Raw genomic sequence first — 56,671 nt, 5'->3', positions numbered from 1 at the left:
GACCCCTTCAATGATCTCGGCGATCCGCAGCAGAGCGTTCCAGGCACGTCGATCTCCATCGACCCAGGCACCAAGCCAATTGCCGGCCGCAGTGGGAGGCAGCAGCGGCAGGCCAGCACCCTGTGATTCGGCCGGACAGGCAACGGCACCCGCCGTTACCACGCGGCGCATCTCCTCCCACAGAACTCGGACCGCCTCGCTCAACTGCGTGCGATGTCCAGTCTCCTGCTGTTGGAGGGCAGCCAGTTGAGCAAGCTGCTCCAGGCCCGCGCGTGCCTTCGCGAACGGATCCTGCGCCACAGCGGCCAGTGCAGTTCCACAGGCGGGGCAAGCCGTCGCCCCGTCCGCCAGCGCCAACACGGCCTCGTAGAGCTTCGCGTATGACACCTCGCCGGCGCGGGCGGCAAGCTGCCCGGAAGACGCCCGCCACAGTCCCTGGATCCGATAAGCCTCTGCCAGCAACGCCTGCAGACGGGCCTGCGTCACTTCATAAATGGCAGGCGGGTTGGCGTCCAGTTGTGCCTGGACGTACGGCAGCCGCCCTTGTTGCTGCGGTGTGCCGAGCAGCCAGTCGACGCAGGCCTGGTAGGTCGCGCCAGGCCACATGCGCTGCGCCAAGGCCTGCTCTAGGGCCTCGACCGCAGCAATCTTCTGCGGATAGGCGGCGATCGTCTGCTCGGAGTTCGCCAACTGTACGCGGCGTTGTGCCAGCTGCGCAGCTTGGACACCGGTGAGCATCAGGTCCTGATCAAGCAAAGGGTTGAAGCCCCGCACGAATTCGCTGAACTGGTCCACGCCGAACAGGGTTGCGATCAGTTGCCGCTGGTCGCCCGGCGTCCGCGCGGCGATGCGGGCGAAGTCGTCAAGGCGGTTCTTCTCGATGAAGCAGAAGCGGTATTCGGCTTCATCTGGCTGGACGGCCTGGGGCTGGTCTTCCGCCCGGGACGATAGGACAGGCGCGACATGACGGCGCAGGCGAGCGTTGTTGCAGTACGTCCGCTGGTCGACCCGCTTGGCCTGCGCTTCGCTGATCGAACCGAGCATCGCCACTTCCAAGGCTTCGCAGAAGCTGCTCTTGCCGGTGCCGTTGGCACCGTAGACCAAGGTGATGTCATGGCTGAGGTCGAACGTCTCCTGCCGCATGAATCCTCGAAACGGCCCGACTTCGAGCTGGTGCAGTCGCCCGAGCGCCGGCCCGTTTTCGGGGCCGCGCGCGTCCCCGTTGTAGGCGACAGGCATCTGCGCCAGATGCGCGATGGCCAGCGGCGCCAAGCGCGTGGAGCGCCCCCGGCGTGCAGCACCGACCTCGGCCAGTGGCTGCAGGTGATCGAGCACCAGGTGCGCCAGCCGGCGCACGTCGTCGTGCACGTGCCGCTGCGCCAAGTGCGCTAGGAACCGGTGGTACTCCGAACGTATGCTTGCCACAGCGACCCCTCACTTGGTCAACCACTGACCGTAAGCCTCCACATCGATCATGGGGACCGTTCCACTGAACTGAAGCTGCGCGATCAGCTTGAAAAGAAACGCGGTCGCCGGCTTGTTTTCGTTGGTGTAGCTGTACGCGCCGCTGGCTTGGTCATAGAAAAAGTGCCCGTGGGCGGCAACGCATCCGATGTCCAGACGCCCCTCGGTGAGGTTTGCGTTCAGCGCCTTGTCCATGGATGGGCCCAATGCTGGACTCCATTCGCTCTCGAAGGTGAGCAAGCCACCCAGAATCGGAATCAACGGCTTCGCTGGGTAGGTCCCGCCAGCGTGCGGGATCGGCAGGCTCGTGCGGTGCAGCCTGCGCACACTGGCGACCTTCTCCTGGGCATAGGCCACAAGCCCCGCGTCAGCCGTCTGCTTGGCCTCGAACACGGCGTACACGCTTTCGGCTGGGATGATCGTCTCGTTCTCGTAGGTGAAGATAAAAGGCGAATATTGCCGATCAAACACCACCACATCGATCTGCTGGCTGAAGTTCCCCAGGCTGTCCACCACATGCGCCTTGGCCGCCTGGTACCGTTTGGGCAGATAGGTATCCAGCATGTCGATCCAGACGTTCTCGCTCGCATCCCCCTTCGTGCCCGGGTGACCGAAGGTCTTGCGTACTACGGACAGGCGCTGCTGGATGTCCTCGTGCAAGGACGACAAGAGTTGGGAAAGCGACCACTGGGACATGTTGTACCTCGATTGGACGTATGGCAGCCGACGGGGTCAGGAAAGCGGGAACTTGGGGCCAAACAGCGCACGCCAGGCTCGAAGCGCTTCGAGATTGCGACCGCGACGCGCGTGGTCGATGGCGACACTTGCGTCCTGGCTCGCTTGCGACAGCAGTTGCTGCGCGCGCTGCTTGCGCGCAGCGTCCATGTCGTTGCTGATCGCCGGCCCGAGGCCGGCCGGGTCAGGCCACTCGTCATGGACACGATCAGCGAGCGTGGCAAAGAATGACTGGATCTCGCGATCGAACGATCCACCCCAGCCGCCGTAGAGACATTCCAGTGCCATCACCTCGATAAGGAATGAGGGCTTCACCGGCTTCTGATCGCCGTGCTTGGGATTGTTGTTCCAGTACTTCACCATGCGCACGAGACCTTTCCACTCATTGCCATAGGCTTGGTGCGCTGCGGTCGCCTTGTCCTTATGGATCTCCGGGTCCGTCTTGATCCACTTTCCGGACGCCGAATCGGGGATCTCATACTGGTCGCCGGTGTCGAATGCGGGCACCGCATCCACGCTGACCACCCGGTAGTCCGTGTTGTCCTCCGCGTCGATGTGAACACCGAAATCCACGTTGATCGAGCGCGCCTGTTTGCGCACGGCTGCCGAACCGTATTTCTCCACCAATGCAGAGTGGAAATCATCCAGCACTACCGATGCGGCCTTGCCGTGGTAATGCTTCTCCGAGTCCTTCAGCACGAAGAAGATGTCGATATCCTTGAGCGGCTTCGTCTTCGTGTATCGAGCATAGGAGCCGGTCAGGAAGCTGCGCGCAATACCGAATTTCGTCTGCAGGTAGTCTCGCACTTCGTTCTGGCGCTGCGAGGCATTCTTCTGCTCGCGCTCGTTGAGTTCCAGGCGCGACTTGAACTTGCGAAAAGCTTCATCGATCGACAGCATCAGCGTTGCCTCCAATATCCAGCCTGACCCGCCAGGCCGCTGTGTTCCACAGTCGAGCCCAGGCTCTGCTTGACCATCCCATCCGTCGAGCGATAGCTTCCTTTGCTCCACCCATCCACGTCAGGCCGCCCGGGCTTTGTATCAAGCATGACTTTGTACTTAGCCTGCGATGGCAACAGCCCAGCCTTCTTGATCGCGTATTTCAACTGCTCGGTATCTGTCCAGAAGCTGCCGTCGCCATCGGACCACCCATACACGATGTCGATATCCCATCGGGTCACAAGCTTGTCGGTTGCCGGGTTGTAGATCTCCAGAATCACCTTGCGCAGATCACCGGTCCCGAGCCACGTCTTGATGGCTCGGGTATTGCTCTCCCAGCGATCCGCAAAGTGCTCAGGGTCCAGCCCACTGAGCAGGATGATGTCTTTCAAGCTCTTGAGGATGTTGTCGGTCACATAGGTAACCGAGTGCGTGTACGAGTAGGTGGCGACGGTGCTCATGACTTGAGGAAACCTCCGAGGTCGAGCGACAGCGCTTGCCCAGCATCGTCCTGCGCCTGCGTGGCAATTCCTTGGCTCAAGTCCCGTGCAATGATGCGAGAACAGTGCTTTTTGAGCGCGGTTTGCACCCAGCCGAGCTGCTCCTTCGGACACGGCAGCGAGACTCCCCAGTCTCCCTTCAACGGCTCGAACCCCAAGACTTCTTCGTTGGCATCATCACCATCGATCGCGTCTTCGTCGAAGAGGCAGTAGATCCTGGTCCGTGGTCCATCGCATGTCGCAACGATGGGCGCGCTCTTGGGTGCCTGGTCGGCGATCAAGCTGGCGGCCACGCCCGCCACGGCCCTGAGTTCAGAGCGAGCCGTGCCGTCCTTGCCCTGAGTGAGCAGTTCGACAATGGCATCCCACGTCTGCAACGCATCGCGGTGCGGCGAACTGCGAAACGTCCGGCTGACAACGGTGGTCATTTTTGCTTCCCTCCTTGAAGGCGCATTTGCTTTGCCTGTCGTATCGCACTGCGCAGGTGCTCTACGGAAAGCTTGTTCGGATCGATAGCCACTTGCGGGTCGGCCGCGAGGGCGTTGGCTACGACCTTGCGAATGGCCCGACCATCCAATCCGACGCACTCGCCAGCACACGCGTCGAACTGGTGAGCCGAGGAAAGCTTGCCAATCCCCGGAAATGTCTTTGCCAGGCCATTCAGGCAGTCCACCAGGATCTGCTTGCAGGCATCCTTGCCGGGCAGTGGCACCTCCATCACCATGTCGCAACGAGACAGGAAGGCACTGTCGACGGCCTGTGGGAAGTTGCTGGTGGCCACGAACAGCAGATGCGGGTTGCGTTCGGCCAACATGTCCAACTGCACCAACACCGCATCGGTGGCCCGGTGCACATCAACCGGGTTGGCTTCCAGGCTGAGCTTGGCTCGATCAGCCGCAAGCGTTTCGACCTCGTCCAGAAGGACGATCGTCGGGCCCGCCGCTGCGGATTCTGCGATCGATTGCGAGAACAGGTCTGCCACGGCGCGTTGAGTCTTTCCCATTGCAGAGCTCGTCAGCGTGTGAGGCTCCACTTCCAGCAATCGAAACTTCGCAGAAGAAAAAGATTCGGCCACACGATGCGCCAAGCCCCGTGCCAAGGAGGTCTTCCCAGTCCCCGGTGGGCCGACCAACAAGATCACGCCGTGCAGGGGGAGTACCGTGCGCTCCACCTTGGGGCGCACCGTGAAGTTGACGATCGCTTGTGACAGCAACTGTTTTTTGATGGCTTCGTCCATCACGATCGAATCCCACAAGTCACCCAGCGACTTGTCCGGCAGCTTCCAGCTTCGATGGATGCCTTTCGGCAAAGTGGCGTCTGATGAAGGATTCTTGGTCATCCGTGGCTCTCGGCGGGTCAGAGAATGGTGCGATAGGTCGCCAGCACCTTGGTCGTTTGCACAAGGCCTTGGCGCAGCAGGATTTCGAGATAGCGGTCCACATCGATCGGCGGATGCTTGAGTTGGGCACGCTGGCGCTGCGCAGCCGACACTACGGCGGCCGCATCCAGATCCAGCAGGTTGTCCACAAACTCATCGGGGTGCTGCGATTCGATGCCGTACGGAGCCAGCAGATCGTTCGGGAAATCCCGTTCGTTGAACGTCACAATCACGCTCGCACCGCAGCGAATCGCCGCAGCCAGGACGTGCCGATCGTCCGGATCGGGCAATGTCAGGCCTGCCACGAGCGCTTCGTAGCCCTCCACCAAGCCGTCCGGAATGGCCCTGTCCATGAGATCCGACGTCCTGTCGACCTGAACCCGGGTGAGATCGGGGCGGTTGATCAACAGGTTGCGTTTCCACTCCTCATGAATGGCTTGGCTCCACCGCGCCCGGAAGCGGCCAGACAGGCCGAGCCACATCAGGAAATCCCGCAGTGGCGCGGGATATAGAACGCACGCGTCGTAGACGGCGGTGAATGGGGAATGCCTCATTCGTATCCCATTCCCAACTCTTGCGACTGCTGAGCGAGTTCGGCCATCGCCTGCTCACTGGCGCGCTCGCGCGCTTCCTTGTACTGCATCAGATCGGCGAACCTCACCCTGCGGTGCTTGCCGGTGCGATGAAATGCCAACACCCCATCTTCTAGCAGCTTGACGAAATGGGGACGGGACACGTTGAGCAAGTCCGCCGCCTCTTGGGTCGTCAGCTCTGCATGGACGGGCACCACCTTTACTGCATTGCCATCGGCCAACTCGGCCAGGATGTCGACCAGCAGGCGCAACGCCGAGGTAGGCAGTTCCACCTGATGAGCCTGTTTGTGGTCATCAAAGATCTGGATGTGCTGCGTCTCGAACTGGGTTGCGAGGTAAGCCGCCAAGGCACGTTGACCCTGGACGGCTGCCTTAACCTCTCCCGCGGCGGGAAGGGTCATCTTGGATTGGGCAGTGGCGGTGGTCATGGGTAGCTCCTAAGCGAAAACGGTTGCAGAGCCGATCATATTCGAAACACTCGAAAAACGCAATAATCGAAACGCGACCCGGGCTTTTGTAGGTTCGCTCGCGGCATGCCCAATCCGGTCGTCCGCCAGTTCCTATTGTTTGCGGCCTAAAACAGCCCTGATCTCCACGATCACCCCATTGCTGATCACACAGGAATGGCGCGATGGTGGCTTCGATCTGGCTGCGCGCCGCGCATCGCGGCGTACCCACTCTTCTCGTGACGGCCCTCCTGCTGGGTCAGTCCCCGATGGCCTTGGCCGAGTCCCCTGCGCAGCGCCAGGAGCTGGTCGCCGCACTGCGCCAGCTCGACGCGCTGGAGCGCACCGTCGCGGACAGCGCCGCGCATGCCCCCATCCAGCCGGGCGAGCGCTACCACTTCGACTACCCGCGGCTGCTGGCTGACCTGGCGCGTGTTCGCGCCGGCATCCAGTTCCATCTGACGCCATCGCGCGCCCAGCCGCGCGACCCCTCCGAACTGGCCGGCGACTACCGCACCGAGCGGGCGACCGAGCCGCTGCCGGCGACGACTGCGGAGGGCAAGCCATGAACGGCGCCCAGGTCTCAGCATTTCAAGCCAACAGCGGCATCGCGCCTTCCGCGATGGCGACCGTCCTGGTCGGCGTCGTGTTCGCGGTCCTGCTCGTGTGGGGCGTCTGGGCCATCCGAACGGCCTACGTGGGGTGGTCCGAGAGCCGCCTCAACCAGCGCCAGTTCCTCGGCGTCTGCATCCGCTTCGTCGCGATGTACCTCGTCCTGAGTTTCTTCCTCCTGTCCTGACCTGAAAGGCCCGACCATGCACAACCGCATCTTCACTTCCCGTTTTGCCCAGCGCGCCGCCGTGGCCCTGGGCGCCGCCGCGCTGCCCGCGCTGTCGTTCGCGCAAGGCTTGCCGCAGTTGGAGAACCCGACGCGCGGCACCGGCAACGGCATCATGGAGACGATCCGCAACTACGGCTACGACATCATCATGCTCGTGGCCCTGTTGGTGGTGGCGTCGATGTTCATCGGCGTGTGCTACCACGCCTACGGCACCTACGCGGAAATCCACACCGGCCGCAAGACCTGGGGCCAGTTCGGCCTCACGGTCGCCATCGGCGCCGTGCTGCTCGTGATCGGCATCTGGCTGCTCACCGAAGCCACCGGCATCCTGTAAGCGAGGCCGGTATGTCCGAGCAGCAGCACGTCCGTGCGGACGGAACGGTCACCTTCCTTCCGCACCGGCTCAACCGCCATCCCGTTGTCGTGCGCGGCCTCACCGCCGACGAGCTGTGGATCTGCTGCGGCCTGTCCGGCGCCGCCGGCCTGCTGGTCGGCGCGCCGCTGTCCTGGGTGTTCCGCACGATCGCGCTGGCGCCGACGTTCGTCGTCCTGGGCGTGGCCTTGGGCGTGTTCATCGGCGGCGGCATCCTGCGCCGCCTCAAGCGTGGGCGCCCCGACACCTGGCTGTATCGGCAACTGCAATGGCGCATCGCCACGCGCCATCCGCTGATGGCTGGCTGGGTCGGTGGCCATGTGCTGATCTCGCGCTCGGGCTTCTGGTCCACCCGCAGGAGCATGCGATGAGCCGCTTCAAAAACGAGGTTACCCACCTGCAGGCGCACATCAAGACCTTGCGGCTGGGCGCGGGCGCGCTGGTCGTCGTCGCCCTGGTCATGGGCGGCGGCTGGTGGAGCGCGCCGCGCGACCTGACCATCCACGTCCCGCCCGACCTGCGCTCTGGCAGTACCCGCAAGTGGTGGGAAGTGCCGCCCGAATCGGTCTATGCGTTCACGTTCTACGTGTTCCAGACGCTGAACCGCTGGCCGACCAATGGCGAAGAAGACTACTCGCGCAACCTCCACACGCTCTCGCCGTACCTCACCCCGTCCTGCCAGGCCTTCCTGCGGGCGGACTATGACTACCGCCGCTCCACGGGCGAGCTGCGTCAGCGCGTGCGCGGCATCTACGAGATTCCCGGCCGCGGCTATGGCGACGACCCCACGGCGCGCGTGCGCACCGTATCCGATCGCGACTGGGTGGTGACGCTGGACATCACGGCGGACGAGTACTACGGCGCCGAGCAGGTTAAACGCGCCCTGGTGCGCTATCCGATCAAGGTCACGCGGGTGGACGTCGATCCCGCCCGCAACCCGTTCGGCCTGGCGCTGGACTGCTATGAGGGCGCGCCCCAGCGCATCAGTGCACCGGAGCCGGCGCGCCCGGCGCCGAGTGGCCTTTCTCCGCAAGCGCCTCAAGGAGGAAACACCCCATGAAGCATCCTGTACTCGCGCTGCTGGGGCTACTGGCCGTGGCCGCGGCACCCGTCGCCCAGGCGGTGGAGATCCTGCGTTGGGAACGCATGCCACTGGCAGTGCCGCTGAAGGTCGGTCAGGAACGCATCGTGTTCATCAACCGGAACGTGCGCGTGGGCGTGCCCGCGGGCGTGGGCGAACGCCTGCGCGTGCAGAGTGCGGGCGGCGCGGTGTACCTGCGCGCCAGCGAGCCGATCGAGCCCACGCGGTTGCAACTGCAGGACGCCGACACGGGCGCGCTGATCCTGCTGGACATCGCAGCTGAACTGCCCAAGGACGGGGAAGCCGAGCTGGAGCCGGTGCGCATCGTCGAGGGTGACAGCGCACCGGGACGCTATGGCGAGCAAGCCGACAGTGCCGAGGCCCCGGCACGCGCCCAGGGCCAGGCAGGTGCGCGGACCGCGCGGCGCGAAACTCCGGTCCCTGTCGTGCTGACGCGCTTCGCCGCGCAGAACCTCTACGCACCGCTGCGCACCGTCGAGCCGCTTCCGGGCGTCATGCGGGCCAACCTGCCCCGCGACCTCGACCTGGACACACTGATGCCAACGCTGCCGGTGCGCGCGGTCGCGCTCGCGTCGTGGCGCCTGGAAGACCAATGGGTGACTGCCGTGCGCCTCACCAACACCGGCGCCGACTGGGTCGCGCTCGACCCGCGCGTGCTGCAAGGCGATTTCCTCACCGCCACCTTCCAGCACGAGGCGCTGGGTCCGCGCGGCACGCCCGAGGACACGACCGTCCTCTACCTGGTCACGCGCGGCCGCGGCCTCGCGCAGTCGCTGCTGCCGGCGATTCACCGCTTCGACCCTGCCGTGCATCTGCCGCAGCCGGACGGCGACGAGAACGTCGAGGAGGCCCGCCATGCGCAGTAACGGCCTGCTCAAGTGGCTGATGATCCCTGTCGCCATCCTGGTGCTGTTCGTCGGTATCCGGCTGTTCTCGGGTGGCGGCAGCACGGCGCCACCCGCGGCGGACAACGGCGCCCAGCTCACGCCCGAGGAAATGAAGGCGCTGGGCATCGAAGGCGACACCCCGCGCGACACCGTGGCGACGCTCGTTGCCCAAGTGAAGCAGTTGCGCACCGAGCTTCAGACCGCGCTCTCGGACAACAAGTCGCAGCGTGAAGAGAACCAGCGGCTGCGCCAGCGCGAGAACTCCATCGACCAGCGCATCAACTCGGCGCTCGAATCCGAGCGGTCCAACCTGCGCCGCGACCAGGAGCAGGCGGCCAGCGCGCGCCAGCAGACCGAAGGGCTGCTCGCAGACCTGCAGCGGCGCCTGGACAGCATCGGCGGGCGCGGCGGCGGCCATGCGGACCTGCCCGTGGGCCTGGGGCTGCAGGGCGGCGACGAGGCCGGCATGGAGGGCGGCGTGCGGTGGGTCGAGCCGGACGACGCAAAGCCCGCCGAGGGGCGCAACGGCGGTCGTGGCGCGAGCGGCGGAATGAGCTTCCCCACGAGCTTCGGCCCGGCGCAGAGCACGCTCGAAACCACCGCGGAAACCGTGGCGAACGCGGGCGCGCAAGTCGCGGGCGTCAAGACCGCGAAGCCCGTCTATACCGTGCCGACCAACTCCACGCTCATGGGCTCGGTCGCGATGACGGCGCTGATCGGCCGTGTGCCGATCGACGGCACGGTGAACGATCCCTATCCGTTCAAAGTCCTGGTCGGGCCGGACAACCTGACGGCGAATGGCATCGACATTCCCGATGTGGCCGGCGCCGTGTTCAGCGGCACCGCCTCGGGCGACTGGACGCTTTCGTGCGTGCGCGGCCAGGTGCGCAGCATCACGTTCGTGTTCAACGACGGCACGATCCGCACGATCCCCGAAGACCGCGAGGGCAACCAGCAGAATAACCAGCAACGCGACGGCTTGGGATGGATCAGCGACCCGCACGGCATCCCCTGCGTCAGCGGCGAGCGGCGCAGCAACGCCCAGCAGTACTTGGGCTCGCAGGCCCTGATCACGGCGGCCGGTGCCGGCGTGGCCTCGCTCATCGAGAGCGACAGCGGCCGCATGTCGTATGTCGGCTCGGACGGCTCCATCGGCACCGTGGGCATCAGCGGCCAGGAGGCGGTCGGCCAGATTCTGGCGGGCGGCGTGCGGGACATGTCGGCCTGGGTCAACAAGCTCTACGGCCAAGCGTTCGCCGCCGTCTATGTCCAGCCCGGCGCGAAGGTCGCCGTCCACCTCGAAAAGCCGCTCGCCATCGACTTCGATCCCGAAGGCCGCAAGGTCGATCACCGCACAGGAGAAAGCCATGCTCTCGAACTTGAATAGCTTGGCCCGTGGCCTGGCGCTGGTCCTCGCCGTCGCGGCGCTCGCCGGCTGCGCCACCAGCAAGGAAAAGCTGCTGACCCACGGTGACCGCACGATGATGGACATCTGGCAGCAGGAGGCCGGGGACGGCGGTGGCGCAGCCGGACGGAACGCCGGCGGCCAACTGCTCGATGCGCGCCAGAGCCTGCGTCGGCCGCTGACCGACGCCGATATGCAGGCCGCACCTGCCGAGCAGATGCGCTACACGCGCACCGCGCGCAACGAGGTCCATCGCCAGTTCCAGCGCCTGCCCAATCCCGATCTCGTGATGTACGTGTACCCGCACCTGGCCGGCACCGATCCCGTGCCGGTGCCCGGCTACACGACCGTCTTCCCGCTGTACCAGCGCATTCAGTACGCGATGCCGGGTGAGCGCGTGGAGGACTACTGATGCGCTGGAAACTTCCCTGGCCTAAGCCGGCCGCGCTGAAGCTGGCCGCATCCGGCGCTGGTGATGACGAGCAGCCGGACGGCTGGCAGCGCCACATTGAGGCCTTGCGCCAAGCCGGCATCCCCGAACCCGGCTCGGCAGTCCGGGGCCGCAAACCGGCGACGGAGGCCGACGAGCAGGCGCTGTACGAGGTCGCACCGTCCTTCGTGGAACTGCTGCCCTGGGTCGAGTTCTTGCCCGAGTCAAGGTCCATGTTGCTGGAGGACGGCCAATCGGTGGCGGCCTTCTTCGAGCTGGTGCCGCTGGGGACCGAGGGCCGGGAACCGGGCTGGCTTGCCCACGCCCGCGACGCCTTGGAGAACGCGCTGCAGGACAGCTTCGATGAGCTGGACGAGAACCCCTGGGTGCTCCAGCTCTATGCCCAGGACGAGCCGAGTTTCGACCAGTACATGCAGACCCTGCGTGACTACGTGCAGCCACGTGCCCGCGGGACAGCGTTCACCGAGTTCTACCTGCGCTTCTTCGGCCACCATCTGCGTGCGGTGGCCAAGCCCGGCGGCCTGTTCGAGGACACGGTGGTCACGCGGCTGCGCTGGCGCGGGCAGACGCGGCGCGTGCGCATGGTGGTCTATCGACGTGCCACCGGGCAGGCAAGCCGCCGCGGCCAGACGCCCGAGCAGATGCTGAACATCGTCTGCGACCGCCTGTGTGGCGGGCTGGCGAACGCCGGCATCCAGGCACGGCGCATGGTCGCAGCCGACGTCCACGACTGGCTGCTGCGGTGGCTCAATCCGCGCCCCGCGATGCTCGGGCCCAGTACAGAGGACCGGGAGCGCTTCTACGCACTGGCGCGCTACCCGGACGAGACTGAGGCCGGCGAGATCGAACTGGCGAGCGGGCGGGATTTCAGCCAGCGGCTGTTCTTCGGCCAGCCACGCTCCGACGTGGAGCACGGCACCTGGTACTTCGACGGCATGCCGCACCGTGTGCTGATCACCGACCGGCTGCGCATGCCGCCCGGCACGGGACATCTAACCGGCGAGACCCGCAAGGGCGATGCGATCAACACGCTGTTCGACCAGATGCCGGAAGACACCTTGCTTTGTCTCACGATGGTTGCCACGCCCCAGGATGTCCTGGAATCGGATCTGAACCACCTGGCGAAGAAGGCCGTGGGCGAGACGCTGGCGTCGGAGCAGACGCTCAAGGACGTGCATGAAGCCCGCTCGCTGATCGGCAGCGCGCACAAGCTCTACCGGGGCACGCTGGCGTTCTACCTGCGCGGGCGCGACGAGGCGGAACTGGATCGGCGCGGCCTGGACCTGGCGAACGTGATGCTCAACGCTGGTTTGCAGCCGGTGCGAGAGGATGATGAGGTGGCGCCGCTCAACAGCTACCTGCGCTGGCTGCCGTGCTGCTACAACCCCGGCAAGGATCGGCGCCGGTGGTACACGCAACTGATGTTCGCCCAGCACGCGGCAAACCTGTCGCCGGTGTGGGGCCGTGCCCAGGGTACGGGGCATCCAGGCATCACGATGTTCAACCGCGGCGGCGGGCCGATCACCTTCGATCCGCTCAATCGCCTGGACCGGCAGATGAACGCCCACCTGTTCCTGTTCGGCCCGACGGGTTCCGGCAAATCGGCCACGCTCAACAATCTGCTGAACCAGGTCACGGCCATTTATCGGCCGCGCCTCTTCATCGTGGAAGCCGGCAATAGCTTCGGCTTGTTCAGCGACTTCGCCAGGCGCCTGGGCCTGACCGTGAATCGGGTCAAGCTGGCCCCCGGATCGGGCATCAGCCTAGCGCCGTTCGCCGACGCGCGCCGGCTGATCGAAACGCCCAGCGATGTGCAAACGCTCGATGCCGATGCGCTGGACGAAGACCTGCCACCCGATGCCTCAGCCATGGAGGCGGACGAACAGCGCGACGTGCTGGGCGAACTGGAGATCACGGCGCGGCTGATGATCACTGGCGGCGAGGACAAGGAGGAAGCCAGGATGACGCGCGCCGACCGCTCGCTGATCCGCCAGTGCATCCTCGACGCCGCCGAGCACTGCGTGGCCGAGAAGCGCACGGTGCTCACGCGCGACGTGCGCAATGCGCTGCGCACCCGCGGCCAGGACCCGACGTTGCCCGAGATGCGGCGCGTGCGGCTGCTGGAGATGGCGGACGCGATGGACATGTTCTGCCAAGGCACGGACGGCGAGATGTTCGACCGCGACGGCACGCCGTGGCCCGAGGCCGACATCACGCTGGTGGATCTCGCGACCTATGCCCGTGAGGGCTACAACGCGCAGCTCTCGATCGCGTACATCAGCCTCATCAGCACGGTGAACAACATCGCGGAGCGTGACCAGTATCTCGGCCGCCCGATCATCAACGTGACCGACGAAGGCCACATCATCACGAAGAACCCGCTGCTCGCGCCGTATGTCGTGAAAATTACAAAAATGTGGCGCAAGTTGGGCGCCTGGTTCTGGCTGGCGACGCAAAACATCGACGATCTGCCGCGCGCCGCAGAGCCCATGCTCAACATGATCGAGTGGTGGATCTGCCTGTCGATGCCGCCGGACGAGGTGGAGAAGATCGCACGATTCCGCGAACTCTCGCCGGCGCAGAAGGCGCTGATGCTTTCGGCACGCAAGGAAGCGGGCAAGTTCACCGAGGGCGTCATCCTCTCCAAAAGCATGGAGGTGCTCTTCCGCGCCGTGCCGCCGAGCCTGTATCTCGCGCTCGCGCAGACCGAACCCGAAGAGAAGGCCGAGCGCTACCAGCTCATGCAGCAGCACGGCGTCAGCGAGTTGGATGCCGCCTTCAAGGTGGCCGAGAAGATCGACCGGGCACGCGGCATCGAGTCGCCGGCCCTGGCCCTGCCCTGAATCTGCCGTGCACCGGAGAACGCCATGGAACAGAAACGCTCATCCATTCCGATGCAGGTCCAGGCGTTCCGCCGTCGGCGCTGGCGGGCCCGCTGGCCATGGGCGTTAGGCGCAGTGCTGGTTGCGCTGCTGCTGATCTGGCTCGTGTCCCGTTCGCCAGGCGAGTCCACGCCCCAAACCTCGGCGCCTGTCAGCGAGACGCAGGTGGCCGGGCCTCCTTGGCAGATGGGCAACCCGGCAGGTCGTTTCACGCTGACGCTCTACGCGGACCTCGAATGCCCGTTCTGCCGGTCCTATTTCCCTGTCCTCAAGCGTTGGGTGGCCGGCAATGCGGACGTGGCCTTGCAATGGCACCACCTGCCGTTGGCCGCGCATGAGCCGGCCGCGTCCGCCGAAGCGCGCTTGGTGGAATGCGCGGGCGAAGCCGGCGGCCATCCCGCCTTCTGGCAGGCTGTCGAGTGGGTCTATGTCCACACACACAGCGACGGCCAGGGCTTGCCCGAAGACCTGCGCCACCCCGCCCTGACGCCAGCCATCGAACAGTGCATTGCGAGCGAGCGGCCCGACGCGGCGATTCGTACCCAAACTGCGGAAGCCACGAACAGCGGCGTGACCGCCACGCCGTCGCTGCGGCTGCACGATCGCGAAACCGGCAAGGCGATCCTGCTGCAGGGCCCGATCGAGGGCGATGCCTTGCTGTCGGCCATGGACATGCTCGCGGCCGGCGATCCCGCCGCCACACCCACATCGGAAATGCCTGCCGACGTCGTCGGCGACATGCCCAGGTAGCCCCGGTCTTCAAGGCTACGGCGCAGTCCGCTGCGCTGACCACAACCCCGTTCGCCTCGCATCCTGGCCGCGAACGATCACCGCTGCCGCGGTGATGGATGCACCTTGTTCGTTCCCCAGGAGGGCTTGCCCTCCCAGGGCGAGTGCCCTCCGATCTCACCGTCTGGAGGTTCGCCATGTCTTTCGCCGTCAATGACTCCTGCCTGGAGTCGCTTTCCGCCATCGCTGCCCAACACGAGGACTGGATCATCCAGCAAGCCATCGTGCTGCTGGAGAGACGGGTCTTCAAAGCTGGACCGTGCCTCAGCCAACCGGCCGCTGTACGGGACTACCTGCGTCTGAAACTGGTCGCTGAGCCCAATGAGATATTCGCCGCTGTGTTCCTGGACAGCCTGCACCAGGTGCTGGCCTACGAGCCGCTGTTCAGGGGCACGATCAACGCGACTTCGGTCTATCCGCGTGTCGTCGTGCAGCGTGTGCTGGAGTTGAATGCCGCCGCGGTGGTCTTCGCCCACCAGCATCCTTCGGGCGTCTCCGAGCCGTCCAGCGCGGATCGCATGCTGACCCAGCAACTGCAAGCCGCGCTGGCGCTCATCGATGTGCGGGTACTGGACCACATCATCGTCGGCCAGGGTGCCCCGTTCTCCTTTGCGGAATCCGGCCTGCTGTAGCAATGGCACCGGCTCCTTGATCCACGCGGAGGCTTCGGCCTCCGCTTTTCATTGGCGCAAGACAAGCAGGTATGCGGGCAGTCCGCGATGCGCATTGTTTGTTGGGGCCGCATGGCGTTCGGCGTTTGACTATGGCCCTTGACAACTCTTGGGGGCGCTCGACATGCCAGCATCTTCATCCAGGTTCGCATCGGGCTGGCGAACCCTTGGCCTGGCCGTTGCGCTGCCGGCTTCCCTGGCCGTGTTCAGCCCGGCCAGCTTCGCCGCCGATGTGGTGATCATCACCGACAGCCGTCACCCGGTCAGGACCATGGGTGGCGAGCAGCTGATCGAGCTGGATGAAGCGCCCCGGATCGAAGCGGAGCTTTCTGCGGCGCTGCCCGCCGATCCCGGACAGGCAACAGCCATCGTGAAGCGCCGGCTGAGCCAGGGGGGCGCTGACCTCCAGCGTCGCATCGCCACCGAATACCAGGGCGTTGCCGACGCATGGAGCCTGGGCATCACCACCATTCCGGCTGTCGTGGTGGATCAGCGCTACGTGGTCTATGGCGAGCCTGACGTGGCCCGCGCCATCGCGCGCATCGAACAGCACCGGAGGGCCGAACCGTGATCCGCTCATTCGACCTTCTGCGCCGCATGCGGGCTGCCGTCACCTCCGTGCTGCTGCTCAGCGCCACGGGCAGCTACGCCCTGAACACGGCGACCATCGTGGGTTCAGTGGCTTCGCCCGATTGCCTGGAGTACCGGGTGGTGGGTATCTGCTACTGGCTCTACTGCACCTGGACCGGCTGCACGGTGCGCACGTCCGTCAAGGTCAGGCACTACATCCCCGATGCGGTGGTTTCGTCCTACTCGAACACCGGCGAGAACCCCTGGGTCGAAGTGCGCGCCATGAGCACGCCCAACCCTTCGGCCCAGGCCGGCGGGGACGGCACCACCAATGAAGATCACGAAAACAATCTCGCGAAGTTCAAGAACGCGGACGTCATCGGCCACCCCGGCGTCGAGGTGTTCAACCAGTTCGTCTCGTCCTCGGGCTATTTCTGCGAGGGCGCAGGCACGGCCTTCATGCCGTACCTGCTCAGTACGCTGGACACGCCGGCCTGGCGCTACAACGTACCGGAGATGGTGTACCCGGAGGCATTGATCCCGGGCATGCGCGAGGTCGGCGCGCGCTCGACCCTGAACCTCTGGGGCAACGTCTATCCGCGCGGCGGCTTCCTGCACCAGACGGACGACCACAAGGCCGGTGCCGTGGTGGCCCAACGGGCCGGCGATGTGGTCACGCGCCGCGGGCAGATCCACGTCTATCAGCCGCTGCTCGCCAACTCCCGCGATGGCTACTGGCCGGCCGGCGCGCTGATGGAGGGCGATGCCTCGACCGGCAAGTGGCAGGAACTCACGCCCGTCCTGTCCTCGTCCTGCACGGTCTTCCCGCGCAACGGCTTCCTGACACAGGCCCAACAAGGCGACTACGCCTGGGCGTTGTGGCGGCCCTATGCGTGCTGCGAACGCCGGGGCCAGGTGTTCCTCGGCAGCGTCGATTTCTATTGAGGGTACGGCGATGAAGCGTCCTGAACTGATGAACCCATCCGCCAAGGTTCGCCGCCCGCTGCGCCCCACGGCGCTAGCCGGCGCGCTCGCCCTGGTCTGTGGCCTCGCGTGGGCGCAGGCCGGCTTCCAGACCAGCGGCCCCGTCATCGGCGATGAGGTCATGTACTCGATCGGCGGTGGCAGTGCGGTGTCCATGGGCCGCGCCGCTGGCATGCGTTCGATCGGGGTCGGCCTGGGTTGGAACAGCAACCTCATCTGCGGCGACATGAGCATCCAGACCACGCTGCGCAATCAGCTCAATGGGATCACGAATGGGTTCCAGCAGATCATGAGCAACGTGATCCAGAGCGCGACCAGTGCCGTGGCATCGCTGCCGGCGCTGATCATCCAGCGTGCCGATCCGGGGCTGTACAACCTGCTGACCAATGGTGTGCTGCAGGCGAGGCTGGATTTCGACCGCTCCAAGCTGACGTGTCGCGCGATGGCCGAGAAGATGGCCGAGACGGCGGGCGGCCAGCTCGGATGGAGCCAGATGGCGGAAGGCATGGCGCTGCGCGATGCGGTGTCGAGCACGGATGCCGTATCGGCGATCGAGCAGGCCGAGACGCGCCGCGGCAACGACGGCGTGCCCTGGGTGGGCGGCAGCAATGCCGGCGGCGCGGGCCAGTCGGCCATCCGGGTGGTCGGTGACGTGACGCGGGCGGGCTACAACCTGGTCAACGGGCGCAGCGTGACTGACACGTCCTCCATCGCGCCCGCCAGTTGCGCGAGCCTGTCCTGCCAGACCTGGACGTCGCCGCAGCAGGCGACCGAATGGGCGACGCGGGTTCTCGGGGAACAGGTACAGCGCACGTGTGATTCCTGCACCAAGACCGAGACCGTGCCTGGCGTCGGGCTGACGCCGCTGATCCAGGAGGAGTACGAGACCAAGCTGGAGGCCTTGCAGGAACTGGTCTCTGGGACGCGCAACACGACGTTCGAGAACCTGCATGCAGCCGGCAGCACCTCGCTGCCCATTACACGCGGCGTCATCGAGGCGCTGCGCGACGAGCCAGACCAAGACCTGCTGGCGCGACGTCTCGCGTCCGAGGTCGCGTTGTCGTCCGTGCTGGAGAAGGCATTGCTGCTCCAGCGGACCCTGCTGACCGGCAAGAAGGAACCCAACGTGGCGGCCAACCAGTTGGCGGTCGAGGCCGTGAACCACGAGAGCGACACGCTCGATCAGGAGATCCGCAACCTCAAGACCGAACTTGAACTGCGGCGCGAACTGGCGAACAACTCGCCCATGGCCATCATCCAGCGCCACGGGACGCGCGCGGCCGGCTCGCGCGGCATCTACGAAGGCGACCCGGTGCCCGACCGCCTCGATCGGTTGCAGCGGGGCAACCCGGGAGGCACGCCATGAACGCGGCCTGGCTGCGCCCGCGCTGGCTTTTCAGCCGGCGCGCGGCAAAGGCGCTGCTCCTGGCGGTGGTCATCATCGCCGCGGCCGTGGGCGCCAATCTCGTCGGCATCTACCTCGTCGGCAGCGTTGCCGGCTGGGAGCGGTGGCTGGCTGCCAGCGCGGGCTACTTCCTGGTGTGGCGGCTGTGCCTGTACGGCGCGACGGTCTATGGCTGGGTCTGGATGCGCCGCCGGCTGCTGGCCCGCGAGGAAGACGCGCAAGCGCGGCGACGCCTGGTGCGCAGCGAGATCGCCGGCGTCGTCGCCATCGTGGCGCTGGAAGCCAGCCTGCTGATGCAGAGCTGAAGAGGGAGCCGCGCCATGACGCTTTTTACGACCGACTACCTGGAGTACTACCTGACGCTGGTGTCCTGGATCGTCAACAACGGCATCTGGGCGGTGCTGGTGTCGAGCGGAGTATTCGCGCTGCCGTTCGTCGCCATCATCGTGCAGGAGTGGTTGAAGGCCCGTGCGGAAGGTGCCGACGAAGGCAACAAGGGCGTGCTCTCGGCTGCGCGCATCGAGAACCGGGTCTTCGTCGCCATCGTGGTGGTGATGTTCGCTGGCATCCCGTTCATCGACGTGGACCTCAACACCATCCAGTACGACAGCTCGCGCTCGGCCCAGTGCCAGGTCAGCGTGCCGCAGCCCACGGATACCGGCTGGTCGCAGTCCTTCAGCACCATCAACAACCAGTCGGCGAAGGTGCCGGTCTGGTGGGCTTTCATGCACGCGCTCTCGCGCGCCGTCACGAGCGCCTCGGTGGCGGCGATCCCATGCGGCACGGACCTGCGGCAGATGCGCATGGAGATCGACGCGACCCGCATTGACGACCCGGTACTGGCTCAGGAAGTAGCGGATTTCTCGCGGGATTGCTATGGGCCTGCGCGGGCCAAATTGTTCATGCAGCGCCCTCAGCTTGATGAGCAGCAGATGCACGACGTGACCTGGATAGGGTCGAGGTTTTTCACGGACACGGGCGGCTACTACGACACCTACCGCTCAAGCACGCCGCGCGACGACTGGCCCTACGACAGCACCCGCGATGCGGGGCTTGCACAGGTGGGCAGCGGTGGCGGCTACCCGACCTGCAGGCAGTGGTGGGCCGATGGCGGCAATGGCCTGCGGGCACGCCTGCTGGGACAGGTGGACCCGAACCTGTTGAATCGCCTGGCAGGCTGGGCCGGGTTCCTGAGCAGGGCCGAGGTGGACGACTCGGTGATCCGCGCCATCGCGTCACCGCGGCAACAGAAATTGAACCAGGGTAGCGTCTATACGGACTATGGCGGCCAGATCGACAAGACCTTGCCGAACATCGTGACGCGGGCCACGGGAGACGTTGGGATGGCCGTCGGCGCGATTGCCGCGTTTCCCGCCATGGACGTCGTGAGACAGTCTCTGCCCATGGTCCTCGCCTTGCTCAAGATGGCGCTGGTCATCTGCATCCCGCTTGTGCTGGTCGTAGGCACCTACGATCTGAAGACGGTCGTTACCGTCAGCGTCGTGCAGTTCGCGCTCTTCTTCACGGACTTCTGGTTTCAGCTTGCGCGCTGGATCGATTCGACGATCCTGGATGCGCTCTATGGCTGGGGGTTCGGCTGGAATCGGCCGCACACCAACTTCGACCCGCTGGTGGGGCTGAACAACGCCTTCGGAGACATGCTCCTGATGTTTGTCACGGGCACGATGTTCATCGTACTGCCTACGTTCTGGATCATGGCCTTGGCTTGGGCGGGCGTTCGTGCCGGCAACGTGTTGCAAGGCCTCGCAGGAGCCACCGGAGATGCCAAGGCTGCTGGCGGAAGGGGAGGAAGCATTGCGATCAATGCAGTGTCGAAGAAGTGATCGCTGCTAGTCGTCCTCGACATGAGGATCAATGCGGAAACCGTCGTAGGTGTATAGGCCGAATCCTGCTGGTCCGTTTCGCCACTCTGGCTCGGGCAACTCCTCGCCCAAGTCGGTGTTGCGGGCCATCCAGGCAACCACCATGACGCACACCATCACCAGGGCCAGCCAGAAGGTGGTGTACAGCAGCACCCCGAGCGCAGCCAGCTTAACCATCCACACGAGCGCGGTGGCTCCAGCCGTCGGCATGCCCTTGGAAACCAACCAGTTCGACGCCCGCCGTTCACAGCGCGCGTAGGCACGCCATCCGCGGCCAAAGGCGCGGCCGAGGCGTTCTGCGGTGCTGGTGCGAGTCGTGGTGTTCATGGTCGTCTCCTACTGCTGAGGGATGCCTATTTCAGTTTGGTCCATTTCATTCTGTTTAGGGCTTCAATGTGTTCTCTTGCTGCTTCAGGACGCTTCGTCATCCGGTTCCAACGGGCCAGGGTCGGGCTCCACGCCGATGCGGTATGTAGCAACGAAACGCGGCCAGTCCACATGGTCAACGAGATCGATGTCCTCGATGACACTGACCTTCGCGCTGGCACGCTCGAACAGCGCGATGCTCTTGGCGGGATAGTTGTTGCGCGACGGATAGAGCACCCCGTCGAACAGCACCTGGCCGTCATCTCCAAGCATCGCATGCACCTGGGCCGACACCTGCTGCGTGTGCGTGTAGTCGCGGCTGGCCAACTGCTCCAGGTTCAGGCCGAAGTAGCCCGCCATGACGCCCGGCGCCGTGAGGTCGGCCAGAAGCACGTCGTCCATCACGCCCACTGCGCGCACCATCCGGCTCTGGACTTCTTTCAGCGCGATCGAGCGCTTCGTGTCCGCAAGCCACTGGTGCTTATGAAACACCGACTCCATCAGCGCCGTGGGCAGGTCGCGCCCCAGGTAGAGCACCCCGTAGGCCTGGGCCGGGTCATCGTAGCGATTGGTGCTGCTGCGGCCATAGTACAGCGGGCTGCCCCGATAGACGACGCGGCTCACATGCTGGAGCAGCTCACCGGCATCGATCAGGAACGAAGGCAGCTCGTGGCTCATGGCGATCTCGCTTCAATGCACCTGAACGCCCAGCACGTTGAACACGGCCTCGGCCACGTCGTCGATCGTGCCATGCGTCACCGCATCCACTGGCGAGCGGCCGCCCAAGCCTTCGAGCGGTTCGGACAGTGCGCGGTAGATCGTCCAAGGGTCGATGCCCTCGACCTCCTGAAGCACGGTTTGGGTCAACTGCTGCTTCACCGGGTCGAGCTGCCAGTCGGGCAGTTTCTGGCCTCGCGGCCCCACGTTCAGCGCCAGCAGCCGACGGGCGAGGATGTCCTTGTAGATCTGCTGGCGCGACTTGTCCGCCAGCTTGGCGTACTCCGCGGGCGGCAGGTTGTGCGGCTGGTTGAAGGTTTCCAGCAGCACGGCGCGGCCTCGCTGGACGTCGGTTTCAGTCGGCGCCCAGCGCGTCTCAGCGCGCAGCGCAGCCGTCTTACGCTTCAAGGCGTGCTCCACCGTTTCACCTTCGAGGTTGGCTGGCAGCTTTACCGCCTCCACGCGCTCGTGAATGAACGCCTGCAACTCGGCCGCGAAAGCCGGCGCATCCCGGATTTCGACGGTATCCGCGAAGCGGCGCACATCCTCCACGGTGACACGCGGCAGACGGTCGGCAATGAATTCAATGGCGGTGGGCATGGTCATCTCCCAGGTAGGTTTGAGACAGGACTTACTCTAGTCGCCTTTGTCGCATTTGTCAACTTTGACGCCTAGAGAGCAACCTACCTGGCGAAAACAGCGTCTCCGCAGCATAGGCCGAGGCCAGCGGCTGGTCGCCGCGCAATCCATTCGTGCGGGTTCCACATTGACGCTGGAACCGCAACCCAGGCCCCGCTATACCGAAACGGTTAAAGGCCAAAGGGCCGAAACGGCAAGGGAATGGGGTGCAAGGGGAAAGGCCCTACCTCGAAAAGGCAAAAAGGCCTCCCGGTCGGCCCGCCACAGGACACCCGCATGCTCTCCCTGTTCCAGCGAAAACGGCCCCCGGTCGCCGGCGCGCCACCGCCAGCACCCGCCACCGTCCTCCCGAAAGGGTTGATGCGGCCCGAGTCGGCCGCATCGCTGCTGGCCACCCCGCGCCGGCAGAAGCTGCTGGAGCACATTTGGCAGCGCACCTCGCTGTCGCGCAGGCAATTCGCCACGCTGTACCGAGCGCCCCTGGAACGCTACGCCGAGCTGGTCCAGGCCTTCCCGGCCTCCGAGGCGCATCACCATGCCTATCTGGGCGGCATGCTCGACCACGGCCTCGAAATCGTCGCCTACAGTCTGAAACTGCGGCAGTCCCATCTGCTGCCCATCGGCGCCAGCCCCGAAGACCAAGCGGCACAGTCCGAAGCCTGGACCGCCGCCGTCGCCTACGCCGCGCTGCTGCACGACATCGGCAAGATCGCCGTCGATCTGCACGTCGAGCTGGCCGACGGCAGCATCTGGCACCCTTGGCACGGCCCGCTGCGCCAGCCATACCGATTCCGCTACCGCGACGATCGCGAGTACCGCCTGCACAGCGCCGCGACAGGTTTGCTCTACCACCAACTGCTCGACCGTGAGGCCCTGGACTGGCTCAGCGGCTATCCGTCCCTGTGGGCACCACTGCTCTACGTCCTGGCCGGGCAGTACGAGCACGCCGGCGTACTGGGCGAACTTGTCGTGCAGGCAGACCGGGCCTCGGTGGCCCAGGAGCTGGGCGGCGATCCGGCCCGCGCCATGGCTGCGCCCAAGCACGCGCTGCAGCGCAAGCTGCTCGACGGGTTGCGCTACCTGCTCAAGGAACAGTTGAAACTGAACCAGCCGGAAGCCTCCGATGGCTGGCTCACCGACGATGCCCTGTGGCTGGTGAGCAAAACGGTCTCGGACAAACTGCGTGCGCACCTGCTGTCCCAAGGCGTCGATGGCATCCCTGCGAACAACACCGCGGTGTTCAACGTCCTCCAGGATCACGGCATGTTGCAGCCGGCGCCCGACGGCAAGGCTATTTGGCGCGCGACCATAACCAGTTCCACCGGCTGGTCCCACTCGTTCACCCTGTTGCGCCTCGCTCCTGCGCTGATCTGGGAATCTGGCGAGCGACCGACGCCTTTTGCAGGCACGGTAGCGATCGACGCGGCAGTCGCCGAAAACGACGCCGAGGCGCCGAAAATGCCGCCTGCGGCCATGGCGAAGGCAGCCCCGAACGGTCAGAAACTTCCATCTTGGGAAGGCAGTAGTACCGTCACCGCCTCACCGCCTAAGGCCCAGCCCGTGTCCGATGTCATGGAGGACATGCTGGCAATGGTGAGCACGAGCGGCTCGCCTGGTGCCGAGCAGGATGTGGAGCCGGTTGCACAGAGAAGCTACCCCGCAGACCCCAGCACTCCTATGCCAGCGACTGCCGCAGTGCTTCCTTCGCCACCACCATCTACTGCTAAACCACCCCTAACAGCAGCGCCCCCGTCAGGCGAACATTTCATGATGTGGCTGAAACAGGGAATTGCTTCGCGCCGGCTCATCATCAACGACGCAAAAGCGCTCGTGCATTCCGTGAATGACACGGCCTACTTGGTCAGCCCAGGTGTGTTCCAGCGCTACGTCCAGGAGCACCCTCATGTCGGCACGCTGGCACGGCAGGACAAGATGCCGGATTGGCAGTGGGTGCAGAAGCGCTTTGAGAAACTGGGGTTGCATCGAAAGCACGACAGCGGCTTGAACATCTGGATCTGTGAAGTCACCGGGCCGCGCAAGTCCCGGAAGCTGCATGGGTATTTGCTGATCGATGCGAATTGGTTGTTCGATGCAGTACCACCCAACAATCCTTATCTCAGAGTTACGCAAGAGATTTGAGCATGGAGTCCTACGTGGCGGTGAGATACGGTAGAGTTCGCCTTGGTAGGTTAGCGGCTAGCCAAGGTGTCCAGCACAAAGTCAGCGCGTTGCGCCACTCTGATCTTGGGCAACCGCGATACCGCATAGCCCAGCGCTGGATAGGTGCGCTGAAGCCGCTCGAATTCAGCCCGCGCTTCATCCATGCTGTGACGGCGTTCTTCGTCCTGCACATAGATTTCAGGCCACGGCGGGGCCAGAAAGATGCGCGAGTGGTAGCGATGCGACTGGGCAATCGTGTCCAGAATAGTAGTGCCGTCCAGTGCCTGGGGTGCTGCCGCCGCGTCGATCAGGCCACGGTCGAAGAACACCCATTGCGTATTGCTGCGTGGCGCATTGGCATGGTTGTCTAGCGCAAGGTCGATGGCCCCGCGCAGGAAGGCCGTCATGTCGAGCCACGGCAGGGCCTGGCCGCCCGTGCGTGTTTGTTCCTGAACGATACGCCGTCCAGGCTCCTCAATTACGGCATCCCTGGATTTCCATTCAACCCCCACAAACGAGAACGACGATCAACTATCTCCTGAAAGGCCATCAGCATCCATCAAGGCCAGCATGCCAACAATGAGTGCGTGCATGCCCTGTTGAGTTCGGCCTCCATCTCGGCTTCCTCCGTCGCACGGTCTGCATCCACGACGGGTTCCCGTTCGGCGACCGAGTACACCGTGTCGGCCACGGCAAGGCAGTGGAACGCCACGGTGGTCAACAGCCAGCGCGCATGCTCCATCGATATGCCGTAGGCCTGAGCGATGTGGCGTTGGTGGCCGACGATCTTGTCGAGCATGGGCTGGGTCGCCGCCAGACGGCGGATCACGTTGGGTACGCCTTGCCGTCGCCAAGATGCTTGGGCTTGAGCATCGGCGTCTCGTGGGCGTGCAGCACCACGTGGCGACGCAGTTCGTCATCCAGCGCCTTTACCATCGGCTGCGGTTGCGCGCCGCACGCACCGACCCACTGTGCCAGCGTCGAGCGGGCAACAGTAAGTCTGATGCTCTTTGCGCATTCAGATGAATGCATTACGCCCATACGAAATCCGAAATCAGCTCGGCCGCGCACAGCAGATGGCAGTTGTCTATGGCTGTAAATGCGCTTCCCGCAGAGCCATGTCCTCTCTCAGAATACGCTGGATCTCCAGTATCGCGGCCGCGCTCTGTTGCACGCTGTGCCCCGAAATAATGACTTTCTCGGACTGTGCGCCGGGAAGATGTGCGCTGCGATAAGGCACAAGACCGTCATCGGAATCATCGAGGGCCACTTCGGAATTGGCTTGGGCCACGATCGAGTGATAGCGCACCTGGGATGAGATGGGAAAGCCCGCCGCCGTACGCACGAACGGATCGTTTTCGTCGAGATTGTTCACGCTATTGGGAATGGTTGCCAGGCTTTCACGGCTGCTGGCGGCCGCATTGGGTGCCAGTGTATGGGCGAGTTCTTCGAGCACCGTAATGGGAAAGCGGATAAATCCCGCCATCCAGCGCCCCAGGCGTCCACCCGCGACCGATGTGCCCCGATGAGGCGCCGCGATGAAGATGGCACTGCTGACATTCGGGAAGGGCTCGAAGCGCAACATGGGATCAATGCGCCTGATCTGCTGCGGCGTCAACCGACTGTGATCCGCAGCCAATTGCACCAGCGATTGATCGGTTGACGACACCATCAACCGCGCGATGACCCCGCCCATGCTATGCCCCACCAGCACGAGGTCGGACGACGCCGGCGCTTGGCCGGATGGGTCGAAATGCGTCAGCGTCTCCCCGAGCGCCCTGCGAATCATGGCGTGGTTCAACGCGACAGGCATGTTGGTCGGGTAGTAGACCTGCCAGATCTGGTAATGCTGGCGCAGGGCCTCATCGCCCAGGATTTCGTTGGCGAGTTCCACCCAGGCTTCAGGGCTGCTGGCCAGTCCGTGCAGCATGACGATGATCCGCCTGTTCGGATCGTAGGGCTGCATCAAGTAGACGTGCGGGCGGTCGATGCCACCCTCGCGCCCGAGCAGGCTGCGCAGCGACTGGCGGTTGAAATTGGCACGGGCCAGCCATACGCCATAGCCGGCCGTGAAATTGGCCGCCAGCGGCACACGTTGGCCGCGCAGCATAATGGCCGATTCCACATAGGGGTCATGCACCGTCAGACGGGCTGTACGAGCATGCAGCACACTGTCCAAGTTGTCTCCGTCGGGATGCAGCAGAACCGTCATGGACGGCGCGGGCATCTCGCTCCAGGGCAGCGGTTGCTGATCATGTTTTGCCGCTGGGCGACCACCCCGAGATGGGACGGCGCTCAGGGACTCGTCCGGAATGACCGCCACAAGCTCGGCGCCAAAGCCGTCGCGCCGGTAGAGGCTACGCAATCCACGGAAAGACAGGGACGAGGCTGGCAGGAGTTCGGCTGGCACCGCCGTAGTGCCCGGTAAGCGCGCGCCGCGCATATCCAGCTTCAGTTCCCAGCCTGCAATGTTCCAACTGGTCTGGTCGGGCAACTGCGTCGGCATTTGTTGCCGAACTTCGAACATGCCGGTGGCCGCATGCTCGACGGCATAGTTATACCAATCCCGCACTTGGGTCTGGCGATCCTCGAAGGCCCGCTCTCCCGGAGTATGGTCACCAAGGAACAGATAAGCATAGGCATAGCGAATCGTCTCAAGCCAGGCGGCTTGCTGCGCTGAACCGGGCTTCATGGCCTGAGCCTGCGCCAGCCATAGTTCGGACAGTGCAGCCAGGCGTCTATCCGTGGCAACCCCCGTCACGGTAGCCAAGGCCTCCGCGCACTCCGAGGAGATCGGCTTTGCGCATGCCTGCTCATCCAATGCCGCCACCCTGATGGTCTGGACAGTCGCATCGCTGAGCTTGCCGCGTGTCAGGATATCGCCGCGCTTGAGTTCGATGGCCTCGCCCGCATCCAGTGTATGAACCTCAACCACTGGGCCGAACTCACGCAGGATCGAGCAGCCCCCCAGCAACAGCGGGGCAATGACGAGCCACACTGCCATGCGGCAAGACTGCTGGAACCTCATGGAGATACCTCGTCGGCCGGCACGCCTGGCACACCTTGTCGAATCGACATCGAGAAGTCGCCCCCTGATGCGTCAGAGGCCAGTGCGCGTTCGTTGATGTGTCCCAGTGCCTGCAGTTCTGCGTAGCGATGGCCGGGCGTCAATCCGTGCAGGTCATAGATATATTCCGCAAAGTGTCCGGACAGCAGCAGGCGATAGTCCATCGGTAATGCGGGCGCAATGAGCCGAGCCAGCTCGAATACGATGGTCGTGCAGTTACTGGTCAGTGTGTTGTAAAAGCGTGGTGCGCGCCGCAGTTCATTGGCCGCGTGCAGATACTCCAGAAACAACGCGCGGACATTCGCCTGACTCATCTGCAACCGATAGAGATAAACGTCCTCGCCTCGCGCATTGCTGCGCGTACGCACAATGTCTCGCTCATCGGCGGCTACCAGGATCTGCTCGAACTGACGGAAGAATCCTCCTACCGCCGAGAAGGACTCATGGCGTTCCTTGCGAATTTCCAGCGAGAACACCACGCGTTCACCGCCATCGAAGCCGAACGACACCAGGGTGTGGGCGATGTGCGGCCCCATCCAGTAGGAAAGCACCAAGTCGGCGCTGCGCAGACGATCCAGGTCGTATGTGCGGCTCTCCCACTGCGGGGTGTAGTCGGTTTCGCTGCGCCACTGGAAGTTGCGCACATTATTCAGGTGAACATGGTTGCCGTCGATCCTGGCCTCCAGCAACTGGGCGACATCGTCAGCCCATACACGCTGGTGTGACGGCTGCAGCGTCCCCCACCACATGAGCAGGGAGGCGGCTGCGATCACAAATGCGAATCCGGCGATGTTGCGATTGCGCCGCCCAAGCAAGCCCGCCCGCGACAAGACAACGGTCACACCCAACGTAGACCACATGGCAATGACGAACCATCGCACCACCGAAGGTCCCGGCATCTGATGCCACAGAGCCAGCGCACCCCACACAGTCAGCAGCAGTACCACAAAGCCGATCGCCAAGCCTGCAAGGGCGCGCAGGACTCTGTGCATCACTCCGCTCATTGAGGCTGCAAAAGCTCAAGCAACAGTTGCCGGTGCGCATCCCGTAACTGCACCAGCGAGATGGAAGGATTCCCCTTGGACAGCATCGAGGAACTCAGCCACAGCACTGCGGGCGCGAGCGCCAACGGGAAGAAGTGTTCGGTCAAGACGCCTGGGCGAATGACGCCTCGGCGTATGTTGCGGTGGATGATGGTCTGCGCCCGCTCTTTCAGCCCGAGCGCAACTTCGTTGTGCCAACGCTGCACCAGCTCTGGAGTTCGGGCGCTTTCGGCCAGAAGCAGCCGGTAGATCGACATCGTGGCAGGGGAGCTGAAGGTCGCGTACAGGCGATCCAGGTAGACATCTACCAGCTCTGGCAACGTCAGATCCTCATCCGGGAGCCAGCCCTGGAAATCGCAAATCTGCTTCGTCGTACGTTCGAGCAAGGCGTGAAAAATTTCTTCCTTGCTTTTGAAGTGGGCATAGATGCCAGCCTTGGACAAGCCCGCGCATTCCGCCAGGCGCTCCATCGACACTGCGTTGTATGTCCGATCCGCGAATTCGACCAGGGCCGCGTCGAGTATTTCCTCTTTCCTGGCGGCAGAGGACAGGTAGCGGCGCTTGTTGTCTGGCGCGTCATCTTTCTTGGGTGGCATTCAAAGGCTCTGTTCAAAGATCTGAGGGGTGTTCCCATGGGCCTGTCACCGGCTCTACCAAGAATCAGGGCCTTCCTTGAACCCAAGCCGGCAGCTCGAATTGACCTGCGTCAATGACCGACGAGCCCGCTGATTGCGGTTCTTGGATTGTAACGTATAATTGAAAATAACCATCCAGTTGTTTGTTTTCAGATTTCACAATGCAGATCAACACAGGGCGCGAGTGAACCCGGCACATCGGGTTACGACACAGGAAGAGCGCCCTATCAACCAGCCGGGGAACACGGGGATGCACATATCAACAAGGAGATGAAGTGGGCTTGACAGCACTTGCAAGCAAGAAAGTAGGGCCTGCGGACACCAGCCACGAACCCCGCATTGCGGGGGTGGCAGCCATTCCCTCCTCTGCGACCAGACCCTCTTCAGCCCGATACCTGTACGGAACGTGACCATGCTCCCAACTTCCCCGTTGTTTCCCGCGTTCAGATTGCGCGCTGCCTCGTTGGCCCTGAGCGCCGTCGTCTTGACCGGCTGCATGTCGCTCGCTCCGGCGCCAGACACCCCGCCATTGCCCGTGCCCGAAGCCTGGCCCGCGCATCTTGGATCAGGCACCGACGGCGCCCACGCGGGAGAGCTTGCCTGGCAGGCGTACTTCACCGACCCCCTGCTGCAACGCCTCATCGAGACTGCGCTGGAAAACAACCGCGACCTGCGCGTGGCCGCGCTGCGCGTCGAGGAAGCCAGCGCCACATTCCGCATTCAGCGCTCGGATCGTTTTCCTGCCATGGGCGTGGGCGCCCAAGGTGGACGCGCGCGGGTCCCTGGCGACCTGAACATGTCGGGCCGATCGCAGGTGGGCGGCGAGTACCGGGCCGAGGTGGGTTTGACCACCTGGGAACTGGATCTGTGGGGTCGGATCCGCAACCTGGAAGACGCCGCCCTGCAAGCTTGGCTGGCTTCCGACGCGGCTCGCCAGGCCGTCCATTTGGCGCTGATCGCCCAGGTGGCAGACGGCTATCTTGGCCTGCGCGAGATCGACGAACGCGTGGCGATCGCGCGGCAAACCGTGACCACCCGCGAGGAGTCCTATCGCATTTTCCGGCGCCGCGTCGAAGTCGGCTCGACCTCGAAGCTGGATCTCACACAGGTCCAGACCCTGCTGAACCAAGCTCAGGCGCTGCTGACGCAGCTTGAGCAGGCTCGCACCACGCAACTGCACGCCCTGGCACTGCTGGTAGGCGCTGATCCCGGCCCGCTGCCCGCCAAGGCACCCTTCGATGAAACGACGGTTCTGGCTGAGCTGCGGGCCGGTCTGCCTTCGGAGCTGCTGGTCAGTCGCCCGGACATCATTTCCGCCGAACACCAATTGCGTGCCAGCAATGCCCACATCGGCGCGGCCCGCGCGGCGTTTTTGCCGCGCATTGCGCTGACCGGCAGCTTCGGCACGGCCAGTTCCGATCTTGACGGCCTGTTCGATTCCGGCAGCCGCGCCTGGACCTTCATGCCTACCTTGTCGCTGCCCATCTTCGATGGCGGGCGGCGGCGCGCAAACTTGGAACTGAGCGAGGTGCGCCGCGACATCGCCGTCGCCGGATACGAAAAAACCATTCAAACGGCCTTCCGCGAGGTGGCCGATGCGCTGAGCGCAAAGCACTGGCTGGCTGAGCAGTTGACGATCCAGAGAGCCAACCTGGAAGCGCAAAGCGAACGCGCACGCCTGGCCAAGTTGCGCTACGACAACGGCTCGGCCGCCTTCTTGGAAGTGCTGGATGCCCAACGCGATCTGCTGGGAGCCCAGCAACAACTGGTACAGGCGCGCCGCGCGCTGCTGTCCAGCCAGGTGGCGCTGTATGCCGCGCTCGGCGGCGGCACCCTCGCCGCAGCCGGCGAGGCACAGGGTGCGGCCTCGACTCCCGCTTCCACCCCATCAACCCGTTAAGGCACGCCGAACCCATGACTGTCTCCCCCTCTCTCAAGAAAAAACTCCTGGTCGCTTTCGCTGCAGCGGTTGTTGCCGCGCTGGCCTGGTGGAGCTGGACGAGGTTTACCGACAGCGGCCCGGGCGAAGGATTCGTCAACGGCAATGGCCGCATCGAAGCCACCGAGATCGACGTGGCCACCAAACTTCCCGGCCGCATCGAAGACATCCTGGTGCGTGAAGGCGATTTCGTCACAGCCGGCCAGCCACTGGCCAAGATGCGGCTGGAAACGCTGGAAGCGCAGCGCGACGAGGCCCTGGCCATGCGTCAGCAGGCTGAGCATTCGGTGACCGCGGCGCAGGCACAGGTGGCGCTGCGTGAAGCCGACGTGACTGCCGCCTTGGCTCTGGTTGGTCAGCGCGAGTCCGAACTGGACGCCGCGCAACGGCGCCTGACACGCTCCAGCACGCTGTCGAGTGAGGGAGCCGCCTCGATCCAGGAACTGGACGATGACCGGGCGCGCGTACGGGGCGCCCAAGCGACCCTCGCGGCCAGCAAGGCACAGGCCGCCGCTGCCCGCGCCGCGGTCGAGGCCGCCAAGGCGCAGCTCGTCGGCGCGAGGTCCAGCGTGTCCGCTGCCACGGCCAGCATCAACCGCATCGAAGCCGACATACGCGACAGCGAACTGCGCTCGCCGCGTGACGGTCGGGTGCAGGTGCGGGTGGCGCAACCCGGCGAGGTGCTGGGATCGGGCGGACGCGTCCTGAATCTTATCGACCTGTCGGACGTCTACATCACCTTCTTCCTGCCCGAGACCGTGGCCGGCCGCGTCGCGCTGGGCTCGGAGGTTCGCATCATTCTGGATGCCGCGCCCGAGTATGTGATTCCAGCCACCGTTTCCTTCGTCGCCAGCGCAGCGCAGTTCACCCCCAAGACGGTGGAAACCGCCAGCGAGCGACAAAAGCTGATGTTTCGCGTGCGCGCGCAGATTTCGCAGGAGCTGCTGCGTGAGCACCTGAACCAGGTCAAGACCGGTCTGCCCGGCGTAGCCTGGGTCAAGCTCGACGCCAAGGCCGAGTGGCCTCAGAACCTCTCCGTTCGTGTGCCGGAGTAAGATATGAGCCACAGCGCGCAGCTCGCGACCGTTGCAAGTGTCCGCCAGGTAAGACTGCGCTACCGCGACGTCATTGCCTTGGATGGCATTGACCTGGACATCCCCGCTGGACGGATGGTCGGTCTGATCGGCCCCGACGGCGTGGGCAAATCCAGTCTGCTCTCATTGCTGGCGGGTGTGCGCATCATCCAGGAGGGCACGGTCGAGGTGCTGGGTGGCGACATGGCCAGCAAGGCCCATCGCAAGCAGGTATGCCCGCGCATCGCCTACATGCCGCAGGGACTGGGCAAAAACCTGTATCCGACGCTCTCGGTCGAGGAGAATCTGCAATTCTTCGCGCGCCTGTTCGGTCATGGCGCCGCAGAGCGCCGCCAGCGGATCGACGAACTGACTCAGGCCACTGGCCTGTTCAAATTCCTGGAGCGCCCGGCAGGCAAGCTGTCCGGGGGCATGAAGCAAAAACTCGGCCTGTGCTGCGCGCTGATTCATGACCCGGATTTTCTGATTCTCGATGAGCCGACGACTGGCGTGGACCCGCTGGCGCGCGCGCAGTTCTGGGATCTGATTGACCGTATCCGCGCCGATCGCCCCGGCATGAGCGTGATTGTGGCCACGGCCTACATGGATGAGGCCCAGCGCTTCGACTGGCTGGCCGCCATCGACGACGGCAAGGTCCTCGCCACCGGTACGCCGAAGGAATTGCTGGAGACAACAAACAGCCCGAACCTGGAAGAGGCATTCATCCGCCTGCTCCCGGAAGAGAAAAAGCGCGGACACCAAGCGGTTGTCATTCCGCCTCTGCCTGAGGACGGCGCGGACGATATCGCCATCGAAGCCGAGGGGCTGACCATGCGCTTTGGCGACTTCGTTGCTGTCGACAGTGTCTCCTTCCGTATCCGGCGCGGTGAGATCTTCGGCTTCCTCGGTTCCAACGGGTGCGGCAAGTCCACGACGATGAAGATGCTCACCGGCCTGCTGCCGGCGAGCGAGGGCCGGGCCTGGCTGTTCGGCCACGAAGTGAACCCGCATGATCTGGGCACCCGCCGCCGCGTCGGCTACATGTCCCAAGCGTTCTCGCTCTACAGCGAAATCACGGTACGCCAGAACCTGGAGTTGCACGCCAAGCTGTTCAGCGTGCCCCCGAAGGACATTCCGGGCCGCGTCGAAGAGATGGTGGAGCGCTTCGGCCTGGTGGAAGTCATCGACAGCTTGCCGGCCAGCCTGCCTCTGGGCATACGCCAGCGCCTGTCGCTGGCAGTCGCCATGGTGCACAAGCCCGAACTGTTGATTCTGGACGAGCCGACCTCCGGGGTCGATCCAGTAGCGCGCGATGCATTCTGGCGGCTGCTCATCGAGCTGTCACGTCGCGACCGGGTGACGGTCTTCATTTCCACCCACTTCATGAACGAGGCCGAACGCTGCGACCGCATGTCAATGATGCATGCGGGCAAGGTGCTCGACAGCGACGTGCCCGCCAAGCTGGTCGAGAAGCGCGGCGCTAAAACCCTCGAAGAGGCCTTCATCGGCTACCTCATCGAGGCGGAGGGCGGCACGGTCGCTCCCGCCGGCCCCACCGAGGCCGCCAATACGGCGATTCAGACGCCAGCGACACACACTGAGCACATCGGGCACAACGCTGAAGGCTTCAGCCTGCGCCGCATGCTCAGCTATCTGTGGCGCGAAGCACTGGAACTGCAGCGCGATCCGGTGCGCGCCACCCTGGCGCTGGGCGGTTCGCTGCTCCTGATGTTCGCGATCGGCTTCGGCATCACCTTGGACGTCGAGGACCTGAGCTATGCGGTGCTCGATCGCGACCAAACCACGCTCAGCCAAAGCTACACGCTGAACCTGGCCGGCTCGCGCTACTTCACAGAGCACCCGCCTATCGTCGATTACGAGGATCTCGACCGGCGCATGCGCAGCGGCGAACTGTCATTGGCCATCGAAATCCCCGCTGGCTTTGCCCGCGATGTGTTGCGGGGCCAGAACGTGCAGATCGGTGCGTGGCTCGACGGCGCCATGCCGCAGCGCGCCGAAACCGTGCAGGGCTACGTTCAGGGCATGCACCAGCACTGGCTGCTGGTACAGGCCAGCGAGCGCGGCGGCGCCAGCGCAGCAGGCAATGCGAGCGTCGAGACGCGCTTTCGCTACAACCCCGATGTCAAGAGCCTGCCGGCGATGGTGCCCGCCGTGATTCCCCTGTTGCTGCTCATGCTGCCGGCGATGCTGACCGCGCTGGCGGTGGTGCGCGAGAAAGAGACAGGCTCGATCACCAATCTGTACGTGACGCCGGTGACGCGCATCGAGTTCCTGCTTGGCAAGCAACTGCCCTATGTCGGCCTGGCCATGATGAACTTCCTGCTGATGAGCCTGCTCGCGGTCACCATCTTCGGTGTGCCGGTCAAGGGCAGCTTCTTGACCCTGGCGCTGGCCGCGCTGATCTTCTCCTTCGCCGCGACAGGCATGGGGCTGCTCGCCTCGGCCGTCACGCGCAGCCAGATCGCGGCCATGTTCTTCGCCATGATCGGCACCCTGATTCCGGCCACCCAGTTCGCCGGCCTGATCGATCCAGTGTCCTCGCTCGAAGGCTCCAGCAAGTTCATCGGCGAGATCTACCCCGCCACGCACATGATCTCCATCAGCCGTGGCGTTTTCAGCAAAGCGCTCGGCTTGCCCGACCTGACATGGCCGCTGTGGTCGATGCTCCTGTCGGTTCCGGTGATTCTCGGCGCGGCCGTTTTGCTACTCAAAAAGCAGGAACGCTGAGATGCGCAGACGAAACCTGGCCAACATCTACCAGCTCGGTGTCAAGGAGCTATGGAGTCTTTGGCGCGATCCGATGATGATCGTGCTCATCGTCTACGTGTTCACCGCGTCGGTCTATACCTCGGCCACGTCCATGCCGGAGACGCTGCACAACGCGCCCATCGCCATCGTCGATGAAGACAATTCGGCGCTTTCCCAACGGATTGCCTCGGCGTTCTACCCGCCGCAGTTCACGCCACCGGCCATGATCGACTATGGAAGCGTAGATCCGGGCATGGATGCCGGGCAGTACACCTTTGCCCTGGTCATTCCGCCCAACTTCCAGCGCGACGTGCTGGCCCGGCGCTCGCCTGCGTTGCAGCTCAACGTTGACGCTACCCGCATGAGCCAGGCATTCACGGGCAGCGGCTACATTCAGCAGATCGCCATCGGCGAGGTCAATGAGTTCGTCAAGCGCTATCGCGGGGCTGAGCCACTGCCTGTGGATCTCGCATTGCGTGCGCGTTTCAATCCATCGCTAGACAAGGCCTGGTTCGGCTCGGTGGTGGAGATCATCAACAACATCACACTGCTGTCCATCATTCTGACAGGCGCGGCGCTGATCCGCGAGCGCGAGCACGGCACCATCGAACACCTGCTGGTGATGCCCGTGACTCCCGCCCAGATCATGCTCTCCAAGGTCTGGTCGATGGGCCTGATCGTGCTGGTCGCCGCCTTCCTATCCCTCAATCTCATGGTGCGCGGCGTCCTGGGCGTGCCCATCGATGGCTCCATTGCGCTGTTCTTCGCCGGCGCGGCGCTCAGCCTGTTCGCCACCACGTCGATGGGCATCTTCATCGCCACCCTGGCGCGCAACATGCCGCAGTTCGGCATGTTGATGATGCTCACCATCATGCCGCTGCAGATGCTCTCGGGGGGCATCACGCCGCGCGAAAGCATGCCCGAGATCGTGCAGAACATCATGCTGATCGCGCCCACCACCCATTTCGTGGAACTGAGTCAGGCCATCCTTTACCGGGGCGCGGGCCTGGAGACGGTATGGCAGCCCTTCCTGGCGCTGGCCTTGATCGGCGCGGTGCTGTTTTTCCTGTCGCTGGCACGCTTTCGCAAAACGATCGGCCAGATGGCCTGATCGTTTGACCGCACGAGTGGGCACTCAACCCAGTAAGGAGTTTGACCATGAGCAATGAAACCATCCCTCCCAACCTGTTCAAGGCGAACCTGGAACTGCAGCTGCGCCTCCAACGCCTGATGCAGGAAAACGGCCAGCAATGGCTGGAGAACGCCGCGCGCGCGGGCAAAGACGGCATTGCCGAGTCCGGCGCGGAAATCGAAAGCCTGCTTAAGGCGGAGAACTGGCAGGAACTGGCCACGCTGCCCGCACAAACCTTCTGGCGTCAGTTTCAGCACCACGTGGGCGGCGCGCAGGCGCTGACACAAGTCGCGATCAAGAACCAGACCACCTTCACCCAAGGCCTGCAAAAAGCCATTCAAGACTGGCAGAAATCGGTTACGCAGGCCGTAGGCCAGGGCGATGCGGTACTCCCGTTCCAGGATATTTTCAAACAGTGGGGAGCCGTGTGGGCCTCGGCACAGGACAAGGAGGCACCGGGCAAGACCGGTGGCCGCAATGCCGGCTGAACAACGCACCGCCCTGGTCACGGGCGGCAACGGTGGCCTGGGCGAGGCCATCGCCCGGGCCTTACACGATGCTGGCCATACCGTGATCGTCGTCCACTCGCCAGGCAATGCCAGCATCGGCGCGTGGTTGGAAGCCCAGGCGGGTGAAGGTTACAACTTCATCGCCTACGGCGCGGATGTGGCCGACCATGCCTCCTGCCAGGAGCTGGCCGGCCTCATTCAAGCAGACGGTCACCACATCGACATTCTGGTCAACAACGCGGGCATCACGCGTGATGCTACGTTCCGCAAGCTGAGCTACGCCGATTGGGATGCGGTCCTGCGGGTCAATCTCGACTCCGTTTTCAACGTCACCCGGCCATTCATCGACGGCATGCTCGAACGCGGCTGGGGCAGGATCGTCAACATCTCCTCGATCAACGGCTCCAAGGGGCAGTTCGGCCAGACCAACTACTCCGCCGCAAAAGCCGGGATGCATGGATTCACCAAAGCCCTCGCGCAGGAGGTGGCGCGCAAGGGCGTGACGGTCAACACCGTCTCGCCGGGGTATCTGGATACGAAGATGGTGACGAGCATGTCGGAGGAAGTGGTCAAGCAGGTGATTGCCGGTATTCCCGTGGGTCGTCTGGGACGGCCTGAGGAAATCGCTGCACTGGTTGCATTCATCGTCAGTGAATCTGCGGGGTTCATGACCGGCAGCAACGTGTCGATGAATGGTGGCCAGCACATGTACTGAGTGAGGAAGGGCCGGCAAGACGATGTGCCTGCGGCCCCTTTTCATTCAATTTTTCAGTTTCATCATAGACGGAGTGCCCATCGCCATGAATCGAGACACCACGACATCACCAACGGCCGCTTGGGGGCAGTTGCTGTGGGACCCGTTGCGACTATCGGCGATGGCAAACGAGTATGCAGTGGATGCCTGGCAGCGGTCCATTCTGTATGCCGACGTTCGCCGCCAACGCGGCAACCAGTACCAGGAGCATTTGCAGGAGCAGACGCCGAACGTACTCGACTTCGCCTCTGAGGTCATCATGTCCGGGCTGGACCTTCCGCAGCCGGTCAACTATGGCCTCGTACGCATCCTGCCGCCAGCCGACACGCCGAGCGATCCCCACAAGCGACCGTTCGTGGTGGTCGATCCACGCGCGGGCCACGGCCCAGGCATCGGCGGCTTCAAACCCGATAGCGAGGTCGGCGCGGCCCTCAAGGCTGGCCATCCCTGCTACTTCGTAGGCTTTCTGCCCGATCCCGTTCCCGGCCAGACCGTCGAAGACGTCATGCGCGCCGAAGCGGCCTTCGTGCGCAAGGTCGGCGAGCTGCACCCCGACAGCCGCGGCAAGCCTGCGGTCATCGGCAATTGCCAGGCAGGCTGGCAGATCCTGATGGCAGCCGCCGTCTGGCCCGAACTGTTCGGACCGATCATCGTGGCCGGTGCGCCGCTGTCGTACTGGGCGGGCGACATGCCGATGCGCTACGCGGGCGGTCTGACCGGCGGTAGCTGGTTGACGGCATTGACCAGCGACCTAGGAGCTGGTCGGTTCGATGGTGCCTGGCTGGTTCAGAACTTCGAAAACCTGGACCCGGCCAATACGCTTTGGACCAAACAGTACAACCTGTACGCCAATGTCGACACGGAAGGCCCGCGCTACTTGCAGTTCGAAAAGTACTGGGGCGGCCACGTCTTCCTGAACGATGTGGAAATACAGTACATCGTCGATAACCTGTTCATCGGCAACAAACTGAGTACGGCGCAGCTGGTGACGTCTGATGGCGTGCGCATCGACCTGCGCAATATTCGCTCGCCGATCCTGGTGTTCTGCTCCTATGGGGACAACATCACGCCACCGCCCCAGGCCCTGGGCTGGATCACCGACCTGTACCGCAACGACCTGGACGTGCTGGGACATGACCAGACCATCGTCTACGCTACCCATGACAGCATCGGACATCTGGGAATCTTCGTCTCCGGCAGCGTCGGGCGTAAAGAGCACCAGGAGTTCGCTGAGAACATCGACATCATCGACGTGCTGCCGGCAGGCATTCACCACATGCAAATCGATGAGCATCCCGACCCAGTGCAGGAAGGAGACCCAACCAGTGACGTCTTCCTGACGCGGATTCGCCGCAGCAGCATCGATGAAGTCCGTGAGATCGTCCGTCCCGACCCTGAGAACGATCGCCGGTTCGCCGCCGTTGCGCGGATCTCCGAGGTCAACCTGGCTTGCTACCGCAGCTTCGTGCAGCCATGGATGCGTGCCCTGGTCACGGATCAGGGGGCGAAGTGGCTGGAGCCGCTGCATCCGCTGCGCATGGGCTATGAATTGTGGTCTGACAGGCATCCGCTCGCCGCCGCAGTACATGAGGCTGCGCAACACGTGCGCGACCATCGTCAGCCCGTCTCCGAGGCCAACCCTTTCCTGCAACTGCAGGCGCAGTTTTCCACCGCCGTCGAACAGATGCTGGATCAATTCCGTGATTGCCGCGACCAGATCTACGCACAGGCGTTTGACACGCTGTACAGCCTGCCGCTGGTGCAGGCCATGACTGGACAGAGCCTGCACGACGATGCACCGCCGCGACCCCGTCCCAGCGAGACGCCCGAGCATCGCCAGTATCTGGCGCAAGAGTTGACACGGCTCGAAGCGGATATTCACAGCGGCGGGCTCGCCGAAGCCGTCATACGGGCACTGTTCTTCGTGCTCGCGGCGCGTGGCGAGGCCGACGAGCGGCACTTCCGGCACGCAGAGCAACTGGTGCGTCCCCGCCTGGGCAGCGACTTCGACATGCAGGCCTTTCGCCACCTCGTGCGTCGGCAGGCTTTGCTGATGCGGCTCGACCAGGACGCCGTGGTGTCCGCCATCCCCGGATTGCTGAACGACATAGCGCCTGATGAGATCCGCCAGGTAGCGGAGATGATCGTACAGGTGGTCGGCAGCAGCGATGTGCTGTCCGCACAGGAGCAAGCCAGGCTGGAGCAGGTTGCCGCCCTGTTCGAGCAGGCGGACCACCAGGCGCAGGCGCCTCAGAAGAAAACGGCGTCGAAGACGCCAGCCGCGCCGCGCACAAGTCAAACACGGCGAGGGAAAGACAAATGACGACGTCCTCCGCACCGGTCGATGGCGCCGCCGACGCATTGCAGGTTTTGCGCAACCGCACCTTCGACGAGATCGCCATTGGCGACAGCGCCAGCCTCGAACGCGCGTTTTCGCCGCAAGACATCCAGATGTTCGCGCTGCAATCGGGCGATGATGTGGATCCGGAATCTTCGGTGTCTTCGCCCTCGCGGGACACCACCGAGGCCATTTGTGCAAACGTCCTGATCTCGGCTGTGCTGGGAACACGCCTGCCGGGACCCGGAACCCTGCATGTCAGCCAGAACCTGCGCTTCCTCGGGGCGATTCGGCCCGGCGACAGGCTGACCGTGCGAGTGCAGGTGACCAGCAAGGACACCGCCACTCGGCGTATCACGCTGGCCTGCGCCTGCACCAACCAGGAGGATGCGGCGGTTTTCCAAGGCCAGGTAGAGGTCGCGGCGCCCACTGAGCGCATTGAACGAACGCGCACCGCGTTGCCGGAAATCCACCCGGATGCGCAGGGCCACACAGGCCTGCAACGCCTGCTGGCGCACGTCGCGCACTTGCAACCGATTCGGGTGGCCGTCGCCCATCCCTGCGATGCCCCCAGTCTGTCCGCTGCGCTCGAAGCACGCCACGCGGGGTTGATCGAACCGGTGCTGGTCGGATCACGGGCGCGGCTGGAAGCAGTCGCCACAGAGGCCGGGCTGGATCTGGCCGACGTCACCATTGTGGACACACCCCACAGCCACGCCGCCGCGCAGCAAGCCGTAGCCTTGGCGGCCAATGGCGAAGTCGAAGCCCTGATGAAAGGGAGTCTGCACACCGACGAACTGATGTCCGCGCTGGTTTCGGCAGCAGCGGGGTTGCGCACCAAGCGCCGGGTCAGCCATTGCTTCCTGTTGCAGACACCGGCCTATCCGCGCCCGTTCATCGTCACCGATGCAGCGATCAATATCGCCCCGACTCTGGAACAGAAGGCAGACATCATCCGCAACGCCATCGAGCTGGCGCAGGTGATCGGCGTGCGCGAACCCAAGGTCGCAATCCTGGCCGCAGTCGAGACGGTCAGCCCGACGATGACGGCCACGCTGGACGCTGCGGCGCTGTGCAAGATGGCCGATCGCGGCCAGATCACTGGCGGCCTGCTCGACGGGCCGCTGGCCTTCGACAACGCCGTCTCCATCGCCGCTGCGCGCACCAAGGGGATCGTCTCCGAGGTCGCCGGGCAGGCTGACATCCTCGTCGTGCCTGACCTGGAGAGCGGCAACATGCTTGCCAAGCAGTTGATCTTCCTGGGCGGCGCAGCCAGCGCTGGGATCGTCCTTGGAGCCAAGGTGCCGGTCATTCTGACCAGCCGTGCCGACTCGCGTGATACGCGCATCGCCTCATGCGCGATTGCACTGATGCTCGCCCACCACTATCGGCTGTCACCCCCTTGAGCGGACTTGTTAGCAACTTAACCACCCCTTTGGAGAAAACACCATGCAGTACTCATTTTCTGGCCGCGCAGCCCTGGTCACCGGTGCAGGATCCGGCATTGGCGAGGCCATCGCGCGACTTCTTGCGAGCAACGGCTTGAGTGTCGTCGTCTCGGATGTCAGCGCCGACAATGCGAAGCGCGTCGCCAAGCTCATCAGCGCCGATGGCGGCCAAGCCGTGGCCAATGTGGCCGACGTGGCACGCATCGATGACGTTGAGGCTGCTGTGGCCTGCGCAGTCGATACGTTCGGCGGCCTTCATTTTGCGGTCAACAACGCCGGTATCAGTGGCGACCAGAGCCCAGTGGGGGAATTGGACCCTGCCGCCTGGAGCCGGGTAATCGATATCAACCTGAACGGCGTGTTCTATGGCCTGCGCCATCAGATTCCCGCGATCCTTCGTTCAGGAGGTGGTGCCATCGTCAACGTCTCTTCGATCCTGGGAGTGGTCGGCGATGCAGCGAACCCCGCGTACGTCGCAGCCAAGCACGCTGTGACCGGGCTGACCCGGTCGGCAGCGCTGGCCTATGCGTCCCAGGGAATCCGGATCAACTCGATCCATCCCGGTTACGTGCGTACGCCCATCTTGGATTTCCTGGACGAATCGGCCCTTCAGGAGGCCGTTGGCCTGCATCCGATCGGCCGTCTGGGGACCCCGGACGAAATCGCCCATGCCGTGGCGTTTTTGCTATCGGAAGGAAGCAGCTTCTTTGCGGGCACCCAGCTCATCGCGGACGGCGGCTACACGGCACGCTGAATCTGACGACGATGAGAGTGCAGGCATACCCGCACACCGTGGCGACGTCACCGGGGCCGGGCAAAAAGAGGACGACATGATGGATGCGACCACGGCCCGCTCCGGACGCCCCGGGCACGGACTGATCCTTGTACTGAACTGCGGTTCATCCAGCATCAAGTTTGCGGTGTTCGATCCCTCGGCCACGCCACTGCCTCGCCAGGCATTGTGGAATGGCAAGGTGCAGGGGATCGGCGGTGCCGATCCGGATTTCGGAGAGACCGGGGTTGCGCCGTTCCCGATCAAACTGGACACGGCACATCCCTATCCTGCCGCGCTGCGCCTCATCCGTGATCGTGTCAGTCAGCGGCTCGACGGTCGCCGGATCGGTGCGGTCGCCCATCGGATCGTCCACGGCGGCAGCAAATATTTCATGCCAGTGTGCGTGGACGAGAATGTCCTGGCCGACCTCAAGGGCTACATTCCTCTGGCCCCGCTACACCAGCCATTCGCACTCGAAGCCGTGGAGATCCTGCTGCGGGAGCAGCCCGATCTGCCACAGATGGCCTGCTTCGACACGGCCTTCCACCACACTTTGCCCCAGGTCGAGCAGATCCTGCCGTTGCCCTATGCCGCATGGGAGCGCGGTCTGCGCCGGTACGGGTTTCACGGCCTGTCGTATGAGTACATGGCGGTGGCCTTGCCCGAGCGCCATGGCGACGCTGCACGGGGACGCACCGTCGTCGCCCACCTGGGCAGCGGCGCCAGCCTGTGCGCCATGCAAGGGCTCAAAAGCATGGCCACCACCATGGGTTTCTCCGCGCTTGACGGCCTGATGATGGGCACCCGCACCGGCGCGCTCGATCCGGGCGCGGTGCTCTACCTGATGGAAATCGAGAAGCTCTCACTGGAGCAAGTGGGGCGCGTCCTCTATCACGAGTCCGGTCTGCTCGGCGTTTCGGGCATCTCGGCCGAGCCGCGCGTCATTGTCCGGCACGAGAACGATGCAGGCGAAACGGGTGAGCGAGCGCGCTTGGCGCTGGCCCTCTACGTGCGCCGCATCGTGCGCGAGATCGGGGCCTTGATTGCTGTTCTGGGCGGCCTGGACATGCTGGTGTTCACGGCGGGTGTCGGTGAACACAACGCCTTCATTCGCGAGCGCATCTGTGCGGCACTGGGTTTTCTTGGCATTGCCCTGGATACCGACGCCAACGCCAGCCACGCAGCGACGATTTCCACCGACCACAGCCAGGTCCTCGTGGCGATCGAACCCACCAATGAAGAGTGGATCGCCGCCAACCATGCGCTGTCCGGCCTGGACAGGGAGAAGGTGCGATGAAGATCGATGCCTTCCATGGATTCACGCTCGCCATTCTGCTGTTGTTCGTTGGCAAGGGCTTGGTAGCGCGTTCGGGCATCTTGCGTCGATACAGCATCCCGGAATCCCTGGTGGGCGGCCTGGCCTGCGCCTTGGTTGTCTTCCTCCTGTACTACGGGATGGGGATCGTTGTCAGTTTCGATCTGGAAGCGCGCGACGCGCTTCTGCTGTACTTCTTTGCCGCTATTGGCCTGAGTACCGACGCCCGCACACTGCGCCATGGTGGACGGCCCTTGCTGATCCTGTCGGGGCTGGCCATCGGGTTCATGGTGCTGCAGAACCTGGCCGGGATGGAGATGGCACGCGCCTTCGGCCTGGATCCGCGCACCGGGCTGATGGTGGGATCGATTTCCCTGACAGGAGGCGTGGGCACCACCTTGGCCTGGTCCGATCACTTCGTTCACAACCTCGGCATTGCGCAAGCGCAGGAACTGGGATTGGCAGCGAACATGATCGGCCTGATCGCGGCCTGCACCATCGGGGGCCCAGTCGCAAGCTTGCTCATGCGTAGGCATCGGCTTCAAGCCTCTGGGGACAGCGCCCTGGAAATTGGCACGCTGCACAGGGATGAGCAGCATGCCCGCCTGGACTACTACGGCCTGCTGCTGGCATTGCTCTGGCTCAACTTCGCCTTGATGTTGGGATACGGAATCAATGCCTTGGTCGCGCGTACCGCCGTCACGCTGCCCGCCTTTGTGGGCTGCCTGCTGGCCGGAATTCTCCTGCGCATGGCGGCCGACTGGATGAGGCCAAGTGGGCGCGGACGTTTATGGAACTGGCCGAGCATGCAGCCAGGCATCGCCCTGGTTTCCGACATGTCATTGGGCCTGTTTCTGACCATGGCGCTGATGGGACTCAGGCTCTGGGAACTGCAGCCCGTGCTCGCCTTCATCACGGCGGCGATGCTGGTGCAGATTGCCTTGGTCATCGCATTCGTTTTGCTGATTGTTTTTCGGGCAATGGGCAAGGATTACCAAGCCGCCGTGGTGTGCGCGGGTTTCGGCGGTATTGCGCTGGGATCTACCGCCACTGCCATCGCCAACATGACGGCGGTGACTCGGGAGCATGGTGCGGCACGCGAGGCGTTCATTGTGGTGCCCTTGGTATGTGGGTTCGTCATCGATATTGCGAACGCACTGGTAATCAGCCTGATGGCCGGTTAGGCGAAGCGAAACAGCGGAGCGAGCTGGCAGATGGATACATCGCTGACGCGCTGGCGAGGCGTCGTCGCCCAGGAAATCGCAATCGACTCCCGTTTTCAAGCAAGGGGCTCTTTCTACTTGTGCAGAAATAGAGGTAATACGCTTTGACGAATAAAAAGAACGGCAATATCGACTCAGCCATCAATCCGAAGTTGGATGGGGATGCCCATGTCGCTTGGGCACAGGCTTGGTCGTCTATTTCGCCGGAGACATCGTTGCTCGCGTGGGTGGACTGGGCGAGCCATTTAGCAAACAGTCCTGGCAAGCAAGCCGAGCTTTTGGCGTTTGCAGCCTCCCTGTCCGAGCAATGGATGGCCGTATTGAAGAAGAATCCGGCCAACCCGGACCGGGGAGCCACCGCTCCTGACCGGTCACCTGTCAATGACCGCCGCTTCAACGATCCTGCATGGGATCAATGGCCCTACGACCTTTTCCGCAGTTCATTCGTCAATCAGACCAAATGGTGGGAGCAGGCCACGCAGGGGGTGTGGGGAGTGGATCCGAAACACCAACGCCTGCTGGCGTTTGGCGCCAAACAGTGGCTGGAAATGCTTTCGCCCGCCAACGCTGCGGTTTTCAACCCCGTTGTCCTGAAAAGAACCATCGCAGAGCAAGGCGCCAATCTAGCGCGGGGGACGTCCAACTTTCTCGACGACTTGCGTCGGCAACTATCCGGCCAGCCTCCCGCGGGAACGGAGAACTTCGTCGTTGGGCGCGACGTAGCGGTCACGGAAGGAAAAGTCGTTCTGAGAAATCGACTGATCGAACTGATTCAGTACACGCCCACTACCGAGAAAGTCCATCCCGAACCGATCCTGATCATTCCTGCCTGGATCATGAAGTACTACGTACTGGATCTGTCACCGCATAACTCGCTGATACGGTATCTGGTTGCGCAAGGGCATACGGTTTTTTGCATCTCCTGGAGAAATCCGGATGCTGAGGATCGAGATTTGGGCATGGATGAGTACCTGGAGTTCGGCCTGCATGCAGCGCTGGACGCTGTGACTTCCGTCGTCCCCGGGCATGGAGTCCACGCGGCTGGTTATTGCCTGGGCGGAACGCTACTGGCCATTGGTGCTTCAGCCATGGCGCGTGATGGCGATACGCGGCTGGTGTCGGTAAGCCTGCTTGCCGCACAGACGGACTTCAGCGAACCGGGCGAGCTGAGTCTTTTCATCAACGAGAGTCAAGTGGCGCTGTTGGAAGCCAGCATGGCTCAAACCGGTTATTTGACCTCCGACCAGATGAGCGGAGCTTTTCAGCTACTGCGTTCCTACGATCTCATATGGTCTCGCATGATTGACGAATACCTATTGGGCGATCGCCGGGCAATGACCGACCTGATGGCTTGGAATGCCGATGGGACTCGCCTCCCCGCGAAGATGCATTCGCAGTATCTCCGACGCCTTTACCTGAATAACGATCTCAGCGCGGGGCGTTATCCCGTCACGGGTCGCCCCGTTTCAGTGGGAGACATCGCTGTACCGGTGTTTTGCGTCGGCACTGCCTCGGATCATATTGCGCCTTGGCGCTCGGTTTACAAGCTGCATCTCCTGTCTTCGGCCGAGCTGACTTTCGTGCTGACCACTGGAGGACACAACGGCGGCATCGTGAGCGAGCCCGGCCGAGGTAACCGCCAATATCAAATCCATACCCGCGCGGCCGGTGATGGATACATGGCGCCGGATGAGTGGCAAGCGACGATGCAGACGCATCCGGATTCCTGGTGGCCCGCATGGTCGGCGTGGCTGCGAGAGCGTTCCGGTGATGTTGTTGCGCCTCCGCTCATAGGTGCTGAATCCAGTGGATACCCCACTGTTTGCGACGCCCCAGGGGAATATGTACGCAACTGAATAAGCGTATCCCGCGTCCGCTATTGCGACACGGTATACGCAATATCTGTTCGTCATCCCGTTCTACTCTGATAACTGGAGACATTCATGTACTCAAGAATCCTGGTTCCGCTCGACGGAAGTCCTACTGCCGATTTGGCGCTCCACCACGCTGCGGTGCTGGCACGCCTGAATGGCGCAACCATCGTCTTGCTGCACGTCATCGAGGAGATGAAGCACAGCAACGGCTTCGAGAGGCCGAGGATCTATATTGAAGAAGTGAGGCCGGGCTTCCTGGCGGCCGGGCAGAAGCTGCTGGACGAGGCGGCGCTGCGGCTGAGGCAGGAAGGCCTGGCGGTTGAGACCGTCCTTCTGGAAAGCAAGGGCGAGCGCGTCTCGGTGCTCATCGCTCAGCAGGCACTGACCACTCAATGCGAGTTGGTGGTGTTGGGTACTCACGGACGCCGGGGCGTGGACAGGCTGCTCATGGGAAGCGATGCAGAGCAGCTCGCTCGCATCGCACCAGTTCCGGTGATGCTGGTGCGCCAGCCCCAATCGGTCATTGCGACTGCAACCCCTGGGCAGGGTGGCACGCCAGCGTGACGAAGGTTCAGTCCACCGACCAAACTGAATGGAGGCTGAAAGTCGCAGCCCCCTTGCTGCTGCTATTGCTGAGCGCCTCCGCACAGGCCCAGTCCTGCCACCAGGACAACCCGCTGCGCTCAACGGGAACGCTCAATCTGCGGATCGACAACGACATGTTCGGCGGCATTGGACAAGACCAAGGGTACTCCAACGGGTTTCTCGCCAGTTGGGTTTCCCCCAACCTCGTGGACTATAGCGATGACCCTTGTCTACCGCGTCTCGTCCGTGGGCTGAATCGCTTTCTCACGATGCTCCAACCCCAAGGCTTCGACGAACAGAACATGACCATCGGCTTCGGGCAGATGATGTACACCCCGAACGACAAAACGCGCAGCGATCTCATCAAGGATGATCGTCCTTTCGCGGGCGCCTTGATGTTGAGCCTTGGCTATAACGCGAGGCGGGGCGATACGCTGCGCACTTCGCAACTCCGCGTGGGGGTGGTGGGGCCCTCCTCCCAGGCCAGGCAAGTCCAGAACTGGTGGCATGACACCGTCGGAGTGGACAGATTCAATGGCTGGAGACATCAACTGCGCGACGAACCCGTGCTGCAGTTGCTCCACGAACGCCGAACACGAGTCATCAGGCAAGAAAACGTCAGCGGTTGGGGTTGGGATCTGACCCGCCACTGGGGCGGCAGCTTGGGCAATTTCGCCACCTACGCGAATGTCGGCGGAGAACTGCGCTATGGCCTACGCCTGCCGGACGACTTAGGCACCGCACCGCTGCGCCCGGCTGGAGAAAACACCTCGCCCGTGCGTAAGACCGCTGGCAGCAACTGGAACGGGCACCTGTTCGTGGCACTCGACGGTCGCTGGGTTTTGCACGACATCACGTTGGACGGCAATACGTTCAAGTCCAGTCATAGTGTTGATAAACGGCCATTCGTGGCCGATGTGGGCTATGGCATCGCGATGACTCAGGGCAACTGGCGCATCGCGATAGCCCGCTACCACCGCACCCGCGAATTTCGTGGACAAAAGGAAATCCCGGTCTACGGAACGATCACCGTAGGACGGCGATTCTGATGCAGATCGATTCCTTGAACGCCATGCAAGCCACTCTGTTGCTGTTCATGACAAGAGCCTGGTTGCTTGTGGAGCTACCACGTCGACGCAGTACTGCCAATGCCGTCGTCATTAGCCAGTTGGCAAGGTGAACACAGCGAGCTGAACGATAAGGCACCCGCGCTCGATAAGAGACCAAGGACAACAAATAAGGAGATAAATGGATGCAACGACTCACCCTGGCCCTACCCGGCAATGAAGATCTGGCCCGCGGCATCGCGCAGGCATGCGGCAGCGAAGCCGGCCGCATCGAAACGCGCCGATTCCCCGATGGCGAGAGCTATGTCCGGTTGCATGGCGAACCTGCCGATCGGATCGTGGATGTGATTTGCACGCTGGCCCATCCTGATCCGCAGTTCCTGCTTCTGGCTTTTGCCGCTGACGCGGCGCGCGAACTTGGCGCGCAAGAGGTGAACCTGATCGCACCGTATCTGGCCTACATGCGCCAGGACAAGCGATTCCATGACGGAGAAAGCGTGACGTCGCGGTCCTTCGCACGTCTGGTCTCATCGACCTTCGACAAGCTGCTCACGGTGGATCCGCATCTGCACCGCTATCCGACACTATCAGCGGTCTACACGATCCCCACCATCACCTTGCATGCCGCACCACTGCTGGCCGACTGGATCGCGAATCATGTCGAAGAACCTTTGATCGTGGGCCCCGACGAGGAAAGCGAGCAGTGGGCCGGCGCCATCGCGTCCCGCATCGGCGTACCGCACGCTGTGCTTCGCAAGACACGCCATGGCGATCGCAGCGTGGACATCGATGTTCCCGACCTGTCGATCTGGCGCGGCAGAACGCCGGTGCTTGTGGACGACATCGCATCATCAGGCCGCACGCTCGCCGTCGCGGCGCGCAAGCTCGCCGAGCAAGGAATGCGCAAGCCGGAGTGCGTAGTGGTGCATGCCCTGTTCGCCGAGGATGCCTGGGCCCAATTGACACCGTTGTTTGCCCGAATTACGTCCACCGACGCAGTACCGCATCCGAGCAACCGGATTGGTCTCGCTTCGCTGATTGCCGACGCTCTCTCTAGCGGGAAAACCGATCCGCGAGGCTGATCTTTTTATCGATCCAACTATTTTCAAGGAGACCTGAAATGTCCTCTCAAGCTAACCTCGCAACCGATTGGCGTGCTGGTTACGGGCCCATCGCGCACAGGTCTGAAACCATCGAACGTATGCAGGCCCTAGTGCAACGTCTGGTCGCGCAAAGGCGTATAGCAGACGAAGCCTCGGCCCATGCGCTGCTGGCTGCAGCCGACCGGGTGGCCTGCACGGCCATGAGCGTAGTGGCGCATATGACCTATGCCCGGCGCATCGACCGAAGCGGCTGCCCACTGGGCTCCGATGATTTCAAACAAACGCCCGAAGGCCACACCGGCGGCTCGCTCAACATGGTGCCAGCCTTCGTGGGTTATCTGTTGGCCAACGCGCTGACCGGGACGACACGCGGCTGGCTCATGGGGCAGGGGCACTGCGTGGCCGCGATCGAGGCGGTGAACGCACTGACCGGCGATGTATCCGCCGCCCAGCGTGGACGCTACGACCGCAGCGAGGCGGGCCTGTCGCTCCTGATCGCGGACTTCTACTCCTATGCCATCGATAAGCAGGGTCGGCCCGCGGTACCGCTGGGTAGCCATGCCGGGCCGAACACGGCCGGCGCGATCTCCGAAGGCGGCTATCTGGGGTTCGCCGGGCTGCAGTATGTGCACACGCCGTTGCCGGGAGAAAGCCTGGTGGCATTCCTCAGTGATGGCGCTTTCGAGGAACAACGTGGCTCGGACTGGGCGCCGCGCTGGTGGCGCGCCGAGGACTGCGGCTTCGCCATCCCGGTCATGATTCTCAACGGACGGCGCATCGAGCAGCGCACCCAGATCGTGCAGGAAGGTGGCGCTACCTGGCTGGCCGAAGATCTGCGCCACAACGGCTTCGATCCCGTCATCGTTGATGGACGTGATCCGATGGCGATCGCATGGGCCATTGTTGAAGCCGAAGACACGCTGAGCGCCTTCGCCGCACGCTCGGATCGGCGCTATCCGGTCAAGCTGCCCTACGTGATCGCCGAGACGGAGAAAGGTTTTGGCTTCCCGGGCGCGGCGACCAATGCCGCCCACAACCTGCCGCTGAACGGCAATCCGCGCGAGGATGCGCAGGCACGCGAGGCCTTCAACGCAGGGGCTGCGGCGCTGTTCGTGCCCGAGAGCGAACTGGAAAACGCGCTCACCGTCCTTGCGAATCACGGCCAGAGCCAGCGCTCGCGCGAAAGCGAGCACCCCATGGCCCTACGCCATCCAGCGAGCCCTCATCTGCCGATGCCGGCCTGGGCGCCAACTGAGGTATCGGGCAGCGCCATGTCCGCACTGGACCGTTGGTTCGTGGAGCTAGTGCAGGCAAATCCACAGTTGCGCATCCGGATCGGCAATCCCGATGAACTGGCCAGCAACAAGATGGGGACCACGCTAGCGCTGCTCAAGCACCGCGTCAACGTGCCCGAACCCGGCGTCCCGGAATCGACGGATGGCTCGGTGGTCACCGCACTCAATGAAGAAGCCGTTGCGGCCGCCGCCCTCGCCAACAAAGGGGGGCTGAACCTGATCGTCAGCTACGAGGCATTCGCGGTCAAGATGCTTGGATTGATGCGCCAGGAGATCATCTTCGCGCGTCGGCAGAAGGAGCTGGGCCAGCCGCCAGGCTGGATCTCCGTCCCGCTGATCGTCACATCCCACACCTGGGAGAACAGCAAGAACGAGCAGTCACACCAGGACCCGACCATTGGCGAAGCATTGCTGGGGGAGATGTCGGACACCGCACGCGTGTTGTTCCCGGTGGATGAAAACACGGCGTGCGCCGCGTTGCGAGCGGTCTACGCCAGCCGCGGCCAAGTGGCTTGTGTGGTGGTCTCCAAGCGCGACACGCCGAATCACTTCAGTGCCGCCGCGGCTCAATCGCTGATCGAGCATGGAGCAGCCCATGTAGCCGGCGATCCGTCCACCGCACAACTGCAATTCGTAGCGATTGGCGCCTACCAGTTGGAGGAAGCGCTCAAAGCCCATGCCCGCCTGGAGCACCATGGGCTTGCGTCGTGCATCACCGTGGTGGTCGAGCCCGGCCGTCTACGCATTCCGCGAGACGAACTTGAGGCCGCCTTCGTGCTCGGTGACGAATCCCTGCAAGCGCTCTTCCCGCCTCACCTGCCGCGCGTGTTGATAAGCCATACCCGCCCTGAGCCGATGCTGGGCGTGCTTCGCCGCATTGACAGCGGCCCTTCGAAGACGCGGGCTTTGGGCTACATCAACCACGGCGGCACCCTCGATGTGGCTGGAATGCTGATCGCCAATCGATGCACCTGGGTGGATGCCATCTATGCCGCTGCGCAAGTGACCGGCTGGAACAGTTCGCAGGCTGCTGCTGCCGCGACCGACGCGTGAATTTCAAGTGGTTCTGACACGGTCCGCAGTGACCGCGCCAGCTCCTGATTTCACAACCCACCAACAAGCGAGGAGACAACTTCATGCTCTCACTGACCAGCCTGGGCGGTGCCGGTACCGTCACCGGCTCCAAACACCTGATCACATATGGCAGTACCCGCATCCTGATCGACTGCGGACTTTTCCAAGGACTGAAGAACCTGCGCGAGCTGAACTGGCAGCATCTTGTCGTTGAGTCCAAGGACATCGATGCGGTTGTACTGACGCACGCGCACCTGGATCATTGTGGATATCTCCCCCGATTGGTGCTGAACGGGTTCCGCGGGAAGATTTTCTCGACGCCAGCCACACGGGACGTCGCCGAACTCATCCTGCTCGACAGTGCTTGGTTGCAGGAGAAGGATGCCGAGTTCGCCAACCGGAAGGGATTTTCCAAGCACAAGCCAGCCCTTGCCCTGTATCGGGTCCGAGATGCCGAACGCACGCTCTTGCAGTTCAAGCCCGTGCCACTGCATCAGGAGACGGTATTGCCGGGCGGTGCACGCCTGGTTCTACGCAGGGCCGGCCACATTCTTGGAGCGGCGACGGCGCAGATCGACATCGGCGGCAAGCGTTTGGTGTTCTCCGGCGACCTGGGCCGCTATGACGATGCGGTCATGCCTGATCCTGAACCCGTCACGGAAGCGGACTACATCATCATCGAGTCCACCTATGGCAATCGTCATCATGACCGTTCCGATGCCGTCGAAGCGCTAGGCGACATCATCGAGCGTACGACTCGCCGCGGAGGCACCGTAGTGATTCCCGCTTTTGCCGTAGGACGCGCGCAGTCGTTGATCTATGACCTATGGCTGTTGCGACAGCGCGGTCGGCTCCGCAACGTGCCCGTCTATCTGGACAGTCCCATGGCCACCAGCGCAACTGCGCTGCTGCACCGCCATGCCGACGACCACAAGCTCGCTCAACACGATTTCGAGACGGCATTCTCAGAAGTCACATACGTGCGCGACGTTGAAGAGTCCAAGGCGCTATCGGCGAATCGATACCCCAAGGTGATTATTTCCGCCAGCGGCATGGCCACCGGCGGCCGCGTGCTGCATCACATAGAAGCGTTTGGCGGTAGCCATCAGAACACGCTGCTGTTCTCTGGATTCCAAGCAGCAGGTACGCGCGGGCGCAAGCTGCTTGAGGGCGCTCGCGAAGTCAAGATCCATGGACGCTGGATGCCGATCAAGGCAGAGGTCGCCGAGCTTGCGATGTTGTCGGCTCATGCCGACAGCGATGAGCTGATGCGATGGCTGCGCGGCTTTACCAAGGCGCCGGAAAGAGTGTTCATTGTTCACGGTGAATCTGATGCCTCTGAGGCGCTGCGCGAACGTATCCAGCGCGAACTCAATTGGCACGCATCGGTGCCCATGCAAAACCAGGAGTTCGCCCTGTGAGTGCCCGCATCACGCCCCAGACACCCGCCTTGCAAGCATTGCGCATGCGACTGCATGCCCAGCATCAACCCGTCGTCTTGATGCGTACCGATTGCCATGTCTGCCGTGCCGAAGGGCTGGCACCGCGGTCACAGGTACTGATCATTGCCGGCGACCGCACTGTGCAAGCGCTACTGTACCAAATCGACAGCGATCTGCTCAAAACCGGACAGATCGCTCTGTCCGAGGCCGCCTGGGATGCCCTGGACATTCATGAGGGCGATCTTGTGCAGGTTCGGCATCCTCCGCTGCTCGAATCGTTGTCGGCCGTGCGTGCGCGAATTCACGGCCACCGACTGCAAACGACGGAGTTGCAGGCGATCGTCCGTGATGTGGTCGATGGTCGCTATACCGATGTCGCACTTTCGGCCTTCCTGACCGCAACGGCGGTACTGCCTCTGGATATGCAAGAGACCATCCATCTCACCCGTGCGATGGTCGATGTCGGGGATCACCTGCAATGGCAGGCTCCGATTGTTGTGGACAAGCATTGCGTGGGCGGATTACCGGGAAATCGCACCACGCCGTTGGTGGTTGCCATCGCCGCAGCCAATGGATTGGTGATGCCCAAGACCTCATCACGCGCCATCACCTCTCCCGCTGGCACCGCGGACACCATGGAAACGCTGGCTCCTGTAGACCTGGACCTGGATACGCTCAGAAAGGTCGTGGAGAAAGAGGGTGGATGCGTGGCGTGGGGCGGCGCGATGCACCTCAGCCCCGCGGACGACATCTTCGTGCGTATTGAGCGTGAACTGGATATCGACACGCAAGGACAACTGATTGCCTCGGTGTTATCCAAGAAGATTGCAGCAGGGGCGACCCACATCGTGATCGATATTCCGGTTGGGCCAACCGCAAAAGTCCGCAGCCGGGAAACTGCCGAGCATCTTGCGCATCACCTTTCGGAAGTCGCCGCGTCATTTGGCCTTGTATTGCGTTGCCTGTTTACAGACGGGAATCAGCCTGTCGGCAGAGGTATCGGCCCGGCGTTGGAGGCGCGCGACGTGTTGGCCGTATTGCGCAACGAGGCGGATGCGCCGCAAGACCTATGTGACCGCGTGGCGTTGGTGGCGGGCGCGGTGCTTGAGCTTGGCGGCGTCGCCAAAGAAGGGGAGGGACTTCGGTTGGCTCATGAGACGATCAGCAGTGGCCGCGCGTGGGAAAAATTTCAGAGAATCTGCGCGGCTCAGGGGGGATTTCGTGAGCCGCCCCAAGCTCTCTATGTCGAACCGCTTTTGGCAACCACTTCAGGCCGAGCAGTACACATCGACAACCGTAAGCTTTCTCGTTTAGCCAAATTGGCCGGTGCGCCTGAGAGTCCAGCCGCAGGGATTCAATTGCAGGTGCGCTTAGGTGACGAGATAACACGCGGACAACCATTGATGTTTTTGCATGCGCAAACCTCTGGAGAGATGGCCTATGCACTCGCATACGTACAAGGCATTGGGGACATTGTAAAGATTGAACCTTAGCGCCGTGGATAAACAGGGCTCTTGAATGCTCGGTCAAACACAGCCCGGCCTCTCGTTTGGAAAAGTTGAACGCCTACATCTCATGCTCAAGAACATATGAAAAAACATCGCTTAAAAGAAGTTTTCAACCTGCATCGCGTGGAGCAAACAGAAGGAGGTCGTCAGCGCCTGAATAGGAACATTGCTCATGGAACTGCGGCACCTGCGTTGCTTTATCGTTTTGGCCGAAGAACTTCATTTCACACGGGCGGCTGAGCGTCTTCACATTGAGCAACCTCCTCTGTCCCGCGCCATCAAGGAGCTTGAGGACGAGTTAGGCGCTGTGCTCTTCGACCGGGACCGCCGGGGCACCCGACTGACCGCTGCGGGTGCCGTGTTCCTGCAGGACACTCGCCGGCTATTCACCGTCCTGGAGCAGGCCCGCGAGAACGTCAAGGCTGTCGCGGCGGGCTTGCGAGGCAGCCTGCGCATCGCCGTATCCGACGGCGCGCTCGATCCCCGGCTGTCGGCGTTTCTAGCCCGTTGCCGTGCCGAAGAACCCGAGATCGAGATACGGATGTCCGAAGTGCCTTTGGCCGAGCAGTTGCGCGGCCTGCGCTCGGGCGACTTCTGCATCGGATTCGCTCATACCGCCGACGTCGGTGATGGCATCGTCGCCGAACCTATCTGGCAGGACCCGCTGGTGGTCGCCTTGCCAGCCCGGCACGCACTGCTCGTCCACAAGGAGGTTCCACTCCATGAACTCCGGGGGCATCCTCTTGTCCTGTGCGATCCCCAGGTGTGCGAAGGCTACTGCCGCGAGTTGGCGCGCCTCCTGCAGACCCAGGAACACAAACTGAATGTCGTTGAGGAGGTTTCCTCGCTGGACATGATGCTCACCTTGGTCGGTGCCGGCTACGGCGTGGGCTTCATGACGGCGACCAAGATTCCGGTCAGCCAGCGACCGGACGTGGTGATCCGTCCATTGGCGCTGGATACAGCCGTGATCACCACCTACCTGCTTCGACTCGAAAGCAGCAACTCATCGGCTTCGCTGGTGCGATTTATCGACCGCCTCCGGGACCCTTCGAGCGACTGACGCAACGGACCGCACCACTTAAGATTGGGCATCGGCACGAAGATTGCGTTCCGTTGCACTCATCAGCTCTGCCGCACTTATGCTGAGGGCAGCGGAGATTTTCAGTATCAATGCGAGCGTGGGCATGTGCTCCCCACGCTCGATCTTGCCCATATGCGAGCGAGCTATACCAGCCATGGACGCGAATTCATCCTGAGCGACTCCCTGCGCCAAGCGGGCAGCACGCACCGCTTGGCCGAAGGCCAGTGCCGGCTCGGCTTCATAGGTGGTTGTGCCAGGGGGGCGGCCCGGTTGAACGCTGCGCTTCTGCATCACCAGAAGCGTCGATCAATCGACCGAATTTAACCACGTTAAAGATATCTCTTTTGGCTATCATGGTGGCTCGCCTTTTTGATCCGATCGCTTTGTGGGGGCTCTCATGCACGACGCCACCAGCCAGTTTTCCTTTTCCAATTTCAGGCTTGCCATAGCGCCTGGCGTACCGTCATCGCATCTTTCGGCATTGCTTGCGTTGCAGCGTGCGGAAGAGCCGGAAGTCACCATTTCGTTTCATGAGGTCACAGCCGATGATTTGATTGCGGGACTTCGGGAAGGCCGCTACGACGCGGGCATGACGCTTGAAGGATCGAGCGATCCGTCGCTGAAAAGCCAACCTCTATGGACCGAGAACATGGCCGTCGCCATGCCGTTGCGCTTTCCCTTACTTGACCAGGCGAAGCTCACGATCGCCGAACTGTTGGACTACTCCGTCTTTCGCTGGCCTGCAGAGAATTGCCCTTTGCTGGATCAGCGGCTGCCTTCTCTTCCCGCGGTGAGTCAACAGAACATTCAGCGTGTCTCTTCCTTCGAGATGATCGCGCTATGGGTCGCTGCCGGCTACGGCGTCGGGGTATCCGCGCAATCGCGCATTGAGCATGCGCAGGGATGGGGCATTCACACACGGCCGCTGTCTGACGGACCCTACGAGATCGTGACCCACCTGCAGCGGCCCTGCGGACAAGCCGACGTTGTTTCAGAGCGGTTCGAGCGCAGAGCACTGCAGGTCGCCAAGAATGCTCCAACCTAGTCGAGTGCCAATGTCCTCGTTCTGCGTCTTCAGTTCGGGGTCTCCTCGTTTTCAGTGCAATAAGTGACGGTACGCAAAGCTAGCACTGGCGCGGGGGTGGTCTGGGTAGACCGTTGATTTCATTGACTTTCCTGTTCGCTTTGTAAACGGGTATGGTGGCCTCCCACTTTTGAGGTTCACGATGCAGGGTTGGCACACAACGTTTTTGGGGATGCGTGGGCTCCCCCGCGATATCAGCGACTTCGAGATGAAGGCATTTTTCACCTTCGATGGTGCCGAGCGCGACGCAATCAATGCACGCCGAGGTGATTCCCACAAGCTTGGTCTGGCGCTCCATATTGGTTTCCTGCGCATGAGTGGGCGTTTGCTCGGTGCCTTTCGGGTAATTCCAGTA

The 56,671-nt window shown here is 63.2% G+C and carries 55 protein-coding genes and 1 pseudogene (1 of these 56 cut by a window edge); 38 read left to right on the top strand and 18 right to left on the bottom strand.

Features of this window, described 5'->3' with window-relative positions:
• The 8 genes in view from BV908_RS15830 to BV908_RS15795 are tightly spaced (at most 36 nt apart) and all read right to left on the bottom strand, a layout consistent with a single transcriptional unit that may run on beyond the window.
• Nucleotides 1-1,425, bottom strand: partial view of an ATP-binding protein gene (locus BV908_RS15830; protein WP_003050276.1) — the 5' portion only. The gene continues 1,200 nt to the left of window position 1, outside the view; 1,425 of the gene's 2,625 nt are visible here — the first part of the coding sequence; it begins with the start codon at nucleotides 1,423-1,425; the stop codon falls past the left edge of the window.
• Nucleotides 1,426-1,434: 9 nt separating this feature from the next.
• Complete coding sequence (nucC, locus tag BV908_RS15825; protein WP_003050273.1) at nucleotides 1,435-2,160, bottom strand: CBASS effector endonuclease NucC; 726 nt, start codon at nucleotides 2,158-2,160, stop codon at nucleotides 1,435-1,437.
• A 36-nt stretch (nucleotides 2,161-2,196) separates the two neighbouring features.
• A complete protein-coding gene (locus tag BV908_RS15820; RefSeq protein ID WP_003050264.1) occupies nucleotides 2,197-3,099 on the bottom strand; it encodes a CBASS oligonucleotide cyclase in 903 nt (300 codons plus the stop codon).
• Nucleotides 3,099-3,599: a type III CBASS phage resistance system CD-NTase-associated protein Cap7 gene (cap7, locus tag BV908_RS15815; RefSeq protein WP_003050262.1), complete on the bottom strand. Its 501-nt coding sequence runs from the start codon at nucleotides 3,597-3,599 to the stop codon at nucleotides 3,099-3,101. The genes BV908_RS15820 and cap7 overlap by 1 nt, the downstream gene beginning before the upstream one ends.
• The gene (cap8, locus tag BV908_RS15810) at nucleotides 3,596-4,066 is read right to left on the bottom strand and encodes a type III CBASS phage resistance system CD-NTase-associated protein Cap8 (protein ID WP_003050260.1); all 471 of its coding nucleotides are present in this window, start codon (nucleotides 4,064-4,066) and stop codon (nucleotides 3,596-3,598) included. Before cap8 ends, cap7 begins: the two co-directional genes overlap by 4 nt.
• On the bottom strand, nucleotides 4,063-4,977 hold the full coding sequence (locus tag BV908_RS15805) for an AAA family ATPase (protein WP_003050256.1): 915 nt from the start codon (nucleotides 4,975-4,977) through the stop codon (nucleotides 4,063-4,065). The genes cap8 and BV908_RS15805 overlap by 4 nt, the downstream gene beginning before the upstream one ends.
• Nucleotides 4,978-4,994: 17 nt before the next feature.
• Nucleotides 4,995-5,570: a PIN domain-containing protein gene (locus BV908_RS15800; protein ID WP_003050248.1), complete on the bottom strand. Its 576-nt coding sequence runs from the start codon at nucleotides 5,568-5,570 to the stop codon at nucleotides 4,995-4,997.
• On the bottom strand, nucleotides 5,567-6,037 hold the full coding sequence (locus BV908_RS15795; protein WP_003050245.1) for a helix-turn-helix domain-containing protein: 471 nt from the start codon (nucleotides 6,035-6,037) through the stop codon (nucleotides 5,567-5,569). The genes BV908_RS15800 and BV908_RS15795 overlap by 4 nt, the downstream gene beginning before the upstream one ends.
• A 203-nt stretch (nucleotides 6,038-6,240) precedes the next feature.
• Here BV908_RS15795 and BV908_RS15790 point away from each other — a divergent pair, with 203 nt between their 5' ends.
• From BV908_RS15790 to BV908_RS15715, 16 genes are all read left to right on the top strand, one after another.
• On the top strand, nucleotides 6,241-6,624 hold the full coding sequence (locus BV908_RS15790) for an RAQPRD family integrative conjugative element protein (protein ID WP_003050229.1): 384 nt from the start codon (nucleotides 6,241-6,243) through the stop codon (nucleotides 6,622-6,624).
• Nucleotides 6,621-6,854: a TIGR03758 family integrating conjugative element protein gene (locus BV908_RS15785; protein ID WP_003050225.1), complete on the top strand. Its 234-nt coding sequence runs from the start codon at nucleotides 6,621-6,623 to the stop codon at nucleotides 6,852-6,854. Before BV908_RS15790 ends, BV908_RS15785 begins: the two co-directional genes overlap by 4 nt.
• Nucleotides 6,855-6,870: 16 nt before the next feature.
• A complete protein-coding gene (locus tag BV908_RS15780; RefSeq protein ID WP_020307818.1) occupies nucleotides 6,871-7,230 on the top strand; it encodes a TIGR03745 family integrating conjugative element membrane protein in 360 nt (119 codons plus the stop codon).
• Between the two features lie 11 nt (nucleotides 7,231-7,241).
• Entirely contained in the window at nucleotides 7,242-7,640 is a 399-nt protein-coding gene (locus BV908_RS15775) for a TIGR03750 family conjugal transfer protein (protein WP_003050133.1), read from the top strand.
• On the top strand, nucleotides 7,637-8,329 hold the full coding sequence (locus BV908_RS15770) for a PFL_4703 family integrating conjugative element protein (RefSeq protein WP_003050116.1): 693 nt from the start codon (nucleotides 7,637-7,639) through the stop codon (nucleotides 8,327-8,329). The genes BV908_RS15775 and BV908_RS15770 overlap by 4 nt, the downstream gene beginning before the upstream one ends.
• Entirely contained in the window at nucleotides 8,326-9,237 is a 912-nt protein-coding gene (locus tag BV908_RS15765; protein ID WP_003050114.1) for a TIGR03749 family integrating conjugative element protein, read from the top strand. The genes BV908_RS15770 and BV908_RS15765 overlap by 4 nt, the downstream gene beginning before the upstream one ends.
• Complete coding sequence (locus BV908_RS15760; protein WP_044396503.1) at nucleotides 9,227-10,645, top strand: TIGR03752 family integrating conjugative element protein; 1,419 nt, start codon at nucleotides 9,227-9,229, stop codon at nucleotides 10,643-10,645. Before BV908_RS15765 ends, BV908_RS15760 begins: the two co-directional genes overlap by 11 nt.
• Nucleotides 10,626-11,075, top strand: coding sequence for a TIGR03751 family conjugal transfer lipoprotein (locus tag BV908_RS15755; RefSeq protein ID WP_003050109.1), 450 nt, complete (start codon nucleotides 10,626-10,628; stop codon nucleotides 11,073-11,075). Before BV908_RS15760 ends, BV908_RS15755 begins: the two co-directional genes overlap by 20 nt.
• A complete protein-coding gene (locus BV908_RS15750) occupies nucleotides 11,075-13,957 on the top strand; it encodes a conjugative transfer ATPase (protein WP_003050106.1) in 2,883 nt (960 codons plus the stop codon). Before BV908_RS15755 ends, BV908_RS15750 begins: the two co-directional genes overlap by 1 nt.
• Nucleotides 13,958-13,981: 24 nt before the next feature.
• On the top strand, nucleotides 13,982-14,746 hold the full coding sequence (locus BV908_RS15745) for a thioredoxin domain-containing protein (protein ID WP_003050104.1): 765 nt from the start codon (nucleotides 13,982-13,984) through the stop codon (nucleotides 14,744-14,746).
• Between the two features lie 176 nt (nucleotides 14,747-14,922).
• A complete protein-coding gene (locus BV908_RS15740) occupies nucleotides 14,923-15,417 on the top strand; it encodes a JAB domain-containing protein (protein ID WP_003050103.1) in 495 nt (164 codons plus the stop codon).
• 163 nt (nucleotides 15,418-15,580) lie between these two features.
• Nucleotides 15,581-16,027, top strand: coding sequence for a TIGR03757 family integrating conjugative element protein (locus tag BV908_RS15735; RefSeq protein ID WP_003050101.1), 447 nt, complete (start codon nucleotides 15,581-15,583; stop codon nucleotides 16,025-16,027).
• Nucleotides 16,024-16,971, top strand: coding sequence for a TIGR03756 family integrating conjugative element protein (locus BV908_RS15730; protein ID WP_003050097.1), 948 nt, complete (start codon nucleotides 16,024-16,026; stop codon nucleotides 16,969-16,971). The genes BV908_RS15735 and BV908_RS15730 overlap by 4 nt, the downstream gene beginning before the upstream one ends.
• A gap of 10 nt (nucleotides 16,972-16,981) precedes the next feature.
• Nucleotides 16,982-18,376, top strand: coding sequence for an integrating conjugative element protein (locus BV908_RS15725; protein ID WP_003050095.1), 1,395 nt, complete (start codon nucleotides 16,982-16,984; stop codon nucleotides 18,374-18,376).
• A complete protein-coding gene (locus tag BV908_RS15720) occupies nucleotides 18,373-18,720 on the top strand; it encodes a hypothetical protein (protein WP_003050094.1) in 348 nt (115 codons plus the stop codon). The genes BV908_RS15725 and BV908_RS15720 overlap by 4 nt, the downstream gene beginning before the upstream one ends.
• Nucleotides 18,721-18,735: 15 nt before the next feature.
• Nucleotides 18,736-20,259 carry a conjugal transfer protein TraG N-terminal domain-containing protein gene (locus BV908_RS15715; protein ID WP_003050092.1) on the top strand — a complete coding sequence of 508 codons (1,524 nt, stop codon included), beginning with the start codon at nucleotides 18,736-18,738 and terminating at the stop codon, nucleotides 20,257-20,259.
• Between the two features lie 6 nt (nucleotides 20,260-20,265).
• On the opposite strand, the gene BV908_RS15710 is transcribed toward BV908_RS15715, so the two are convergent.
• The 3 genes from BV908_RS15710 to BV908_RS15700 form a co-directional block, all read right to left on the bottom strand.
• Nucleotides 20,266-20,625 (bottom strand): DUF3742 family protein, encoded by a 360-nt coding sequence (locus BV908_RS15710; protein WP_003050090.1) that lies wholly within the window; start codon nucleotides 20,623-20,625, stop codon nucleotides 20,266-20,268.
• A gap of 84 nt (nucleotides 20,626-20,709) precedes the next feature.
• Nucleotides 20,710-21,342, bottom strand: coding sequence for an RES family NAD+ phosphorylase (locus BV908_RS15705; RefSeq protein ID WP_003050087.1), 633 nt, complete (start codon nucleotides 21,340-21,342; stop codon nucleotides 20,710-20,712).
• Between the two features lie 12 nt (nucleotides 21,343-21,354).
• A complete protein-coding gene (locus tag BV908_RS15700) occupies nucleotides 21,355-21,981 on the bottom strand; it encodes a hypothetical protein (RefSeq protein ID WP_003050085.1) in 627 nt (208 codons plus the stop codon).
• 315 nt (nucleotides 21,982-22,296) lie between these two features.
• Between BV908_RS15700 and mobH the strand changes: the two genes are divergently transcribed.
• Entirely contained in the window at nucleotides 22,297-24,159 is a 1,863-nt protein-coding gene (gene mobH / locus BV908_RS15695) for a MobH family relaxase (RefSeq protein ID WP_003050081.1), read from the top strand.
• A gap of 50 nt (nucleotides 24,160-24,209) precedes the next feature.
• On the opposite strand, the gene BV908_RS15690 is transcribed toward mobH, so the two are convergent.
• The 6 genes and pseudogenes from BV908_RS15690 to BV908_RS15670 form a co-directional block, all read right to left on the bottom strand.
• Nucleotides 24,210-24,692: an AAA family ATPase gene (locus BV908_RS15690; RefSeq protein WP_013520789.1), complete on the bottom strand. Its 483-nt coding sequence runs from the start codon at nucleotides 24,690-24,692 to the stop codon at nucleotides 24,210-24,212.
• Nucleotides 24,693-24,739: 47 nt separating this feature from the next.
• A complete protein-coding gene (locus BV908_RS15685) occupies nucleotides 24,740-25,009 on the bottom strand; it encodes a hypothetical protein (RefSeq protein ID WP_003050070.1) in 270 nt (89 codons plus the stop codon).
• A 32-nt stretch (nucleotides 25,010-25,041) separates the two neighbouring features.
• Nucleotides 25,042-25,221 (bottom strand): annotated as a pseudogene (locus tag BV908_RS22230) (transposase); the annotation flags it as partial.
• Nucleotides 25,222-25,267: 46 nt separating this feature from the next.
• Nucleotides 25,268-27,184, bottom strand: a complete 1,917-nt coding sequence (locus BV908_RS15680; RefSeq protein ID WP_246867523.1) for an alpha/beta fold hydrolase — start codon at nucleotides 27,182-27,184, stop codon at nucleotides 25,268-25,270.
• 20 nt (nucleotides 27,185-27,204) lie between these two features.
• A complete protein-coding gene (locus BV908_RS15675; RefSeq protein WP_103738605.1) occupies nucleotides 27,205-28,239 on the bottom strand; it encodes a DUF4105 domain-containing protein in 1,035 nt (344 codons plus the stop codon).
• Between the two features lie 8 nt (nucleotides 28,240-28,247).
• Nucleotides 28,248-28,886 (bottom strand): TetR/AcrR family transcriptional regulator, encoded by a 639-nt coding sequence (locus tag BV908_RS15670; protein ID WP_103738602.1) that lies wholly within the window; start codon nucleotides 28,884-28,886, stop codon nucleotides 28,248-28,250.
• 451 nt (nucleotides 28,887-29,337) lie between these two features.
• Here BV908_RS15670 and BV908_RS15665 point away from each other — a divergent pair, with 451 nt between their 5' ends.
• The 19 genes from BV908_RS15665 (at nucleotide 29,338) to BV908_RS15575 (ending at nucleotide 55,211) form a co-directional block, all read left to right on the top strand.
• A complete protein-coding gene (locus BV908_RS15665) occupies nucleotides 29,338-30,825 on the top strand; it encodes an efflux transporter outer membrane subunit (protein WP_103738601.1) in 1,488 nt (495 codons plus the stop codon).
• A 14-nt stretch (nucleotides 30,826-30,839) separates the two neighbouring features.
• On the top strand, nucleotides 30,840-31,919 hold the full coding sequence (locus BV908_RS15660) for an efflux RND transporter periplasmic adaptor subunit (protein WP_103738600.1): 1,080 nt from the start codon (nucleotides 30,840-30,842) through the stop codon (nucleotides 31,917-31,919).
• Between the two features lie 3 nt (nucleotides 31,920-31,922).
• On the top strand, nucleotides 31,923-34,685 hold the full coding sequence (gene rbbA, locus BV908_RS15655) for a ribosome-associated ATPase/putative transporter RbbA (RefSeq protein ID WP_103738599.1): 2,763 nt from the start codon (nucleotides 31,923-31,925) through the stop codon (nucleotides 34,683-34,685).
• A gap of 1 nt (nucleotide 34,686) precedes the next feature.
• Nucleotides 34,687-35,817 (top strand): ABC transporter permease, encoded by a 1,131-nt coding sequence (locus tag BV908_RS15650; RefSeq protein ID WP_103738598.1) that lies wholly within the window; start codon nucleotides 34,687-34,689, stop codon nucleotides 35,815-35,817.
• Between the two features lie 47 nt (nucleotides 35,818-35,864).
• Entirely contained in the window at nucleotides 35,865-36,326 is a 462-nt protein-coding gene (locus tag BV908_RS15645) for a phasin family protein (protein WP_003296526.1), read from the top strand.
• Nucleotides 36,316-37,062 (top strand): acetoacetyl-CoA reductase, encoded by a 747-nt coding sequence (phbB, locus tag BV908_RS15640; protein ID WP_103738597.1) that lies wholly within the window; start codon nucleotides 36,316-36,318, stop codon nucleotides 37,060-37,062. Before BV908_RS15645 ends, phbB begins: the two co-directional genes overlap by 11 nt.
• A gap of 160 nt (nucleotides 37,063-37,222) precedes the next feature.
• Complete coding sequence (locus tag BV908_RS15635; RefSeq protein ID WP_246867525.1) at nucleotides 37,223-39,424, top strand: TerB family tellurite resistance protein; 2,202 nt, start codon at nucleotides 37,223-37,225, stop codon at nucleotides 39,422-39,424.
• Complete coding sequence (locus tag BV908_RS15630) at nucleotides 39,421-40,845, top strand: bifunctional enoyl-CoA hydratase/phosphate acetyltransferase (protein ID WP_103738596.1); 1,425 nt, start codon at nucleotides 39,421-39,423, stop codon at nucleotides 40,843-40,845. Before BV908_RS15635 ends, BV908_RS15630 begins: the two co-directional genes overlap by 4 nt.
• A 43-nt stretch (nucleotides 40,846-40,888) precedes the next feature.
• Nucleotides 40,889-41,641, top strand: coding sequence for an SDR family NAD(P)-dependent oxidoreductase (locus BV908_RS15625; RefSeq protein WP_103738595.1), 753 nt, complete (start codon nucleotides 40,889-40,891; stop codon nucleotides 41,639-41,641).
• A 76-nt stretch (nucleotides 41,642-41,717) separates the two neighbouring features.
• Entirely contained in the window at nucleotides 41,718-42,959 is a 1,242-nt protein-coding gene (locus BV908_RS15620) for an acetate/propionate family kinase (protein ID WP_003296531.1), read from the top strand.
• On the top strand, nucleotides 42,956-44,161 hold the full coding sequence (gene gltS / locus BV908_RS15615) for a sodium/glutamate symporter (RefSeq protein ID WP_103738594.1): 1,206 nt from the start codon (nucleotides 42,956-42,958) through the stop codon (nucleotides 44,159-44,161). The genes BV908_RS15620 and gltS overlap by 4 nt, the downstream gene beginning before the upstream one ends.
• Nucleotides 44,162-44,304: 143 nt before the next feature.
• On the top strand, nucleotides 44,305-46,056 hold the full coding sequence (locus BV908_RS15610; protein WP_020307805.1) for an alpha/beta fold hydrolase: 1,752 nt from the start codon (nucleotides 44,305-44,307) through the stop codon (nucleotides 46,054-46,056).
• An 87-nt stretch (nucleotides 46,057-46,143) separates the two neighbouring features.
• A complete protein-coding gene (locus BV908_RS15605; RefSeq protein WP_018715727.1) occupies nucleotides 46,144-46,638 on the top strand; it encodes a universal stress protein in 495 nt (164 codons plus the stop codon).
• Complete coding sequence (locus BV908_RS15600; protein ID WP_018715726.1) at nucleotides 46,635-47,708, top strand: lipid A deacylase LpxR family protein; 1,074 nt, start codon at nucleotides 46,635-46,637, stop codon at nucleotides 47,706-47,708. The genes BV908_RS15605 and BV908_RS15600 overlap by 4 nt, the downstream gene beginning before the upstream one ends.
• A gap of 203 nt (nucleotides 47,709-47,911) precedes the next feature.
• On the top strand, nucleotides 47,912-48,808 hold the full coding sequence (locus tag BV908_RS15595) for a ribose-phosphate pyrophosphokinase (protein WP_003050021.1): 897 nt from the start codon (nucleotides 47,912-47,914) through the stop codon (nucleotides 48,806-48,808).
• Between the two features lie 38 nt (nucleotides 48,809-48,846).
• Complete coding sequence (locus BV908_RS15590) at nucleotides 48,847-51,177, top strand: xylulose 5-phosphate 3-epimerase (RefSeq protein WP_044396459.1); 2,331 nt, start codon at nucleotides 48,847-48,849, stop codon at nucleotides 51,175-51,177.
• Nucleotides 51,178-51,260: 83 nt separating this feature from the next.
• On the top strand, nucleotides 51,261-52,619 hold the full coding sequence (locus BV908_RS15585) for an MBL fold metallo-hydrolase (protein ID WP_020307801.1): 1,359 nt from the start codon (nucleotides 51,261-51,263) through the stop codon (nucleotides 52,617-52,619).
• Complete coding sequence (locus BV908_RS15580) at nucleotides 52,616-54,133, top strand: thymidine phosphorylase family protein (RefSeq protein ID WP_020307800.1); 1,518 nt, start codon at nucleotides 52,616-52,618, stop codon at nucleotides 54,131-54,133. Before BV908_RS15585 ends, BV908_RS15580 begins: the two co-directional genes overlap by 4 nt.
• A 187-nt stretch (nucleotides 54,134-54,320) precedes the next feature.
• Nucleotides 54,321-55,211 carry a LysR family transcriptional regulator gene (locus tag BV908_RS15575; RefSeq protein WP_003050005.1) on the top strand — a complete coding sequence of 297 codons (891 nt, stop codon included), beginning with the start codon at nucleotides 54,321-54,323 and terminating at the stop codon, nucleotides 55,209-55,211.
• 18 nt (nucleotides 55,212-55,229) lie between these two features.
• Here BV908_RS15575 and BV908_RS15570 read toward each other — a convergent pair whose 3' ends face one another.
• Complete coding sequence (locus tag BV908_RS15570; protein WP_003050003.1) at nucleotides 55,230-55,523, bottom strand: helix-turn-helix transcriptional regulator; 294 nt, start codon at nucleotides 55,521-55,523, stop codon at nucleotides 55,230-55,232.
• A gap of 106 nt (nucleotides 55,524-55,629) precedes the next feature.
• On the opposite strand from BV908_RS15570, the gene BV908_RS15565 reads away from it, so the two are divergent.
• Together BV908_RS15565 and BV908_RS15560 are read left to right on the top strand one after the other, a co-directional pair.
• Nucleotides 55,630-56,277: a substrate-binding domain-containing protein gene (locus tag BV908_RS15565; RefSeq protein WP_020307796.1), complete on the top strand. Its 648-nt coding sequence runs from the start codon at nucleotides 55,630-55,632 to the stop codon at nucleotides 56,275-56,277.
• Between the two features lie 181 nt (nucleotides 56,278-56,458).
• The coding region (locus tag BV908_RS15560; RefSeq protein ID WP_030093369.1) for a DUF4158 domain-containing protein at nucleotides 56,459-56,671 on the top strand (213 nt) is incomplete at its 3' end.

Source organism: Diaphorobacter sp. LR2014-1 (assembly GCF_002916785.1).
Lineage (GTDB): Bacteria > Pseudomonadota > Gammaproteobacteria > Burkholderiales > Burkholderiaceae_C > Diaphorobacter > Diaphorobacter nitroreducens.
Note: the sequence above shows the minus strand (reverse complement) of the source record. Positions and strands in the feature narration are given on the sequence as shown.

Excerpts from the sequence above, each read along its gene's own strand:
- BV908_RS15820 (WP_003050264.1), bottom strand. The coding sequence starts at position 3,099 with ATGCTGTCGATCGATGAAGCTTTTCGCAAGTTCAAGTCGCGCCTGGAA.
- BV908_RS15725 (WP_003050095.1), top strand. The coding sequence starts at position 16,982 with ATGAAGCGTCCTGAACTGATGAACCCATCCGCCAAGGTTCGCCGCCCG.
- cap8 (WP_003050260.1), bottom strand. The coding sequence starts at position 4,066 with ATGACCACCGTTGTCAGCCGGACGTTTCGCAGTTCGCCGCACCGCGAT.
- BV908_RS15620 (WP_003296531.1), top strand. The coding sequence starts at position 41,718 with ATGATGGATGCGACCACGGCCCGCTCCGGACGCCCCGGGCACGGACTG.
- BV908_RS15735 (WP_003050101.1), top strand. The coding sequence starts at position 15,581 with ATGCCAGCATCTTCATCCAGGTTCGCATCGGGCTGGCGAACCCTTGGC.
- BV908_RS15780 (WP_020307818.1), top strand. The coding sequence starts at position 6,871 with ATGCACAACCGCATCTTCACTTCCCGTTTTGCCCAGCGCGCCGCCGTG.
- BV908_RS15650 (WP_103738598.1), top strand. The coding sequence starts at position 34,687 with ATGCGCAGACGAAACCTGGCCAACATCTACCAGCTCGGTGTCAAGGAG.
- BV908_RS15770 (WP_003050116.1), top strand. The coding sequence starts at position 7,637 with ATGAGCCGCTTCAAAAACGAGGTTACCCACCTGCAGGCGCACATCAAG.
- BV908_RS15590 (WP_044396459.1), top strand. The coding sequence starts at position 48,847 with ATGTCCTCTCAAGCTAACCTCGCAACCGATTGGCGTGCTGGTTACGGG.
- BV908_RS15705 (WP_003050087.1), bottom strand. The coding sequence starts at position 21,342 with ATGAGCCACGAGCTGCCTTCGTTCCTGATCGATGCCGGTGAGCTGCTC.
- BV908_RS15605 (WP_018715727.1), top strand. The coding sequence starts at position 46,144 with ATGTACTCAAGAATCCTGGTTCCGCTCGACGGAAGTCCTACTGCCGAT.
- mobH (WP_003050081.1), top strand. The coding sequence starts at position 22,297 with ATGCTCTCCCTGTTCCAGCGAAAACGGCCCCCGGTCGCCGGCGCGCCA.
- BV908_RS15745 (WP_003050104.1), top strand. The coding sequence starts at position 13,982 with ATGGAACAGAAACGCTCATCCATTCCGATGCAGGTCCAGGCGTTCCGC.
- BV908_RS15570 (WP_003050003.1), bottom strand. The coding sequence starts at position 55,523 with ATGCAGAAGCGCAGCGTTCAACCGGGCCGCCCCCCTGGCACAACCACC.
- BV908_RS15670 (WP_103738602.1), bottom strand. The coding sequence starts at position 28,886 with ATGCCACCCAAGAAAGATGACGCGCCAGACAACAAGCGCCGCTACCTG.
- cap7 (WP_003050262.1), bottom strand. The coding sequence starts at position 3,599 with ATGAGCACCGTCGCCACCTACTCGTACACGCACTCGGTTACCTATGTG.
- BV908_RS15660 (WP_103738600.1), top strand. The coding sequence starts at position 30,840 with ATGACTGTCTCCCCCTCTCTCAAGAAAAAACTCCTGGTCGCTTTCGCT.
- BV908_RS15775 (WP_003050133.1), top strand. The coding sequence starts at position 7,242 with ATGTCCGAGCAGCAGCACGTCCGTGCGGACGGAACGGTCACCTTCCTT.
- gltS (WP_103738594.1), top strand. The coding sequence starts at position 42,956 with ATGAAGATCGATGCCTTCCATGGATTCACGCTCGCCATTCTGCTGTTG.
- BV908_RS15755 (WP_003050109.1), top strand. The coding sequence starts at position 10,626 with ATGCTCTCGAACTTGAATAGCTTGGCCCGTGGCCTGGCGCTGGTCCTC.
- BV908_RS15785 (WP_003050225.1), top strand. The coding sequence starts at position 6,621 with ATGAACGGCGCCCAGGTCTCAGCATTTCAAGCCAACAGCGGCATCGCG.
- BV908_RS15750 (WP_003050106.1), top strand. The coding sequence starts at position 11,075 with ATGCGCTGGAAACTTCCCTGGCCTAAGCCGGCCGCGCTGAAGCTGGCC.
- BV908_RS15795 (WP_003050245.1), bottom strand. The coding sequence starts at position 6,037 with ATGACCACCGCCACTGCCCAATCCAAGATGACCCTTCCCGCCGCGGGA.
- BV908_RS15700 (WP_003050085.1), bottom strand. The coding sequence starts at position 21,981 with ATGCCCACCGCCATTGAATTCATTGCCGACCGTCTGCCGCGTGTCACC.
- BV908_RS15565 (WP_020307796.1), top strand. The coding sequence starts at position 55,630 with ATGCACGACGCCACCAGCCAGTTTTCCTTTTCCAATTTCAGGCTTGCC.
- BV908_RS15680 (WP_246867523.1), bottom strand. The coding sequence starts at position 27,184 with ATGGCAGTGTGGCTCGTCATTGCCCCGCTGTTGCTGGGGGGCTGCTCG.
- BV908_RS15675 (WP_103738605.1), bottom strand. The coding sequence starts at position 28,239 with ATGCACAGAGTCCTGCGCGCCCTTGCAGGCTTGGCGATCGGCTTTGTG.
- rbbA (WP_103738599.1), top strand. The coding sequence starts at position 31,923 with ATGAGCCACAGCGCGCAGCTCGCGACCGTTGCAAGTGTCCGCCAGGTA.
- nucC (WP_003050273.1), bottom strand. The coding sequence starts at position 2,160 with ATGTCCCAGTGGTCGCTTTCCCAACTCTTGTCGTCCTTGCACGAGGAC.
- BV908_RS15625 (WP_103738595.1), top strand. The coding sequence starts at position 40,889 with ATGCAGTACTCATTTTCTGGCCGCGCAGCCCTGGTCACCGGTGCAGGA.
- BV908_RS15715 (WP_003050092.1), top strand. The coding sequence starts at position 18,736 with ATGACGCTTTTTACGACCGACTACCTGGAGTACTACCTGACGCTGGTG.
- BV908_RS15765 (WP_003050114.1), top strand. The coding sequence starts at position 8,326 with ATGAAGCATCCTGTACTCGCGCTGCTGGGGCTACTGGCCGTGGCCGCG.
- BV908_RS15740 (WP_003050103.1), top strand. The coding sequence starts at position 14,923 with ATGTCTTTCGCCGTCAATGACTCCTGCCTGGAGTCGCTTTCCGCCATC.
- BV908_RS15805 (WP_003050256.1), bottom strand. The coding sequence starts at position 4,977 with ATGACCAAGAATCCTTCATCAGACGCCACTTTGCCGAAAGGCATCCAT.
- BV908_RS15595 (WP_003050021.1), top strand. The coding sequence starts at position 47,912 with ATGCAACGACTCACCCTGGCCCTACCCGGCAATGAAGATCTGGCCCGC.
- BV908_RS15645 (WP_003296526.1), top strand. The coding sequence starts at position 35,865 with ATGAGCAATGAAACCATCCCTCCCAACCTGTTCAAGGCGAACCTGGAA.
- BV908_RS15720 (WP_003050094.1), top strand. The coding sequence starts at position 18,373 with ATGAACGCGGCCTGGCTGCGCCCGCGCTGGCTTTTCAGCCGGCGCGCG.
- BV908_RS15575 (WP_003050005.1), top strand. The coding sequence starts at position 54,321 with ATGGAACTGCGGCACCTGCGTTGCTTTATCGTTTTGGCCGAAGAACTT.
- BV908_RS15585 (WP_020307801.1), top strand. The coding sequence starts at position 51,261 with ATGCTCTCACTGACCAGCCTGGGCGGTGCCGGTACCGTCACCGGCTCC.
- BV908_RS15635 (WP_246867525.1), top strand. The coding sequence starts at position 37,223 with ATGGCAAACGAGTATGCAGTGGATGCCTGGCAGCGGTCCATTCTGTAT.
- BV908_RS15665 (WP_103738601.1), top strand. The coding sequence starts at position 29,338 with ATGCTCCCAACTTCCCCGTTGTTTCCCGCGTTCAGATTGCGCGCTGCC.
- BV908_RS15800 (WP_003050248.1), bottom strand. The coding sequence starts at position 5,570 with ATGAGGCATTCCCCATTCACCGCCGTCTACGACGCGTGCGTTCTATAT.
- BV908_RS15760 (WP_044396503.1), top strand. The coding sequence starts at position 9,227 with ATGCGCAGTAACGGCCTGCTCAAGTGGCTGATGATCCCTGTCGCCATC.
- phbB (WP_103738597.1), top strand. The coding sequence starts at position 36,316 with ATGCCGGCTGAACAACGCACCGCCCTGGTCACGGGCGGCAACGGTGGC.
- BV908_RS15710 (WP_003050090.1), bottom strand. The coding sequence starts at position 20,625 with ATGAACACCACGACTCGCACCAGCACCGCAGAACGCCTCGGCCGCGCC.
- BV908_RS15790 (WP_003050229.1), top strand. The coding sequence starts at position 6,241 with ATGGTGGCTTCGATCTGGCTGCGCGCCGCGCATCGCGGCGTACCCACT.
- BV908_RS15630 (WP_103738596.1), top strand. The coding sequence starts at position 39,421 with ATGACGACGTCCTCCGCACCGGTCGATGGCGCCGCCGACGCATTGCAG.